The 55128-nt window shown below is 73.1% G+C and carries 56 protein-coding genes (1 of these 56 only partly in view); 16 read left to right on the top strand and 40 right to left on the bottom strand.

The window, feature by feature from the left end; genetic code table 11:
- Both AC07FY_RS04140 and AC07FY_RS04135 read left to right on the top strand, forming a co-directional pair.
- Positions 1-254: the 3' portion of an AlkA N-terminal domain-containing protein gene (locus AC07FY_RS04140; RefSeq protein WP_479000078.1), read on the top strand. 1222 nt of this gene lie to the left of the window's left edge; the window shows 254 of its 1476 coding nt (coding positions 1223-1476); its start codon lies beyond the left edge, outside the window; its stop codon occupies positions 252-254.
- A 10-nt stretch (positions 255-264) separates the two neighbouring features.
- On the top strand, positions 265-831 hold the full coding sequence (locus AC07FY_RS04135) for a methylated-DNA--[protein]-cysteine S-methyltransferase (RefSeq protein WP_479000075.1): 567 nt from the start codon (positions 265-267) through the stop codon (positions 829-831).
- Here AC07FY_RS04135 and AC07FY_RS04130 read toward each other — a convergent pair.
- The 3 genes from AC07FY_RS04130 to AC07FY_RS04120 are packed head-to-tail and all read right to left on the bottom strand — an operon-like array spanning position 774 to position 1909.
- Positions 774-1202 carry a hypothetical protein gene (locus tag AC07FY_RS04130; protein ID WP_479000072.1) on the bottom strand — a complete coding sequence of 143 codons (429 nt, stop codon included), beginning with the start codon at positions 1200-1202 and terminating at the stop codon, positions 774-776. The genes AC07FY_RS04135 and AC07FY_RS04130 overlap by 58 nt on opposite strands.
- A 41-nt stretch (positions 1203-1243) precedes the next feature.
- Positions 1244-1744 carry an NUDIX domain-containing protein gene (locus tag AC07FY_RS04125; protein WP_479000070.1) on the bottom strand — a complete coding sequence of 167 codons (501 nt, stop codon included), beginning with the start codon at positions 1742-1744 and terminating at the stop codon, positions 1244-1246.
- A gap of 9 nt (positions 1745-1753) precedes the next feature.
- Positions 1754-1909, bottom strand: coding sequence for a hypothetical protein (locus AC07FY_RS04120; protein WP_479000067.1), 156 nt, complete (start codon positions 1907-1909; stop codon positions 1754-1756).
- 130 nt (positions 1910-2039) lie between these two features.
- On the opposite strand from AC07FY_RS04120, the gene AC07FY_RS04115 reads away from it, so the two are divergent.
- Both AC07FY_RS04115 and AC07FY_RS04110 read left to right on the top strand, forming a co-directional pair.
- Positions 2040-3188: a glycerate kinase gene (locus AC07FY_RS04115; protein ID WP_479000064.1), complete on the top strand. Its 1149-nt coding sequence runs from the start codon at positions 2040-2042 to the stop codon at positions 3186-3188.
- Between the two features lie 142 nt (positions 3189-3330).
- A complete protein-coding gene (locus tag AC07FY_RS04110; protein WP_479000061.1) occupies positions 3331-6138 on the top strand; it encodes a SpoIIE family protein phosphatase in 2808 nt (935 codons plus the stop codon).
- A gap of 22 nt (positions 6139-6160) precedes the next feature.
- Here the strand turns inward: AC07FY_RS04110 and AC07FY_RS04105 are convergent, their stop codons facing one another.
- The 3 genes from AC07FY_RS04105 to AC07FY_RS04095 all read right to left on the bottom strand — a co-directional run bounded on the left by AC07FY_RS04105 (position 6161) and on the right by AC07FY_RS04095 (position 10644).
- Entirely contained in the window at positions 6161-8227 is a 2067-nt protein-coding gene (locus tag AC07FY_RS04105) for a SpoIIE family protein phosphatase (protein ID WP_479000058.1), read from the bottom strand.
- 181 nt (positions 8228-8408) lie between these two features.
- Positions 8409-9674 carry an amino acid aminotransferase gene (locus AC07FY_RS04100; protein WP_479000055.1) on the bottom strand — a complete coding sequence of 422 codons (1266 nt, stop codon included), beginning with the start codon at positions 9672-9674 and terminating at the stop codon, positions 8409-8411.
- A complete protein-coding gene (locus AC07FY_RS04095) occupies positions 9667-10644 on the bottom strand; it encodes a DMT family transporter (protein ID WP_479000052.1) in 978 nt (325 codons plus the stop codon). The genes AC07FY_RS04100 and AC07FY_RS04095 overlap by 8 nt, the downstream gene beginning before the upstream one ends.
- A 158-nt stretch (positions 10645-10802) precedes the next feature.
- On the opposite strand from AC07FY_RS04095, the gene AC07FY_RS04090 reads away from it, so the two are divergent.
- Positions 10803-11294, top strand: a complete 492-nt coding sequence (locus AC07FY_RS04090; RefSeq protein WP_479000049.1) for an Lrp/AsnC family transcriptional regulator — start codon at positions 10803-10805, stop codon at positions 11292-11294.
- On the opposite strand, the gene AC07FY_RS04085 is transcribed toward AC07FY_RS04090, so the two are convergent.
- Positions 11280-11873 carry an isochorismatase family protein gene (locus AC07FY_RS04085; protein WP_479000046.1) on the bottom strand — a complete coding sequence of 198 codons (594 nt, stop codon included), beginning with the start codon at positions 11871-11873 and terminating at the stop codon, positions 11280-11282. The genes AC07FY_RS04090 and AC07FY_RS04085 overlap by 15 nt on opposite strands.
- 147 nt (positions 11874-12020) lie before the next feature.
- Between AC07FY_RS04085 and AC07FY_RS04080 the strand changes: the two genes are divergently transcribed.
- Positions 12021-13010 carry a GlxA family transcriptional regulator gene (locus AC07FY_RS04080; protein ID WP_479000043.1) on the top strand — a complete coding sequence of 330 codons (990 nt, stop codon included), beginning with the start codon at positions 12021-12023 and terminating at the stop codon, positions 13008-13010.
- A gap of 15 nt (positions 13011-13025) precedes the next feature.
- Here the strand turns inward: AC07FY_RS04080 and AC07FY_RS04075 are convergent, their stop codons facing one another.
- Genes AC07FY_RS04075 through AC07FY_RS04065 form a run of 3 tightly spaced genes read right to left on the bottom strand, consistent with a single transcriptional unit; the run spans position 13026 to position 15832 of the window.
- The gene (locus tag AC07FY_RS04075) at positions 13026-13535 is read right to left on the bottom strand and encodes an O-acetyl-ADP-ribose deacetylase (protein ID WP_479000040.1); all 510 of its coding nucleotides are present in this window, start codon (positions 13533-13535) and stop codon (positions 13026-13028) included.
- Positions 13535-14953, bottom strand: coding sequence for a phytoene desaturase family protein (locus tag AC07FY_RS04070; protein WP_479000037.1), 1419 nt, complete (start codon positions 14951-14953; stop codon positions 13535-13537). The genes AC07FY_RS04075 and AC07FY_RS04070 overlap by 1 nt, the downstream gene beginning before the upstream one ends.
- A 57-nt stretch (positions 14954-15010) precedes the next feature.
- Entirely contained in the window at positions 15011-15832 is an 822-nt protein-coding gene (locus tag AC07FY_RS04065) for an inositol monophosphatase family protein (RefSeq protein ID WP_479000034.1), read from the bottom strand.
- A 121-nt stretch (positions 15833-15953) separates the two neighbouring features.
- On the opposite strand from AC07FY_RS04065, the gene AC07FY_RS04060 reads away from it, so the two are divergent.
- Together AC07FY_RS04060 and AC07FY_RS04055 are read left to right on the top strand one after the other, a co-directional pair.
- Complete coding sequence (locus AC07FY_RS04060; RefSeq protein WP_479000031.1) at positions 15954-16826, top strand: DUF72 domain-containing protein; 873 nt, start codon at positions 15954-15956, stop codon at positions 16824-16826.
- A 99-nt stretch (positions 16827-16925) separates the two neighbouring features.
- Entirely contained in the window at positions 16926-17336 is a 411-nt protein-coding gene (locus tag AC07FY_RS04055; protein ID WP_479000028.1) for an FKBP-type peptidyl-prolyl cis-trans isomerase, read from the top strand.
- A gap of 53 nt (positions 17337-17389) precedes the next feature.
- Here AC07FY_RS04055 and AC07FY_RS04050 read toward each other — a convergent pair whose 3' ends face one another.
- The 7 genes from AC07FY_RS04050 to AC07FY_RS04020 form a co-directional block, all read right to left on the bottom strand.
- Positions 17390-18388 (bottom strand): TIGR03842 family LLM class F420-dependent oxidoreductase, encoded by a 999-nt coding sequence (locus tag AC07FY_RS04050; protein WP_479000025.1) that lies wholly within the window; start codon positions 18386-18388, stop codon positions 17390-17392.
- Positions 18389-18408: 20 nt separating this feature from the next.
- Positions 18409-19809, bottom strand: coding sequence for a dihydropyrimidinase (gene hydA / locus AC07FY_RS04045; protein WP_479000022.1), 1401 nt, complete (start codon positions 19807-19809; stop codon positions 18409-18411).
- An 11-nt stretch (positions 19810-19820) separates the two neighbouring features.
- Positions 19821-21104: an aspartate aminotransferase family protein gene (locus AC07FY_RS04040; RefSeq protein ID WP_479001526.1), complete on the bottom strand. Its 1284-nt coding sequence runs from the start codon at positions 21102-21104 to the stop codon at positions 19821-19823.
- Between the two features lie 8 nt (positions 21105-21112).
- Positions 21113-21955 carry a nitrilase-related carbon-nitrogen hydrolase gene (locus tag AC07FY_RS04035; RefSeq protein ID WP_479000019.1) on the bottom strand — a complete coding sequence of 281 codons (843 nt, stop codon included), beginning with the start codon at positions 21953-21955 and terminating at the stop codon, positions 21113-21115.
- Positions 21956-22299: 344 nt separating this feature from the next.
- Positions 22300-22680 carry a PPOX class F420-dependent oxidoreductase gene (locus AC07FY_RS04030; protein WP_479000016.1) on the bottom strand — a complete coding sequence of 127 codons (381 nt, stop codon included), beginning with the start codon at positions 22678-22680 and terminating at the stop codon, positions 22300-22302.
- Between the two features lie 49 nt (positions 22681-22729).
- Positions 22730-22879, bottom strand: a complete 150-nt coding sequence (locus tag AC07FY_RS04025) for a hypothetical protein (protein ID WP_479000013.1) — start codon at positions 22877-22879, stop codon at positions 22730-22732.
- An 84-nt stretch (positions 22880-22963) separates the two neighbouring features.
- Entirely contained in the window at positions 22964-23221 is a 258-nt protein-coding gene (locus AC07FY_RS04020; RefSeq protein WP_479000010.1) for a helix-turn-helix domain-containing protein, read from the bottom strand.
- Between the two features lie 64 nt (positions 23222-23285).
- Here AC07FY_RS04020 and map point away from each other — a divergent pair, with 64 nt between their 5' ends.
- Positions 23286-24053 (top strand): type I methionyl aminopeptidase, encoded by a 768-nt coding sequence (gene map / locus AC07FY_RS04015; protein ID WP_479000007.1) that lies wholly within the window; start codon positions 23286-23288, stop codon positions 24051-24053.
- A gap of 36 nt (positions 24054-24089) precedes the next feature.
- Here the strand turns inward: map and ggt are convergent, their stop codons facing one another.
- Entirely contained in the window at positions 24090-25886 is a 1797-nt protein-coding gene (gene ggt, locus AC07FY_RS04010; protein ID WP_479000004.1) for a gamma-glutamyltransferase, read from the bottom strand.
- 141 nt (positions 25887-26027) lie between these two features.
- Here ggt and AC07FY_RS04005 point away from each other — a divergent pair, with 141 nt between their 5' ends.
- Positions 26028-26753: a hypothetical protein gene (locus AC07FY_RS04005; protein WP_479000002.1), complete on the top strand. Its 726-nt coding sequence runs from the start codon at positions 26028-26030 to the stop codon at positions 26751-26753.
- On the opposite strand, the gene AC07FY_RS04000 is transcribed toward AC07FY_RS04005, so the two are convergent.
- From AC07FY_RS04000 to AC07FY_RS03975, 6 genes are read right to left on the bottom strand one after another with little or no spacing between them, the layout of a single operon-like run.
- The gene (locus tag AC07FY_RS04000) at positions 26713-27984 is read right to left on the bottom strand and encodes a cytochrome P450 (RefSeq protein ID WP_478999999.1); all 1272 of its coding nucleotides are present in this window, start codon (positions 27982-27984) and stop codon (positions 26713-26715) included. The two genes, AC07FY_RS04005 and AC07FY_RS04000, sit on opposite strands and share 41 nt — an antisense overlap.
- Positions 27985-28022: 38 nt before the next feature.
- Entirely contained in the window at positions 28023-28553 is a 531-nt protein-coding gene (locus AC07FY_RS03995) for a hypothetical protein (RefSeq protein WP_478999996.1), read from the bottom strand.
- Entirely contained in the window at positions 28550-30007 is a 1458-nt protein-coding gene (locus tag AC07FY_RS03990; protein WP_478999993.1) for an ATP-binding protein, read from the bottom strand. Before AC07FY_RS03990 ends, AC07FY_RS03995 begins: the two co-directional genes overlap by 4 nt.
- Before the next feature lie 6 nt (positions 30008-30013).
- Positions 30014-30697, bottom strand: coding sequence for a response regulator (locus AC07FY_RS03985; RefSeq protein ID WP_478999990.1), 684 nt, complete (start codon positions 30695-30697; stop codon positions 30014-30016).
- A gap of 40 nt (positions 30698-30737) precedes the next feature.
- Positions 30738-32396: a murein biosynthesis integral membrane protein MurJ gene (gene murJ / locus AC07FY_RS03980; protein ID WP_478999987.1), complete on the bottom strand. Its 1659-nt coding sequence runs from the start codon at positions 32394-32396 to the stop codon at positions 30738-30740.
- Positions 32393-33556, bottom strand: a complete 1164-nt coding sequence (locus AC07FY_RS03975; protein ID WP_478999984.1) for a lipid II:glycine glycyltransferase FemX — start codon at positions 33554-33556, stop codon at positions 32393-32395. Before AC07FY_RS03975 ends, murJ begins: the two co-directional genes overlap by 4 nt.
- A 226-nt stretch (positions 33557-33782) precedes the next feature.
- On the opposite strand from AC07FY_RS03975, the gene AC07FY_RS03970 reads away from it, so the two are divergent.
- Positions 33783-34970 carry a L,D-transpeptidase gene (locus tag AC07FY_RS03970; RefSeq protein WP_478999981.1) on the top strand — a complete coding sequence of 396 codons (1188 nt, stop codon included), beginning with the start codon at positions 33783-33785 and terminating at the stop codon, positions 34968-34970.
- Positions 34971-35103: 133 nt separating this feature from the next.
- Positions 35104-36690: a CocE/NonD family hydrolase gene (locus tag AC07FY_RS03965; RefSeq protein ID WP_478999978.1), complete on the top strand. Its 1587-nt coding sequence runs from the start codon at positions 35104-35106 to the stop codon at positions 36688-36690.
- A 57-nt stretch (positions 36691-36747) separates the two neighbouring features.
- On the opposite strand, the gene AC07FY_RS03960 is transcribed toward AC07FY_RS03965, so the two are convergent.
- The 12 genes from AC07FY_RS03960 to AC07FY_RS03905 form a co-directional block, all read right to left on the bottom strand.
- Positions 36748-37629: an amino acid ABC transporter permease gene (locus tag AC07FY_RS03960; RefSeq protein ID WP_478999975.1), complete on the bottom strand. Its 882-nt coding sequence runs from the start codon at positions 37627-37629 to the stop codon at positions 36748-36750.
- A complete protein-coding gene (locus AC07FY_RS03955) occupies positions 37626-38270 on the bottom strand; it encodes an amino acid ABC transporter permease (protein ID WP_478999972.1) in 645 nt (214 codons plus the stop codon). The genes AC07FY_RS03960 and AC07FY_RS03955 overlap by 4 nt, the downstream gene beginning before the upstream one ends.
- A gap of 16 nt (positions 38271-38286) precedes the next feature.
- The gene (locus AC07FY_RS03950; protein WP_478999969.1) at positions 38287-39189 is read right to left on the bottom strand and encodes a glutamate ABC transporter substrate-binding protein; all 903 of its coding nucleotides are present in this window, start codon (positions 39187-39189) and stop codon (positions 38287-38289) included.
- Between the two features lie 12 nt (positions 39190-39201).
- Positions 39202-39945, bottom strand: a complete 744-nt coding sequence (locus AC07FY_RS03945) for an amino acid ABC transporter ATP-binding protein (RefSeq protein ID WP_478999966.1) — start codon at positions 39943-39945, stop codon at positions 39202-39204.
- Between the two features lie 117 nt (positions 39946-40062).
- Entirely contained in the window at positions 40063-40503 is a 441-nt protein-coding gene (locus AC07FY_RS03940; protein ID WP_478999963.1) for a DUF6278 family protein, read from the bottom strand.
- 46 nt (positions 40504-40549) lie between these two features.
- The gene (locus tag AC07FY_RS03935; RefSeq protein WP_478999960.1) at positions 40550-41347 is read right to left on the bottom strand and encodes an exodeoxyribonuclease III; all 798 of its coding nucleotides are present in this window, start codon (positions 41345-41347) and stop codon (positions 40550-40552) included.
- A 30-nt stretch (positions 41348-41377) separates the two neighbouring features.
- Positions 41378-42010, bottom strand: coding sequence for an MBL fold metallo-hydrolase (locus AC07FY_RS03930; RefSeq protein WP_478999957.1), 633 nt, complete (start codon positions 42008-42010; stop codon positions 41378-41380).
- 28 nt (positions 42011-42038) lie between these two features.
- On the bottom strand, positions 42039-42623 hold the full coding sequence (locus tag AC07FY_RS03925) for a hypothetical protein (protein ID WP_478999954.1): 585 nt from the start codon (positions 42621-42623) through the stop codon (positions 42039-42041).
- On the bottom strand, positions 42620-43864 hold the full coding sequence (locus tag AC07FY_RS03920) for an ROK family glucokinase (RefSeq protein ID WP_478999951.1): 1245 nt from the start codon (positions 43862-43864) through the stop codon (positions 42620-42622). Before AC07FY_RS03920 ends, AC07FY_RS03925 begins: the two co-directional genes overlap by 4 nt.
- Positions 43861-44826 (bottom strand): ATP-binding cassette domain-containing protein, encoded by a 966-nt coding sequence (locus tag AC07FY_RS03915; protein ID WP_478999948.1) that lies wholly within the window; start codon positions 44824-44826, stop codon positions 43861-43863. Before AC07FY_RS03915 ends, AC07FY_RS03920 begins: the two co-directional genes overlap by 4 nt.
- Positions 44796-45827, bottom strand: coding sequence for an ABC transporter permease (locus tag AC07FY_RS03910; protein WP_478999945.1), 1032 nt, complete (start codon positions 45825-45827; stop codon positions 44796-44798). The genes AC07FY_RS03915 and AC07FY_RS03910 overlap by 31 nt, the downstream gene beginning before the upstream one ends.
- Positions 45824-46834: a sugar ABC transporter substrate-binding protein gene (locus AC07FY_RS03905; RefSeq protein WP_478999942.1), complete on the bottom strand. Its 1011-nt coding sequence runs from the start codon at positions 46832-46834 to the stop codon at positions 45824-45826. The genes AC07FY_RS03910 and AC07FY_RS03905 overlap by 4 nt, the downstream gene beginning before the upstream one ends.
- Before the next feature lie 139 nt (positions 46835-46973).
- Between AC07FY_RS03905 and AC07FY_RS03900 the strand changes: the two genes are divergently transcribed.
- Positions 46974-47987: a Gfo/Idh/MocA family protein gene (locus AC07FY_RS03900; RefSeq protein ID WP_478999939.1), complete on the top strand. Its 1014-nt coding sequence runs from the start codon at positions 46974-46976 to the stop codon at positions 47985-47987.
- A 64-nt stretch (positions 47988-48051) separates the two neighbouring features.
- Here AC07FY_RS03900 and AC07FY_RS03895 read toward each other — a convergent pair whose 3' ends face one another.
- The gene (locus tag AC07FY_RS03895; RefSeq protein WP_479001523.1) at positions 48052-48906 is read right to left on the bottom strand and encodes a DMT family transporter; all 855 of its coding nucleotides are present in this window, start codon (positions 48904-48906) and stop codon (positions 48052-48054) included.
- 260 nt (positions 48907-49166) lie between these two features.
- Between AC07FY_RS03895 and AC07FY_RS03890 the strand changes: the two genes are divergently transcribed.
- The gene (locus AC07FY_RS03890) at positions 49167-49535 is read left to right on the top strand and encodes a hypothetical protein (RefSeq protein ID WP_478999936.1); all 369 of its coding nucleotides are present in this window, start codon (positions 49167-49169) and stop codon (positions 49533-49535) included.
- Between the two features lie 63 nt (positions 49536-49598).
- Here the strand turns inward: AC07FY_RS03890 and AC07FY_RS03885 are convergent, their stop codons facing one another.
- Positions 49599-50216: a dihydrofolate reductase family protein gene (locus AC07FY_RS03885; RefSeq protein WP_478999933.1), complete on the bottom strand. Its 618-nt coding sequence runs from the start codon at positions 50214-50216 to the stop codon at positions 49599-49601.
- A 188-nt stretch (positions 50217-50404) separates the two neighbouring features.
- Between AC07FY_RS03885 and AC07FY_RS03880 the strand changes: the two genes are divergently transcribed.
- Positions 50405-51190 carry an SDR family oxidoreductase gene (locus AC07FY_RS03880; RefSeq protein WP_479001521.1) on the top strand — a complete coding sequence of 262 codons (786 nt, stop codon included), beginning with the start codon at positions 50405-50407 and terminating at the stop codon, positions 51188-51190.
- A gap of 208 nt (positions 51191-51398) precedes the next feature.
- On the opposite strand, the gene alc is transcribed toward AC07FY_RS03880, so the two are convergent.
- Together alc and allB are read right to left on the bottom strand one after the other, a co-directional pair.
- Complete coding sequence (gene alc / locus AC07FY_RS03875) at positions 51399-52532, bottom strand: allantoicase (RefSeq protein ID WP_478999930.1); 1134 nt, start codon at positions 52530-52532, stop codon at positions 51399-51401.
- Between the two features lie 2 nt (positions 52533-52534).
- Positions 52535-53869, bottom strand: coding sequence for an allantoinase AllB (gene allB, locus AC07FY_RS03870; RefSeq protein ID WP_479001518.1), 1335 nt, complete (start codon positions 53867-53869; stop codon positions 52535-52537).
- A 335-nt stretch (positions 53870-54204) separates the two neighbouring features.
- Here allB and AC07FY_RS03865 point away from each other — a divergent pair, with 335 nt between their 5' ends.
- Positions 54205-55008, top strand: coding sequence for an IclR family transcriptional regulator (locus AC07FY_RS03865; protein ID WP_478999927.1), 804 nt, complete (start codon positions 54205-54207; stop codon positions 55006-55008).
- The last annotated feature ends 120 nt before the right edge of the window (positions 55009-55128 follow it).

Genomic DNA, 55128 nt, shown 5'->3' with positions numbered 1-55128 from the left:
CGCGCGCGCAGCTCGCCGCGCTGCCCGGGTTCGGCCCGTGGACCACCGAGATCATCGCGATGCGGGCGCTGGGCGACCCGGACGCGTTCCTGCCGTCCGACCTGGGCGTCCGGCGGGCGGCGCGGGAGCTCGGACTGCCGTCCACCCCCGCCGCGCTGACCGCCCGGGCGGCCGGCTGGCGGCCGTGGCGCGCCTACGCCGTCCAGTACCTGTGGGCCACCGACGACCACGCCATCAACCACCTGCCCGTTTGAGGAGCACACCGTGAACAGCACTACCGGCAAGCAGCACACCGTCGTCGAGAGCCCCTACGGTCCGCTCACCCTCGTCGCCACCGACGGCGTCCTCAGCGGCCTGTACATGACGGGGCAGCGCCACCGCCCGGCCGAGGAGACCTTCGGGGAACGGGTCGCCGCCGGCGAGGAGCCCTTCCCCGAAGTGGTGCGGCAGTTGGCGGCGTACTTCGCCGGGGAGCTGACCGCCTTCGACCTGCCGCTGCGGCTGGAGGGCACCGACTTCCAGCGCAGCGTGTGGGGGCAGTTGGTACGGATCCCCTACGGGGAGACCTGGTCGTACGGGCGGCTCGCGGCGGAACTGGGCAAGCCCAACGCCTCGCGCGCCGTGGGCCTGGCGAACGGGAGGAACCCGATCGGCATCATCGTGCCGTGCCACCGCGTGATCGGCGCGTCGGGCGGCATGACCGGCTACGGCGGCGGGCTCGACCGCAAGGTCCGCCTGCTCGACTTCGAGTCCGCGGCCGGGCGGCTCCCGGGTCAGACCACCAGCAGCGGCACCAGCAGGGCGAAGGCCGCGCCCGCCTCGACCGCGTAGGCGTACAGGGAGGGGTGCTGGACCGGGGCGGCGAGCAGGACCACGCTCTGCCGGGCGGCGGCCGCCGCCACCCAGTCGGCGTCGGCGCCGAGGTTGCCCTGGTACCACCCCTCGCAGGAGCCGGGGCCGCTGACGGCGAGCAGGTCGTCCTCGCGGCGGTAGAGGGCCTGCCACTGGGCGGCGGGCACGGACCAGCCGTCGAAGTCGGTGAACCGGCACCAGCCGCCGTCGCGTATCGCGGTGTCGAAGAGCCAGACCGGCATGCCCTCCGGGGTCACCTCGCCGGCGGACTGCTCGTCGGTGGTGAAGTGGACCATGGGAAGGGCGTCGGGCCCCTCGGCGGTGCTGGGCCAGGCGTACATGGTGATCATCAGCTGATTCTGTCCTGCTCGAGTCGGGTCCGGGGCGGCCGCTACGGGTCGAGGGGCCGGCGGCCGTTCTCCAGTTCCGCGGTCCCCTCGCCCGACTGCAGGACGCGGTACGCCTCCTGGGCACGCAGGCCGAGCGCTCCGGGGAGGTACGCGGTGAGTTCGGCGGGCTCGACGAGCCGCCAGGAGAGCAGTTCCTCCTCCTGGAGCCTGATCGAGGCGAGCTGCCCGGCGTCGAGCACCCCGCCGTCGTACAGGTACGCCACCAGCGGCGGCCGGTCCGGCCCCAGCGTCCAGTCCACGGCGAGCAGCCGGCCGAGCGGCAGGTCGATGCCGATCTCCTCGGCGCTCTCGCGGCGGGCGGCGGTGCGCGGCGACTCGCCCTGGTCGGACTCGATGGTGCCGCCCGGCAGGGCCCACCCCTCGCGGTAGTTGGGCTCGACGAGCAGGACCCGGCCCTGGGTGTCCCGGTAGAGGGCGGCCGCGCCGGCCAGCACCCGGGGCAGGCTCGCGATGTAGCCGGCGTAGTCATCGGTGGTGGTCACCTCGCCACCCTACCCACAGGTGCGTGACGGGGTGTCCGGCCGTGTGAAGGCGCCGGTCCGGGCGGCCGTGGGCGGCAGCTGGTGCAGGGAGCCGCCGACGCCGGAGGGGGTGGCGTCCAGCACGTGGACGGTGGGGCCGAGCAGGAGGACACGCGGCCGCACCATGCAGCGGTATCTCCCTTTTTGAGGGCATATCGCGCCGGCTGTGGCCCAGGCCACTCATGGGCATAGGAGGATCCTCCGGATAAGCTCATGGCGGCGCGACTGCACTGTTCGATAGCAAGGGAATAGCAAGGTGACGGACGGAGCAGTAACTGAGGCCGCGCGCGTGCTCATCGCCGCGGACAAATTCAAGGGCTCGCTCACGGCCGTTCAGGTCGCGGAGCGGGTGACGGCGGGCCTGCGCAAGGCCGTCCCGGACGTGGAGATCGAGACCCTCCCCGTCGCGGACGGCGGCGACGGCACGGTCGCGGCCGCGGTGGCGGCCGGTTTCGAACGCCGGGAGGTACGGGTCACCGGACCCCTCGGCGAGCAGGTCACGGCCGCCTTCGCGCTGCGCGGGGGCACCGCGGTGGTCGAGATGGCGGAGGCTTCCGGGCTGCAGCTGCTGCCGTCGGGCACCTTCGCCCCCCTGACGGCCACCACGTACGGCTCGGGCGAGCTGCTGAAGGCCGCGCTGGACGCGGGCGCGCGCTCCATCGTCTTCGGCGTGGGCGGCAGCGCAACCACCGACGGCGGCGCCGGCATGCTGGCGGCGCTGGGCGCGGTGTTCCTGGATGCGAACGGCGAACCGGTCGGTCCGGGCGGTGGCGCGCTGGCCGGCCTGGCCTCGGCCGACCTGTCGGGGATCGACCCGCGCTTCGCGGAGGTCGACTTCGTGCTGGCCAGCGACGTGGACAACCCGCTGACCGGCCCCAAGGGCTGCGCGGCGGTCTACGGCCCGCAGAAGGGCGCGTCGCCGCAGGACGTGCAGACGCTCGACGCGGCGCTGGCGCACTTCGCCCGGGTCCTCGAGAAGTCCATCGGCGCGAAGGCCGCCGAGTGCGCGGTGCTGCCGGGCGCGGGCGGCGCGGGCGGCATCGGCTACGGTGCGCTGCTGCTCGGCGCCACCTTCCGCCCGGGCATCGAGCTGATGCTGGAGGTACTGGGCTTCGCGCCGGCGCTGGAGCGGGCCACCCTGGTCATCACCGGTGAGGGGTCGCTGGACGAGCAGACCCTGCATGGAAAGGCGCCGGCGGGCGTCGCGGCGGCCGCCCGGGCCGCCGGCAAGCCGGTCGTGGCGGTGTGCGGGCGGCTGCTGCTGTCCCAGGAGGCGCTGGAGGCCGCCGGGATCCGCAAGGCGTACCCGCTGACCGACCTGGAGCCCGATCCGGCGAAGTCCATCCCGAACGCCGGTCCCCTGTTGGAGCAGGTGGCGGCCACCATCGCCGCCGACGTGCTCTGAGCCGTGACGGCCGGCGAGGCCCGGTTCCCCGAGCAGGGGGACCGGGCCTCCGCCGTTCCGCCGCACGGCCCGGCCGGTGTCGCGGCGGCGACCGCCGCCGCGCGGCCGCCCCAAACCCCCGGGTCAGTGTTAGAAAGGGCTCATGACCGGACGTTTTGGTCGCCAGCCGACCGGGTGGGGCCCGCGCCTGTGGGCGCGCCTGTCCCTGGGGGCCCGCAGCGTCGCCGGTCAGGTCTTCGCCCTCCAGGCGGTGATCGCGCTGCTGCTGATCACCGCCGCCTCGGTGGCTCTGGTGCTGCAGGCCCGCTACGCCAGCGAGCGCGACGCCCGCCACCGCTCGCTGGCCGCCGCCGAGTCCTTCGCGCACGCCCCCGGACTGCCCCAGGCGCTCGTGTCGCCCGATCCGACCGCCGTGCTCCAGCCGCTCGCCGACTCCGCCCGCGTGGCCTCCGGCGTCGACTTCATCGCCGTGATGAGCACCGACGGACTCCGGTACACCGACTCGCGGCCCGAGCTGATCGGCCGGCGTGCCACGGGCGACCTCTCGCGCGCCCGTTCCGGGGAGTCCTTCACCGAGGTGTTCACCGGGGACCCCAGCGACGCGGTCCGGGCCGTCGTACCCGTCCGGGACGCCGACGGCTCGGTGGTGGGCCTCGTCGGCAGCGGCATCGAGGTGGCGAACGTGTCGGACGTGGTCGAAAACCAGGTCCCGCTGCTCCTCGGCGCCGCGGCGGGCGCCCTGCTCCTGGCCACCGGCGGCGCGTTCCTGGTGAGCCGCCGGCTGCGGCGCCAGACGCACGGGCTGCGGGCGGACGAGATGTCCCGGATGAACGAGCACCACGAGGCCGTCCTGCACGCCGTCCGCGAGGGCGTGCTCATCATCGGGACCGATCACCGGCTGGTCCTCGCCAACGACGAGGCCCGCCGCCTGCTCGGCCTGTCGGCCGACGCCGAGGGCCGGCACGTCGCCGGGCTCGGCCTGGACGCGGGGATCGCCGAGCTGCTCCTGTCGGGCCGGATCGCGACGGACGAGGTCCACCTGGCCGGTGACCGGCTGCTGGTGGTCAACGTCCGGCCGGCGAAGCCGTACGGCGGCCAGTCCTCCGGCACCGTCATGACCCTGCGCGACTCCACCGAGCTCGCCGCGGTCTCCGGCCGGGCCGAGGTGGCCCGCGAGCGGCTCCAGCTGCTCTACGACGCCGGGGTGCGGATCGGTACCACCCTGGACGTGGTGCGGACCGCCGAGGAGCTCTCGGAGGTCGCCGTGCCCCGCTTCGCCGACTTCGTCACGGTGGAGCTGCTGGAGCCGGTGCTGCGCGGCGACGAGCCCTCGTCGGCCGCCGGCGCGTACACCGAGATGCGGCGGACGGCCATGAGCGGTGTCCGGACCGACCAGCCGCTCCAGCCGGTCGGCGACATCATTCGGTTCGTCGTCCCGACCGCTCCGATGGCCGCCGCCCTGGACGCCGGGGAAGCGGTGCTCGCGCCGGACCTGAACGCCGCCATGGGCTGGCGGGACCAGGACTCCCGGGGAACCCGGGAGGCCCTGGACTACGGGCTGCACTCGCTGATCAGCGTGCCCCTCCAGGCGCGGGGCGTGGTCCTCGGCATGGCCAACTTCTGGCGGGCGGCGGACACCCCGGAGCCCTTCGACGAGGAGGACCGCTCCTTCGCGATGGAACTCGCGGCGCGCGCCGCCGTCTCGATCGACAACGCCCGCCGCTTCACCCGCGAGCACGCCACCGCCGTGGCGCTGCAGCGAAGCCTGCTCCCCCGCGTACTGCCCGAGCTGACCGCCGTGGACGTCGCCTTCCGCTACCTGCCGGCGAAGGCGGGGGTGGGCGGGGACTGGTTCGACGTGATCCCGCTGCCCGGCGCACGGGTGGCGCTGGTCGTCGGCGACGTCGTCGGGCACGGGGTGCACGCCGCGGCCACCATGGGCCGGCTGCGCACCGCCGTGCACAACTTCTCCACCCTGGACCTGCCGCCCGACGAGCTGCTCGGGCACCTGGACGAGCTGATCAGCCGGATCGACCAGAGCGATACCGGGGCCGGGCGGGCCGACGGCTCGCACCGAAGCGGTTCGGACGGCTCGGACGGCGCGGGCGAGCCCGCCGGGATCACCGGGGCGACCTGCCTGTACGCGGTCTACGACCCGGTGTCCGGGCGGTGCGTGATGGCCAGTGCCGGGCACCCGGGGCCCGCACTGATCCCCGCCGAGGGGGACGTGCAGTTCCCCGAGCTGCCCGCCGGGCTGCCGCTCGGCGTCGGCGGCATGCCGTTCGAGGCGACCGAGTTCAGGCTGCCCGAGGGGAGCCGCCTCGTCCTGTTCACCGACGGCCTGGTGGAGGACCGCCGGCGCGACTTCGACACCGGCCTGACCGTGCTGCGGGACACCCTGTCCCGACCGGGCCGCAGCCCCGACCAGGCGTGCTCGGACGTACTGGCGGCCCTCCTGTCCCCGGTACCGGGCGACGACATCGCCCTGCTGATCGCCGACACCCGCCGACTGGACGCGGACCGCATCGCCGAGTGGGAGGTGCCCGGCGATCCGGCGGCCGTCTCCCGGGTGCGCAACGCCGGTGCGGCCCAGCTCACCGCCTGGGACCTGGAGGACGTCTCCTTCACCACCGAGCTGATCCTCAGCGAGCTGGTCACCAACGCCATCCGCTACGGGTCCGCGCCCGTCCGGGTCCGCCTGCTGTGCGACCGCGGTCTGATCTGCGAGGTCTCCGACGGCAGCAGCACCTCCCCGCACCTGCGGTACGCGGCCACCACCGACGAGGGCGGGCGCGGGCTGTTCCTCGTCGCGCAGTACTCCGACCGGTGGGGGGTCCGCTACACGGACCGGGGCAAGGTCATCTGGGCCGAACTGCCGCTGACGGCGCGCGCGGAGCCGCCGACCCCGGCTCCGCTGGACCTGGACGCGCTGGAGGACCTGGCCTGGTGAGGGCCGGGGCGCGGGCCCCGGCTCAGACCGGGCGGGTCCGGGCCAGGAGCACCGCGACGTCGTCCTGCGGTGCGCTGGGCAGCAGCCGCTCCAGGATTCGGTCGCACAGTTCGCCGAGCGGCTGCCGCGTCCCGGTGAGGGCCCGCGCCAGCTGCTCCATCCCCTCGTCGAGGTCCCGGTCGCGGGCCTCGATCAGGCCGTCGGTGTAGAGCACGAGCAGGCTCCCCGGGGGCAGGGACACCTCTTCGGTGCGGAAGTCCTGCCCGCCGGTGCCCAACGGGGTGCCGGGCAGCCCGTGCAGGAAGGAGACGGTCCCGTCGGCGGCCGCCACGGCCGGCGGCGGGTGCCCGGCGCGGGCGATGACGCAGCCGCCGGACGCCGGATCGTGGACGGCGTACACGCAGGTGGCCATCTCGTCCTCGCCGAGGTCGGCGACGACCGCGTCCAGCGAGCGGAGCATCTGCTCCGGGGGCACGTCCAGGCGCGCGAGGGTCCGTACCGCCGTGCGCAGCTGGCCCATGACGGCCGCCGCGTGGATCCCGTGGCCCATCACGTCGCCGATGACCAGTCCGGTGCGGCCGCCGGGCAGCCGGATGACGTCGAACCAGTCCCCGCCGACGTCGTGGTCGCTGGCGGGCAGGTAGCGCCCCGTCAGTTCGAGGCCGGGGGCCTCGGGGAGCTCGCTGTTGGTGAGGCTGCGCTGGAGGGTCAGGGCGGCGTGCCGCTGGCGGGTGTACATCCGGGCGTTGTCGATGTTGAGGGCGGCGCGGGCGACCAGTTCGTCGACCAGCACGCGGTCCTCGTCGTCGAAGGGGCCGCGCTCGCGCAGCCGGGTCACGACGACCGCGCCCAGCACCTGTCCGCGGGCGACCAGCGGGACCATCCGGGCGGAGCCGAGGGTGGCGAGGTAGGCGCGCAGGGCGTCGGCGCGCGGGTCGGTGATCAGGGCCGGGACGTCGGGGGCGTAGAGGTCCATCGGGCGGCCCTCGGCGATCACCCGTTCGTAGACGCTGTCCGCGGGGATCTGGAAGGTCTGGCCCGCCTGGAGCTTCGCGGTGGGCGCGTCCGGGTCGGGGAAGGCGGCCGCGAGCCGCCGCATCAGCCCCCGGGTGGAGGCCGCGGCCCCCGGGGCCTCGTCCGGGCCCAGGACCGATTCGAGCAGCTGTACGTCGGCCGAGTCCGCGAGCTGCGGTACGAGCAGGTCCACGATCTCCCGGGCGGTCTGGCCGAGGTCCAGGGTGGTGCCGATGCGGGTGCCGGCCTCGGCCAGTAGGGCGAACCGGTGCCGGGCTCGTTCGGCCTCGGCCTGGGCGCGCTGTCCTTCGGTGATGTCGATGAGGGAGGCGATCAGGCCCAGGGGCCGCCCCGAGCCGTCGAGCAGCGGGGCGTAGGAGCAGGACCAGGTGCGGTCGTGGTCGGGGTCGGAGGCCGTGCGTCCGGTGCGGCGGACGTCGACGACGGCCGTGCCCCGTTCGAGGACCTGGCGCATGGTGGCCTCGAGGGCGGCGGCGTTGACCCCCGGCACGACCTCGGTGAGGCGCCTGCCGAGGTGGGCGGCGGCGGGGACGCCGTTCATCCGGGCCAGGGCGTCGTTGACGCGCAGGAAGCGCAGGTCGGTGCCGAGCGTGGCGAGCCCGATGGGCGACTGGGTGAACAGGCTCTGGAGCGCGGCGAGCGAGTCCCGCATGTGGAGCACCTCGGAGGTCTCCACGGCGATGAGCAGGGCGCCGGTGCGCCCCTGCGGGTCGGCGGCGGGGACGATCCACATCTCCATCACGACGCGGTGGCCGTCGCGGTGGCGCACGGGCAGCGTGCCGACGACGGTCTCGCCGGCCTGGACGCGGCGGGTCAGGTCGTGGGCGAGGCCCCGGTTGGCCTCGGGGACGAGGACGGAGGTGCCGGGGCAGCCGAGGATGTCCTCGGGGCGGTGGCCGAGGAGGTCCTGGGCGGCGAGCGACCACTCCACGATGCGGCCGTCGGCGTCCTCCCGCCACAGGGCGATCGGGAGCAGCTCGCGGAGCACGCCCGCGTACCCGACGGCTGCGTCCGGCGGGTCCGGCACTTCGCTCGTCGACTGGTAAGTGTCCACCGCACCGACCTCACCCCGGGGGGTCCGATTCCCAACGACTCACCCTATCCGAGGGGCAGCCGGGCGGCTCTGTGTCGGCTCGACCCGGCTGACCGGCCGGGGGCGTGTCATGCGCGCGCGTGGGGGGCGGGTGGCGGTGGCGGGCGGGTGGCGGTGGCGGGCGGCGGGCGGCCGGTGGGGTTCAGGCGCGGGTCTTCGCCTTCGGGGCGGTCCGGGGACCGCCCGGCGTCCGGTCCGCGTGCCCGACCGCGGGGAGGGGCGCCCCCGCGTCCAGGACCGCCGCGACGGACCGGGCCAGTCCTGGGATGCGGTGGCCGGCGATCCCCGCGATGTTGATGCGGCCCGAGGTGGTGCCGTAGACGGCGTGCCGGGTGCGCAGTTCCCGCATCTGCTCGGCCGTGAGCGGCAGCATCGAGAACATGCCCTTCTGCCGGCCCAGCGCCCGGGCCCGCGCTCCGTGTCCCAGCGCGGCGAGGTGCGTGGCGAGGTCGGCCCGGTTGGCCGTGATCCTGCCGCGCATGTCCTCCAGTTCCGCCCGCCACGCCGACCGCAGGCCGTCGTCCTGGAGGATCGTCGCCACCACCGCCGCACCGTGCTCGGGCGGCATGGAGTACAGGGTCCGGGCCGCGTTCTGCAGGGCCGTCTCGGCGTGCCCGAGCGCCCGGGCGGACGTACCGAGGACGATGGCGCAGCCGGTGCGGTCGCTGTAGAGCCCGAAGTTCTTCGAGCAGCTGACGGCGATCAGCATCTCCGGCACCCGGGCGGCCAGGATGCGCGTGGGCAGCAGGTCGGCCTCCAGGCCGTCGCCGAGCCCGTGGTAGGCGAGGTCGACGAACGGTATCCAGCCGTCGCGCCCGGCGCTTTCGGCCAGTGCCTCCCAGGCGTCCAGCGTGGGGTCGGCTCCGGTCGGGTTGTGGCAGCAGCCCTGGAGCAGCACGACGTCGTCCCGCCGCGCCGCGCCCAGTTCCGCGAGGACCCCCTCCGCGTCGAAGGCGCCTTCGGTGTCGCGCCAGCGGAACGTACGCACCGTCAGCCCGGCCGCCTCCAGGATCGGCCGGTGGTTGACGTATGCCGGGTCGCTGATCCACACGGTGGTGCCCGGGCGGGTCCGGCCGACCAGGTCGGCGAGCAGCCGCAGCGCGCCGGAGCCGGCGACGGTCTGGACAGTCACGGCGCGCCCGGCCGGCGCCCCGGACCCGAGGACCATCGTCTGCATCGCCCGGTTGAAGGCGGTGTTGCCGGAGAGCCCCCGGTACTCCTTGGACTCGCCCGTCTCGGCCAGCCGGAGCTCCGCCTCGCGCACGGCCGCCATGACGGGCGTGCGGCCCGTGTGGTCGCGGTAGACACCGAGGACGAGGTTCAGGCGTCCGGCCCGCTCGTCGGCGGCGAACGCGGCCGTGAGGTCCCACAGCGGGTCGGTGGGCGGCGGCGGGAGGAGCTCAAACATGTGCGGGAACCTCGGGTCGTGGGCGGCGGTTGGCAAGGACGACGCCGGCGGTGATCAGGGGGACGCCGACGAGAACGGCGAGGCTGGGTGCCTCCCCGAGCAGGGGCACGGCCAGCAGGACCACGGCCACCGGGCTGAGGCTCCCGCCGACGGAGCTGCGCTCCGCGCCGAGCCTGCGGATGGCGACCGCGTACAGCAGGCCGGCGCAAAGGCCGACCCCGAGCCCCTGGACGACGAGGAACAGGGCGATGTCGGCGCCCGCCGCATGGGCGAGGCCGGTCGGGAGCACGCCCGTCAGGACCAGGACCCCGATGACGGCGAAGGAGGGCAGGCACAGCAGGCCGATCGACCCGACGGGGTCGAGGGACACGTCCCGCAGGCCCACGGTGTAGAGGGCCCACAGGCCGCTGGCCACCAGGAGGGTGCCGGCGCCTTCCAGGACGTCCGCGTCGACGGGGACGACGTACCGCCACACCAGGGCGGCCACGCCGACCGCGATCAGGGCGAGCCCGGCGGCCTGCGTACCGCGCGGGACGCCGTGGCCGCGGGCGGCCATCAGCGCGGAGACGAACAGCGGGACCATGCCGGGGACGATCGCGCCCACGAAGGCGGCGGAGGTCAGGGAGCCGCCGTGCATGGCCGCGAGGAAGAACGGCACGCCGGCGCCGCAGACGATCTTCAGGGCGGGACCGGGCCGGACCGCCGCGATGCTGTGGCGGCGCCGCCACAGCGCGGGCAGCAGCACGAGGAGCGGGACGCCGAAGCGCAGCAGGGCGGCGTCGGCGGGCAGCAGGGTCGAGGCGCTCAGCGCGCGGGCGCTGAGCGCGAAGGCGGCCCAGATGGAGACGGTGACCAGGAGGGCGAGGACGCCCTCGGTCTGCGGGGAGAGCCCGCGCCGGCCGGGGTGTCCGGCCGGCGGGCCCGCCGTGGGGTGGGGCGCGGTCGCGCCGGGGATGTGCGTGGCGACCACGGTCGTTGCTCCAGCCTTACCGGGAACGGACCGGTCTGGTCCGCTCCCTGGCAACGCTAGTGCGGGGGCCGGGGCAGCCGATTGCCAGTTCTGTCTCTCCGGCCTACGTTGGGGGCAGGATCTGCCAAGAACCGCCGAAGATCCGCCGAGGAGAGCCCATGGACGCAGTCGATCTGCAGATCATCCGGGAGTTGCAGGCCGACGGGCGGCTGTCCAACCAGGACCTGGCCGACCGCGTCCGGCTCTCCCCCTCGCCCTGCCTGCGCCGGGTCCGCCGGCTGGAGGAGGCGGGGCTCATCCGGGGGTACACGGCCATGGTCGACCAGGTGGCCTTCGGCCTGCCCGTCACCGTGTTCGTCCGGATCCGGCTGGAGCGCCACACCGCGGAGGCGGTCCGGCTCTTCGAGGAGCACGTCGCCGTCATCGAGCACATCCAGGACTGCTATCTGATGGCGGGCAGCAGCGACTACCTGCTCCGCGTGGTCATCGAGGACCTGGAGGCGTACGAGGCGCTGGTGCGGCACCGGATCCACGCCATCCCCGGCATCGCCTCGATCGAGTCGAGCTTCGCGTACGGCAGCGTCAAGCAGACCCTTACCTACCCCCGCCCCTCCCCCCGGTCCTTCCCCGGGGCCTCAGCCCAGCGCTGAGGCGGACGGCACGACGACCGCGTAGAGGTCGGCGAGCGACGCGAGCGCGGCCCGGTGGATCTGTTCGGCCGGCACCTCGGCGACCGCCGTGCCCAGGGGCCGGGTGGCACAGGCGTCGGCGACGACGGTGGGCCGGTAGCCGCGCAGGAACGCGCCCTCCACGGTGTAGCTCACGCACATGTGGGTCATGAACCCGGCGACGACGACGTCCTTGTGGCCGGCGGCTTCGAGGTGTCCGGCCAGGTCGGTCCCGACGAAGGAGTTGGGGGCGGCCGTCTTGACCACCACGGTCTCCGCCTCGGCGGGAGCCATCCGGGGGTGGATCCGCCCGATGTCGGTGCGGATGTCGTACGGGGATCCCGGGCCGCCGTCGTGCTGGACGTGGATGATCCGCGCGCCGGCCTCGCGGGCCGCGGCCAGCAGCGCGGCGGCGGAGTCGAGGGCGGCGCGCCAGCCCGTCAGCTCCAGTACGCCCCGGGTGTAGGTGTTCTGGTAGTCGACCAGGACCAGGGTCGCCGCGGCGAGCGGGGCCGGGGCCGGGTCGAGGCCGTTGAGCTCGCGCAGGGTGGTCGCAGACATGGAAGTACCGTCCTCGGGGAGTCGCTCGGAAGGGGCGGGCCACTGCTCGGTGGCCGCGTATGGAACGCTATGGCCCACCGCAGGTGTCGGCCATGTCGTCCGACTTGCAGATACCGACATCGCGTGAGCCCGGCCGAACGGAGACCCGTGAGCACCGTCAGACCCCTGGTCGTCATCGTCCTCTTCGACGGGGTCGACCTGCTGGACGTCACCGGGCCGCCCGAGGTGTTCGCGCTGCTGCGCCGGGAGGTGGGCGAGCGGGCCGGTTACGACGTGGTGCTGGCCGCCGAGACCATGGAGCCCGTCACGACCTTCGCCGGGGTGCGCATCCTTCCCGACACCACCTTCGGCGAGGTGTCGGGCCGGCGCATCGACACCCTGCTGGTGCCCGGGGCCGTCGAACTCGACGACCGGGGCCGGGTGTACGCCGTGACCGAACCCGCCGTGGTGGGCCGGGTGAAGGAACTCGCCGCCCGGACCCGGCGCGTCGCCTCCGTCTGCGTGGGCGCCCACGTCCTCGCCGAGGCCGGGCTGCTGGACGGCAGGCGCGCCACCACCCACTGGTCCACGGCCCGGCAGCTGGCCGCCGAGCACCCCGCGGTCGAGGTGGACGCCGACCCGATCTTCATCCGCGACCGGGACGTGTGGACCGGAGCGGGCATCAGCGCCTGCCTCGACCTCTCCCTGGCGCTGGTGGCCGACGACTTCGGGGAGAGCGTCGCCCTGCGCATCGCCCGGCAGCTGGTGATGTACCTCAAGCGGCCGGGCGGGCAGAGCCAGTTCAGCGTTCCGCTCGAACCGGTCTCGACAACGCGCCGCGTCGACGACCTACGCCACCACATCGCGCGCAACATCGCCGAGCCGCTCACCGTCCCCGACCTCGCCGCCCACGCGCACGTCGGCGAACGGCAGCTGACCCGGATCTTCAAGACGGAACTGGGCACGACCCCGGCGGCCTACGTCGAATCGGCGCGGGTCGAAGTGGCGCGCAACCAGCTGGAGTCCACCGACGCCACCCTCGACCGCATCGCCTCGGCCTGCGGCTTCCACACGACCGACACCCTCATCCGCGCGTTCCGCCGGACGCTCGACACGACACCGACGGAATACCGCAACCGCTTCCGCTCCCCCCGGTAGGCCCGGGGCCGGGACTCAGCCCGCGGCGGCTGCGAAGGCGGCGTGGGCGGTGTCGTCGAAGAGCACGAAGCGCACCTCTTCCACCTCGGTACGGGCCGCCCGCACGGTCCGCACGGCGATCCGGGCCCCGTCGTCCAGGGGCCATCCGTAGATCCCGGTGGAGATGGCCGGGAAGGCGACCGTACGGGCTCCGAGTTCGTCGGCGACCCGCAGGGACTCCCGGTAGCACGAGGCGAGCAGCTCCGAGCGGTCCTCCTCGCCGGACCAGACGGGGCCGACGGTGTGGATCACGTGCCGGGCGGGGAGCCGTCCCGCGGTGGTGGCGACGGCGCGGCCCGTCGCCAGGCCCTTGCCGTAGTGCGAGCGGCGCAGGTCCTCGCAGGCGGCGAGGATCTCCGGGCCGCCGCGCCGGTGGATGGCGCCGTCGACCCCGCCGCCCCCGAGCAGCGAGGAGTTGGCCGCGTTGACGATCGCGTCGGCACGCTCGGCGGTGATGTCGCCGCGGACCAGGGTGATGCGGACCATCAGGAGTCCTTCCTCAGGTGGCGCCAGACGGCCTTCGCCGCGTTGTGGCCCGACATCCCGTGCACGCCGGGGCCCGGCGGAGTGGCCGAGGAGCACAGGAACACCGCCGGGTTGGCGGTCGTGTACGGGGAGAGGCTGAGCTTGGGGCGCAGCAGCAGCTGGAGGCCCGAGGCCGCACCGCAGGCGATGTCGCCGCCGACGTAGTTGGGGTTGCGGGCGGCCATCTCGGGCGGGCCGGCCGTGGCGCGGGCGAGGACCAGGTCGCGGAAGCCCGGTGCGAAACGCTCCAGTTGGCGCTCGACGGCCTCGGTGAGGTCGCCCTGCCAGTTCTTGGGGACGTGGCCGTACGCCCAGAACACGTGCTTGCCCTCGGGTGCGCGGCCGGGGTCGACGAGGCTGGGCTGCGCCGTGATGAGGAAGGGCGTACGGGGGGCCCGGCCGCCCGAGGCCAGGTGCAGGGCGGCGTCGATGTCACGGGTGCGGGGGCCGATCTGGACGGTCCCGGCCCGGCGCGGCTCCTCGGCGGTCCAGGGGACCGGCCCGTCGAGCGCGTAATCGATCTTGTAGACGGCGGCGCCGTACCGGTAGCCGTCGTAGGCGCTGCCCAGCCGGGCGATGCGGGCCAGCGCGGTCGGGGAGGTGTCGAAGACGTAGGCGCGGGCGGGCGGCAGGTCGTCCAGCCGCTTCACCTCGAAACCGGTGTGGACGGCGCCGCCGAGGTCGCGCAGGTAGGCGGCGAGGGCGTCGGAGAGCGCCTGCGAGCCGCCGCGCGGCATCGGCCAGCCGTTCGCGTGCGCGGCCAGGGCGAAGACCAGGCCCACGGCGCTGGTGGCGATCCCGTCGAGCGGGGCGATGACGTGCGCCACCAGCCCGGCGAACAGGGCGCGGGCCCGCTCGTCGCGGAAGCGGCGCAGCAGCCAGGTGGCGGGCGGCAGTCCGGCGAGCCCGAACCGGGCGAGGGTGAGCGGGTCGCGGGGCAGCGCGGTGGCGGGCAGCGACATGAAGTCCCGGGCCAGGGTGGGCCACCGGCCGAGGAACGGCTCGACGAGCCGCCGGTAGGCGCCGGCGTCGCGGGGCCCGAGCGACGCGGCCGTCTCGGGGACCGAGCGGGACAGGACGGCTGCCGTGCCGTCGTCGAAGGGGTGCGCCATGGGCAGCGGGGCGTGCAGCCACTCCAGCCCGTACCGCTTCAGCGGCATCGTCGCGAAGACCGGCGAGCCCGCGCCGAGCGGGTGCACCGCCGAGCAGGGGTCGTGCCGGAAGCCGGGCAGGGTGAGCTCCTCGGTCCGCGCTCCGCCGCCGACCGTGCCGGCGGCTTCGAAGAGGGCCACCGAGAAGCCCCGCCGGGCCAGTTCGACGGCGGCCGTGAGCCCGTTGGGCCCCGCCCCCACCACGACCGCATCGAGAATCGACGGCACTTGCGACTCCTTCGTCCGGCGGCGCCACCGCGCCCAGGATATTGCGGCGTGGGCGCTTCAGCCGCGCAGCAGGTCGCGGACGCGGGCCGTGGTGGCCTCGTCGCGGCCCACGGCGAACGGCAGCGCGTTGTCCCGGTCCACCCGGAAGGGGACCCCGTCGACGGTGCTCTGCGCCCCGCCGGCCTCGGCGACCAGCAGCAGTCCCGCCGCGTGGTCCCATGCCGAGGGCCAGGTGAAGGCCAGGGCGTCGATCTCGCCGCGGGCCACCTTCAGGTACTCGAGGCCGGCCGATCCGCAGGGCCTGGCCGCCACACCGGGCACGTCCAGCCGACCGAGGGTCCGCTTGTCCTGCGCCGAGGTGTAGAGGGGGTGCGCCATGGCGACCCGCAGCTCCGCGCCCGGCTCGGGCGAGCCGGCGGCGATCCGCCGCCCGCCCACGAAGGCGCCCTGCCCGCGCACGGCGGTGGCCAGCTCCTCGAGGGCCGGGGCGAAGGTCCAGGAGGCGAGGATCTCCCCGCGGTGGGCCAGTGCCACCAGCGTGCAGAAGGCCGGGTCGCCGGAGACGAACTGCCGGGTGCCGTCGACCGGGTCCACGATCCACACCGGGGCGTCGGCGCGCAGCGCCCCGTACACGGTCGGGTCGGCGTGCACGGCCTCCTCGCCCACCACGGCCGAACCGGGCAGCAGCCGCCGCAACGAGGCCGTGAGGTGCTCCTCGGCCTTGCGGTCGGCCACCGTCACCAGGTCGTGCGGTCCGCTCTTCTCGTCGACCTCGTGCTCGGCGAGCTGCCGGAACCTCGGCATGATCTCGATCGCCGCCGCCTTGCGGACGGCCTCTTCCACATCGGACAGGCCATGGGTGAGGAACTCATCGATCATGCGCCCATCACATCACGCCGGACCGACAAAGCCCACCGGCCCCGGTGACGGCGGCGCGCACACCGGATGGCGACCCGGTGACGGCCGATAGCGCCGGGCCGGGCGGGGTATCCGCGCCGCCATGGGTGACATCTCGGTGGGCACGTGTTCGTGGACGGATCCTTCGCTGGTCGCCGGGGGGTGGTACCCGGCCGGGCAGCGTGACGCGGAGGGGCGGCTCAGGTACTACGCCACCCGCTTCCCGGTCGTCGAGGTCGACTCCACCTACTACGGCATGCCGAGCCTGCGCAACAGCGTGCTGTGGGCCGGGCGGACCCCGCCCGGCTTCCGGTTCGACGTGAAGGCCTTCTCCCTGCTGACCGGCCATCCCACCCGGACCGCAGCCCTTCCCGCCGATCTGCGGGGAGGGGACGCCGCCCCCGCTCGGGTGCGCGCCGACCCCGCGCTGCTGAAGGAGGTGTGGCAGCGGTTCAGCAGCGCCCTGGAGCCCTTGCGCGAGAGCGGGCGGCTGGGGACCCTGCTGTTCCAGTTCCCGCCCTCGCTGGCTCCCGGTGCGCGGGGTGAGCAACGGGTCGAGGAGAGCGTCGGGCGGGCCGAAGGCTGGCCGGTGGCGGTGGAGTTCCGCCACCCCGAGTGGTGGAGCGAGCGGCGGCGGGCCGCGACCGCCGCGCTCCTGACCCGGTGCGGGGCGGCGGCCGTCGCCGTCGACACCGCCCAGGGACTGCCTTCCTCCGTTCCCCCGGTCACGGCCGTCACCACACCGGAGCTGGCCGTCGTCCGTTTCCACGGGCGCAGCCCGGCCTGGGGCTCCTCCGGCCCCGGCAGCAAGGAGGCCGCGTACCGCCACACCTACACGGAGGCCGAGCTGGCTCCCTGGGCCGCCCGCCTGCGGTCCATGGCGCGTCAGGCCGACTCCGTGCACGCCCTGTTCAACAACTGCTGCGCCGACGCGGCCGTGCGGGCGGCGGAGACGATGCGGTGCCTGCTCGAATGACCTGCGCACGGTCGGTAGCGTGGCCGTCTCCCGCCCGGAGCGACCATCCGCACGGCTGGTCCGCGGAAGGGGGGTGTGGACGGACAGTGACGAGGACGCATGAGTGAACTGACGAAGCCCGAGGTCGACCTTCCGAAGGGTGCGGCTCCTGCGGAGCTGACCGTCCGGGACGTGGTCGTCGGCGACGGCGTCGAGGTCAAGGCGGGCATGGTGGTCAAGGTGCACTACGTCGGCGTGGTCTTCGAGTCCGGGAAGGAGTTCGACGCCTCCTGGGACCGGGGCCGGCCGTTCAAGTTCGCCCTGGGCAGCGGCAGGGTCATCAAGGGCTGGGACCGGGGGGTGAGCGGGATGAGGGTCGGCGGTCGGCGCGAGATCGTCGTTCCCCCGCGCCTCGGCTACGGGAAGCAGTCCCCTTCCCCCTTGATCCCGGCGGGCTCGACCCTGATCTTCGTGGTGGACCTGCTCGACGCCTACTCCGCCACAGCCGGGTGGAGCAACCCGGAAGGCTGAACCGCCGCCGGGGGCGGGACCGACCCGTCGTCGGTCCCGCGCCCGCACGGGAGTCAGCGGAGCGCCGGGATGACGTGCTCGCCGTAGGCGTCGATGGTGGCCTCCTTCGCGTCGTGCATGTCGTAGACGGCGAACTGGTCGACGCCGAGGTCGCGCAGGGCGCGGAGCCTGTCGATGTGGGCCTCCGGCGGGCCCAGCAGGCAGAAGCGGTCGACGATCTCGTCGGGGACGAAGTCCGTGGACGGGTTCCCTGCGCGGCCGTGGTGGCTGTAGTCGTAGCCCTGGCGGGCCTTGACGTACTCGGTGAGGGCGTCCGGGACCATCCCCGAGTGCTCCCCGTAGCGGGAGACGAGGTCGGCGACGTGGTTGCCGACCATGCCGCCGAACCAGCGGCACTGGTCGCGGGCGTGGGCGAGGTCCTCGCCCACGTACGCCGGGGCCGCCACGCAGATGGTGATCGCGTCCGGGTCGCGTCCCGCCCGGGACGCCGCCTCGCGGACCGCGTGGATCATCCACTCGGTGAGGTAGGGGTCGGCGAGCTGGAGGATGAACCCGTCCGCCTTCTCCCCGGCCAGGGCGAGCGCCCTGGGACCGTACGCGGCCATCCAGACGGGCAGTCTGCCGTCGCGGATCCACGGGATGCGGATCGGGTTGCCGTCGACCAGTGCCTCGCGGCCCTCCGCCAGGTCGCGGATGACGTCGATGGCCTCGCCGAGCCGGGCCAGGGTGTTGGGTGCGCGCCCCGCGACGCGCATCGCGGAGTCCCCGCGGCCGATCCCGCACACGGTGCGGTTGCCGTACATGTCGTTCAGGGTGGCGAAGGTGGAGGCGGTCACCTCCCAGGTCCGGGTGCCGGGGTTGGTGACCATGGGGCCGATGTGCAGCTTCTGCGTGTTGGCCAGGATCTGGCTGTAGATGACGAACGGTTCCTGCCAGAGGACCGCCGAGTCGAAGGTCCAGCCGTAGCGGAAGCCGTTGCGCTCGGCTCGGCGCATGAGGCTGACGACCTGCGAGGCGGGCGGGTCGGTTTGCAGGACGAGGCCGAAGTCCATACGGGCGGCTCCTTACGGGCTTACAGGAACTGGCAGGTGGAGCGGGGGATGAAGACTCCGTGGCCGGGCCGGCCGGCGTACTCGCGCCGGTCGATGACGAGTTCGCCGCGCGAGAGCACGGTGTCGACGCGTCCGGTGATCCGCCTGCCCTCGTACGCCGAGTAGTCCACGTTCATGTGGTGCGTCTCGGCGGAGATGACCTGCTCGGCGTGCGGATCGTAGAGGACGATGTCGGCGTCGGAGCCCGGCGCGATGGTGCCCTTCTGGGGGTAGAGGCCGAACATCCTGGCCGGGGTCGCGCACGCGATCTCGATCCAGCGCCGGCGGCTGATGTGCCCGTCCAGGACGGCCTGGTGGAGGAGGTCCATCCGGTTCTCCACCCCCGGCAGCCCGTTGGGGATCTTGGAGAAGTCACCGCGGCCCAGTTCCTTCTGGCCCCGGAAGCAGAAGGGGCAGTGGTCGGTGGAGACCACCTGGAGGTCGTTGGTGCGCAGCCCCCGCCACAGCGCCGCCTGGTGCTCGCGCGGCCTCAGCGGAGTGGAGCAGACGTACTTGGCGCCCTGGAAGTCGGGCTCGGCGAGGTTGTCGGTGGACAGGAAGAGGTACTGCGGGCAGGTCTCCCCGAAGACGGGCAGGCCCTTGTCCCGGGCGGTCGCCAGTTCGGCGACCGCCTCCTCGGCGGAGACGTGCACGACGTACAGCGGGGAGCCGGCGACCCGGGCGAGCTGGATGGCCCGGTGCGTGGCCTCCGCCTCGAGCAGCACCTTGCGGACCTCGCCGTGGTGGCGGGGGTCGGTCTCCCCGCGGGCCAGGGCCTGTTCGACGAGCACGTCGATGGCGATGCCGTTCTCGGCGTGCATCATGATCAGCCCGCCGTTGCCGGAGGCCCGCTGCATGGCGCGCAGGATCTGCCCGTCGTCGCTGTAGAAGACGCCCGGGTAGGCCATGAACAGCTTGAAGGAGGTGACCCCCTCCCCCACCAGCAGGTCCATCTCCTTGAGGGTGCCCTCGTTGACGTCCGAGAGGATCATGTGGAAGGCGTAGTCGATGGAGCAGTTGCCGTCGGCCTTGTCGTACCAGGTGTCGAGCCCCTCGCGCAGGGCGTGCCCCACGCTCTGCACGGCGAAGTCGACGATCGTGGTGGTACCGCCCCAGGCGGCGGCCCGGGTTCCGGTCTCGAAGGTGTCCGAGGCGGAGGTGCCGCCGAAGGGGAGTTCCATGTGGGTGTGCGCGTCGACCCCGCCCGGGATGACGTACTTCCCGCCGGCGTCGAGCGTGCGGTCGGCCGTCCAGGCCGCGGCGGCCGCCGAGCCGTGCGCCGCGAGGGCGGCCACGCGGCCGTCCTCGATCAGGACGTCCGCGTGCAGTTCGTCGGAGGCGGTGATGACCAGGCCGCCGCTGATCAGGGTGCGGGTGCTCATGTGCGTCCCCTCTACTGGATGCTGCGCAGGGCCTGTTCGAGGATCTCGGCGCCCTCTTCCGCCTCGGCGACGGTGAGGGAGAGCGGCGGCGCGATGCGCAGCACACTGGTGTTGTGGCCGCCGCCCTTGCCGATCAGCAGGCCGCCGGCGCGGGCGGCCTCCAGTACGGCGGCGGCCGCGTCCGGGTCGGCCTGGTCGGTGCCCGGCCGGGTCAGTTCCAGTCCGGCCATCAGGCCGCGTCCGCGCACTTCCCGTACGGCGGGCACGTACGCGGCGATGGCGCGCAGCCGCTCCAGGAGGAGGCCGCCGACGCGGCGGGCGTTGCCCTGGAGGTCGTGCTCCAGCAGGTAGGAGAGGTTCGCGAGGCCGGCCGCCATGGTGACGGGGGAACCGCCGAAGGTGGAGATGGAGTTGGAGTCCAGGCAGTTCATCACCTCGGCCCGGGCGACGACCCCGCCGATGGACATGCCGTTGCCGATGCCCTTGGCGAAGGTGACGATGTCCGGCGGGCCGCTCTGGGCGTGGGCCTGCCAGCCCCAGAAGTGTTCGCCGGTGCGGCCCCAGCCGGTCTGCACCTCGTCGCTGATCCACAGGATGCCGTGCCGGTCCAGGACCTCCCGGAAGGCCCCGTACAGGCCGTCGGGCGGGGACGTGAACCCGCCGACGCCCTGGATCGGCTCGGCGAGGAGCGCGGCCACTCCCCCGCGGGTCTGGCCGAGTACGTCTTCCAGGTCGGCGACGGCCGCTGCGGTGAAGGCGGTGTCGTCGAGGTGGGCGAAGGGGCCGCGGGTGCGGACGGCGCCGTGCACGTAGTACGTCTGGAGCGGCGAGAGGCTGGTCGGGGACCAGCCGCGGTTGCCCGTGACGGAGACGGTGGAGAACGACCGGCCGTGGTAGCTGTTGCGCATCGCCAGGATCTGGTTGGAGCGGCGGTACGTGGTCGCGAGGAGCAGCGCGGTGTCGTTGGCCTCGGTGCCGGAGGTGGTGAAGAAGACCCGGGCGTCGGGGATGCCGGAGAGCGCGGCGACCCGTTCGGCCAGCTCGATCATGGGGCGGTTCAGGTACAGGGTGGAGGAGTGGATGATCCGCCCGGCCTGTTCGGAGACGGCCTTGGTGACCTCGGGCAGGGCGTGGGCGGTCATCGTCGTGAGGATGCCGCCGAAGAAGTCGAGGTAGCGGTTGCCGTCGGCGTCCCAGACGTGGCGGCCCTCGCCGTGGGTGAGTTCGAGGGGGCGGTCGTAGTAGAGCGCGAGCCAGTCGGGCAGGACGGTGCGGTGGCGGCTGTGCAGGGGCATCGGGTTGGTCACGGCTGTACGAGCCCTCCGTAGGCGTCGGGGCGGCGGTCGCGGTAGAAGGCCCACTGGTCGCGGACCTGCTTGATGAGGTCGAAGTCGAGGTCGCGGACGACAAGTTCCTCCTCCTTGTCGCTGGCCACCTCACCGACGAACTGCCCGCGGGGGTCCACGAAGTAGCTGGTGCCGTAGAAGTCGTTGTCGCCGTACTCCTCCTGGCCGATGCGGTTGATCGCGGCGACGAAGTACTCGTTGGCGACGGCCGCGGCGGGCTGCTCCAGCTGCCACAGGTGGGAGGACAGGCCCCGGTGGGTGGCGGAGGGGTTGTAGACCAGCTGGGCGCCGGCGAGGCCCAGTTGGCGCCAGCCCTCCGGGAAGTGGCGGTCGTAGCAGATGTAGACCCCGACCTTGCCGACGGCGGTGTCGAAGACGGGCCAGCCGGCGTTGCCCGGGCGGAAGTAGTACTTCTCCCAGAAGCCCTTGACCTGGGGGATGTGGTGCTTGCGGTACTTGCCGAGGTAGCTGCCGTCGGCGTCGATCACGGCGGCGGTGTTGTAGTAGAAGCCGGCGCTCTCCAGCTCGAAGACCGGGACGACGATGACCATGCCGGTCTCCCGGGCCAGGTCCTGCATGCGGCGGACGGTCGGGCCGTCCGGGACGGCCTCGGCCCAGCGGTAGTGCTCGGGCTCCTGGACCTGGCAGAAGTAGGGGGCGTTGAACACCTCCTGGAAGCCGATGATCTTCGCGCCCTGGGCGGCGGCCCGCCGGGCGTGCTCCTCGTGCTTGGCGATCATCGATTCGGTGTCTCCGGTCCAGGTGGCCTGGACCAGAGCGGCGCGAACGACTTGGGCCATGAGCTGCTCCTCGCGACGGAAACGCCGGGTTCTACGCACGTAGACGGTGTCCGTAGGGAGTAGAACGTAGGCCGCGGCACAGCGTGGGGCAAGACCGCCTCGCGGGGTTGGAGCAGTCGATCACGTTAGGTCGCCCGGCGGTCGATTGCGGTCAGGCGGCGGGCGGTTTGCGCCGTGCCGCGACCGGCCCGCCGAGGGGCGGACCAGGGGGCCGCGGCCCCCGGACCGCGACTCCCGGACCGCGGCCGGACCGCGGCCGGACCGCGGCCGGACCGCGGCCGGCGCCACCGAAGGCACTCGGGCGGCCGGACCCCTCGGGTACGGCGGGCGGCGGCCCGGGCGGGTCAGAGCTTCACGGCGATCGCGGTGTGGGGGCGCCGCCCCCGGCGCGCCAGCATCGCCGGCACGTCGACCATCCAGAACTGCCAGGTGTACTTGCGCATCATGAGCCCGCGCACCCGCTTCAGGCCCGCGCCGTCGAGCAGCCTGGCCTCGCCCTCCCGTACCGGCGCGCCGTCCTCGACCCGTCCGCGCACGTCGCACGGGCTCACGGTGACGCGCCCGTCGTTGCGGATCCGTTTGACCTTCCACGAGTCGCTGCGCGTCCACACGTACAGCTCCCCGGCGTCGGCGACCGCCCACACCGGCGTCGCCACCGGTGTGCCGTCCTTGCGGAAGGTGGTGAGACTGACGTACCGCGCCTTGCCCAGCTCTTCGAGGTCCATGCCGGAACCCTAAGCGGCGGCGGGCCGTGGCCGGCGGCCGTCCGCCGGGCTACCGGCCGCGCGCGCTCGAGCCGCCGGACGCCCCCGAGGGCGACGCCCGGCCGTCGGGCGCGGCGCAGGCCGCCAGCAGCAGCCCTCCCGCGAGGAGCGCGCCGATGAGTCCGAAACCGAGTCGCTTGGATGTGTCCGTGGCTGCCACGCCCTCACGCCTGCCCCGCGGCCCCGCGGCCACACCGCCCGTTGGGCCGTTCGGCCGCCGGACACTCCCCGCCGGCGGGGCTCCTCAGACCGGTACGGCCGCGGGGGCGCAGCGGCGCAGCACCTCGTCCAGCGAGAGGCCGAGGACCTCGGCCAGGGCCGCCACCGTGAAGAAGGCGGGCGTCGGTGCCCGGCCGGTCTCGATCTTGCGGAGGGTCTCGGGCGAGAGCCCGGCTCCGGCAGCGATCTCGACCATGCTGCGCGCACCGCGCGCCTCGCGCAGCAGCGCACCCAGCCGCTCGCCGCGCTCGCGCTCTTCGGGGGTCAAAGGGGTGCGGACCATGCCGCCACCCTACCCTGCCCACCCATAAGTATCCCGTTACAGTTATACCGGTATAGTTATTGGCATGGTGGAACTGAAGACGGACAAGTCGATCGACGAGATGCGCGCCGCCGGACGCGTCGTGGCCCGCGCCCTCACGGCCGTACGGGAGGCCGCGCGGGTCGGAAGCTCCCTGCTCGAACTGGACGAGGTGGCTCGCGGCGTCCTGCGCGAGGCGGGCGCCGCCTCCCCCTTCCTCGGCTACCGGCCGCGGTTCGCGCCGGTGCCCTTCCCCGCCGTCATCTGCGCCTCGGTCAACGACGCGATCGTGCACGGCATCCCGGGCGCCTACCGGCTGCGCGACGGCGACCTGGTCAGCATCGACTGCGGGGCCCGGCTCGGCGGCTGGGTCGGTGACGCGGCGGTCACCTTCGCCGTCGGCCGGCCCCGCCCCGCCGACCTGCGGCTCATCGGGACGGCCGAGGCGGCGCTCGCCGCCGGCATCGCGGCGGCCGTCCCCGGCAACCGGATCGGCGACATCGCCCACGCGGTGGGCTCGGTCTGCCGCGCCGCGGGCTACGGCATCCCCGACGGCTTCGGGGGCCACGGGATCGGCCGCCGCATGCACGAGGACCCGGGCGTGCCCAACGAAGGCCCGCCGGGGCGCGGCATGAGGCTGCGCCCCGGCATGGTGCTCGCCATCGAGCCGATGCTGACCGCGGGCGGCACCGACGACTACCGCTGCGACGAGGACGGCTGGACCCTGCGCACCACCGACGGCAGCCGGGCCGCGCACGCGGAGCACACGGTCGCGATCACCGCCGACGGCCCGAGGATCCTCACCGCCCTCTGACCCCGCCCGTTGCCTCCCGGTCTCCGGCCCGGGTCATCAGGGCCTGCCGTGCGGATGGACCACCATCGCCGACCCGCCGCCCCGCCGGCTCGTCTCGGCCGCCGCCAGCCAGCGCCCGTCCGGCAGCCGCTGCACACCGGTCGCGGCGCCGATCTCCGGGTTCTGCCGGAAGCCGTGGCCGAGCGCTTCCAGCTCCGCCCGGAGGGGGCTGTTCCACAGTCCCGGCTCCAGCTCGGTCGTGGTCTGGTTGCGCTGGCTGGCCCGCGGCGCCGCGATCGCCTCGACCAGGGGCAGGCCCCGGTCCAGGTGGCCGGTCAGGGTCTGCAGGACGGTGGTGATGATGGTGGCGCCGCCCGGGGAGCCCAGCGCGAGCACCGGCCGCCCGTGGTCCAGCACGATGGTCGGCGCCATGGAGGAGCGCGGCCGCTTGCCCGGACCGGGCAGGTTCGGGTCCGGGACTCCGGGCGCGGCCGGGGCGAAGGAGAAGTCGGTCAGCTCGTTGTTGAGCAGGAAGCCGCGGCCCGGGACGGTGATCGCGCTGCCGCCGGTGGACTCGATGGTCAGGGTGTAGGCCACCACGTTGCCCCAGCGGTCGGCGACCGTCAGGTGGGTGGTGTTCTCCCCCTCGTACGTGGTCGGCGCCGTCTGCCCGCCGGCGGCGCAGGGCACCGGACGGCGCGGGTCGCCGGGGGCCAGCGGGCTGGTCAGCGCCCGGTCGGGGTCGATCAGGCAGCCGCGCGCGTCGGCGAACCGCTGGGAGAGCAGTTCCCTCGTCGGCACGTCCTCCTGGGCCGGGTCGCCGACCCAGCGGCCCCGGTCGGCGAAGGAGATCCGCGAGGCCTCGATGAACCGGTGCAGGTACTGGGCCTGCGACAGCCGCGCGAGATCGGCGCGTTCCAGGATGTTCAGCGCCTCGCCGACGGTCGTGCCGCCGGAGGACGAGGGGGCCATGCCGTAGACGTCCAGGCCCCGGTAGCCGATCCGGGTCGGGTCCTGCCGTTTGGTGCCGTACGCGCGCAGGTCCGCGGCGGTCAGGTCGCCGGAGCGGACGTTGCGGGTGGCCGCGGGGTCCACCGGGGGCTTGCGGACGGCCGCCACGATGTCCTCGGCGATCGGCCCCCGGTAGAGCGCACCGGTGCCCTTGCGGGCGAGTTCGGCGTAGGTGGCGGCCAGGTCCGGGTTCTTGAAGGTGGAGCCGACGACCGGCAGGGCGCCGCCGGGCAGGAACAGCTTCCGGGTGTCCGGGAAGTCCCGGAACCGGGCCTCGTTGGCCTCGGTCTGGGCCCGGAAGGTGGCGTCGACCGTGAACCCGTCGCGGGCCAGCTTCTCGGCCGGCTTCAGCAGGTGGCGCAGCGGACGGGTGCCCCACGCGTCGAGCGCGGTCGTCCAGGTGGCGGGTGTGCCGGGGACGCCGACCGCGCGGCCGCTGGTCTGGCCCTCGGCGAAGGGGATGGGGACGCCGTTCTCCTGGAACAGTTCGGCGGTGGCCGTCGCGGGGGCGGTCTCACGGCCGTCGACGGTGTGCACCCGGCGGGTCGCGGCGTCGTAGTAGACGAAGTAGCCGCCTCCGCCGATGCCCGCCGAGTACGGCTCGGTGACCCCGAGCGCGGCGGCGGTGGCCACCGCCGCGTCCACGGCGTTGCCGCCGGCGCGCAGCACGGCGATCCCGGCGGCCGAGGCGTCCGCGTCGACACTGGCGACGGCCCCGCCGTAGCCCGCGGCGACGGGCACCTTGGGCGGGCCGGCCGCGTCCGGCGGGGCGGCGGCCCCGGTGGAGACGAGTGCGGCCACCAGGGCCAGGAGCGGCAGCGGGCGGGCGACGAGACGGTGCATCCGAACCTCCATCGGCAGCGTGGGCCGAGCCTATCGGCCGCCCTGTCGCCCCGTCAGGGTCTCGTCGCGCGCCGCGTGCCGCGCGGTGACGGACGGCACCCGCCGGTGAAACTTCCCGTGCCCCGCACTAGCATCCCGCGCATGAACGACGACGTGCGCAACATCGTGCTCGGGGTGATAGCCACCGCCCTCAGCGGCGGGTTCGGCTGGTTCACCCGGACCTACCAGTGGCGCCGCGCGCTCCGCCGCAAGCAGGCGTTCTTCGGTCTGCCGTCCGGCTCCGACTGCCTGTTCGTGGTGAACCGGCAGATGGGCGGCACCGATTCGTCCCTGCACCGCAACGACGCCTTCGCCCTGCTGGAGATCTCCGCCCTGATCAAGGACTGCGGGGCGACCGTGCAGATCGTCACGCACGACGCGGCGCGGCAGGGCTTCGGGGACCGGGCCGAGTTCTGTGTGGGCGGGCCGGTGTCCAACACCCGCACGACGGCGCACCTGCACTCCATGCTCCCGGGGGTGCGCGTCGACGTCTCCACCGAGCCGGGACCGGACCGCGGTGCGATCAGCGTGGGCGGCGAGAAGTACCGCTGGGAGAAGGGGATGGCCGAGTACGTGCTGCTGGCGCGGCTGACGACGGGCCGCGGCTCCCGGCCGGTGTTCCTGCTGTCGGGGCAGACCGCCAACAGCAACCAGGCCGCGGCGCGCTACCTCGCCCGGCACCACCGGGAGCTCGCCCGCCGGTACGGCGCCGACTCCTTCTGCCTGGTGCTGAAGGTGGTCAACTCCGATGCCTACGGGCCGGACGTGACCGAGCTGGTGGCGGACGTCACGCGGGCCGCCCGGACACCCGAAGCGGCAGCCGTGTGATCCCGTTGATGAAGTTCGACACCAACCGCTTCGGCCGACCGGCCAGTTCGGGAGCGGGCATCGCCGCGCACCACTCCTCGTAGAGGACGCGCAGCTGGAGCCGGGCGAAGTGGGCGCCCAGGCAGACGTGCGGTCCGTCGCCGAAGGAGACGTGCGGGTTGGGCGCCCGGCCCAGATCCAGCCTCCGGGGGTCGGTGAAGACCCGCTCGTCGTGGTTGGCGGAGGCGTGGAAGACGACGACCTTGTCCCCGGCCGCGATCCGCTGCCCGGCCAGTTCGGTGTCGGCGGCGGCGGTCCGGCGGAAGCTGAGCACCGGCGGGTGGACGCGCAGGAGTTCCTCGACGGCGCGCTCCGGCGCGACGCGGCCCGCGGCGAGCGCGCGGTAGGCGCCCGGGTCGCGGGCCAGCGCCAGCAGCCCGCCGGGGGCGGCGCTGCGCACGGTGTCGTTGCCGGCGACGGTGAGCAGGAAGAAGAACATCTCCAGTTCGGCCGCATCCAGTCCGGCGTGGGCGAGGGCGGTCATCACGTCGTCGCCGGGACGCGCCCGTTTGCGGGCGGCCAGTTCGCGGGCGTACGCGAACATCTCGCCGAGCAGCGCCGGGGAGCGCGGGTTGAGCGGCCTGCCGTCGGGGCCGAGCCGGGGCGCGGGCACGTCCTCGGGGTCCTGGTAGCCGATGACGCGTACGGTCCACTCCAGGAGCAGGGCGCGGTCGCCGGCCGGGATGCCCAGCAGGTCGGTCAGATTGAGCAGCGCGTACTCGTCGGTGACGGTGCGCACCAGGTCGGCGGCTCCGTCCTCGGCGCCGTCCCGGGCGGCGGCGAGCAGGGTCCGGGCGCGGTCCCGTACCCGCCCGGCGAAGGCCTCGACGCGGGCGGGGGTGAAGGCGCGGGAGACGAGCCGGCGCAGCCGCCCGTGGTCGCCCGCGGCCTTGCCGGGGTCCTGGTTGAGCATCGTGCGGCGCAGGAAGGGCAGGTCGGCGGGGTCGGGGTCGCGGATCTGGGTGGCGCCGAGCCAGGAGGAGTAGGTGCGGTGGTCGCGCAGGACGGTGACGACGTCGGCGTGCCGGGTGACCGCCCAGAATCCGGGGCCCGCGGGCCAGCCCCCGATCTCGGGCTCGGCCTGCCAGGCCACCGGGTGCCGCTCGCGCAGCAGCCGGTAGCGGTCGTGGGGGACGCCCTCGGCGTAGATCCGCGGGTCGAAGACGTCGGGCACGTCGGCGGCGTGGTCCATGGGGTCACGGTGGCGGGCGGGAGCCGACCGCGCAAGGGCTAGCCGGCGGGCTGTTCGGCCAGGGCGTCGCACTCGGCCGCGTCGAGGTCGAGGGCCGCGTCGGTCCCCTTCAGCGCGACCTTGAGCCGGTCGCTCGGGCCGCCGGTGGAGGCGAGGCTGCACACCAGCTGGCGGCGGGCGGTCGGCGTCAGGTCCTCGGCCGGGAACGGCAGCCGGACCTGCATCACGTCGCGCTGCGGGAAGGAGATCACCGAGGAGTCGAGGCGTCTGCCGTGCGTGGACGGCACCTCGGTGGTGAGGCCGGCCGCCCGATCCCGGTCGCCGGGCCCGTCCAGCAGCCTCGTGAGCGCCTGGAGGGGGGCCAGTTGGCCCACGTCCCGCTGCGGGGACGGCACGAGCCGGCCGTCCGGTCCGGCGAAGTAGAGCACGGAGGCGTTCTCCGGGCCCGGCACGACCACGGTGGCGGCGGTTCCGCTGTCGACCGGCCCGGTGGGTTCGATCCCGCATCCGGCGAGCAGCAGGGCGCTCAGCAGCGCCGCGGGGGCGGCCGTCGTACGCAGGCGGGTCATCCGCGGGCCTCCAGGGGCATGTCGAGGGTGAAGACCGCTCCCCCGGCGGGCCCGTTGGCCGCGCCGAGGGTGCCGCCGTGCAGGCGCACGTTCTCCTGGGTGATGGCGAGTCCGAGACCGCTGCCCGCCGACCGGGTGCGGGCGGCGTCGGCCTTGAAGAAGCGGTCGAAGATGTGCGGGAGCACCTCGGGGGCGATGCCCGGTCCGCTGTCGGCGACCTCGATGAGCAGCCGGCCGCCGGCCTCGTCCGGCCCGGGTGCGGTCCGCACGGTGATCCGCACGGGGGCGCCGCCGTGTCGCAGGGCGTTGCCGACGAGGTTGGCGAGGACCACGTCGAACCGGCGCGGGTCGAGCCGGGCGCGCACCTCGTGCGGCAGGTCGGTGACGGTGACCACCCGGCCGTCGTCCCAGTGCCGGCGCTCCAGGGTCTTGCGGACCGCCTCGGCGAGGTCCACGTCGTCCAGGTTGAGCTCGGCGGCGCGGGCGTCGAAGCGGGAGATCTCCATGAGGTCCTCGACCAGGACGGCGAGCTTCCCCGTCTCGGCGCTGACCAGCCGCAGGGCCTTGGCGGTGTCGGCGTCGAGCTGCTCGGCGTCCTCGTCGAGGACCTCGGTCACGGCGAGCATTCCGGCGAGCGGGGTGCGCAGTTCGTGGGAGACGTCGGCCGCGAAGCGGCGGGCCCGCACCTCCGCCTCCCGCAGCTCGGCCACGGACTGCTCCAGGGCGCGGGCCGTCTCGTTGAAGGTACGGGCGAGCCCGGCGAGTTCGTCGGCGCCCCTGACCTCGATACGGGTGTCCAGGCGGCCCCGGCCCAGCCGCTGGGCGGCGCGGCGCATGTCCCGTACCGGGCGGAGCACGCTGCGCGCGGCGAGCAGGGCGGGGATCAGGGCGATGGCGAGGCCCGGGACGGCGCCCTGCTGGGCGGCCTCGACCATGGCCCGCACGGTGGCCTCTTCGGCCTCCAGCGGCATGGTGGCGAAGAAGACCGCGCCGGTGGCCGCCGTGGTCCCGTTGTGGGTGAACACGGCCGGCATCCCGACCACCAGGTAGGGGTTGCCCGAGCGGTCCTCGACCCGCTGGAAGGCGCCGTGCGGGTGGGCCGTCACCCGTCGGCGCAGGGCGTCGGTGACCACGGCGGAGGTGGCGGGGCTGACGTTGGAGGAGGCGCGCAGGCTGCCGTACTCGCCGAAGACCGTCCAGGGGTGCGGTTTGCCGCGTTTGGCGATGTCGCCGACGCGGCTCTGCAGCTCCTGCTGGTCCAGGGGCAGCGTCAGGGGCTGCTGCTCGACCTGGTCGCGCAGGGTGGAGACGGCCGTGTCCTGGGTCTGCGTCAGGATCGCGGTGCGCGCCCGCTGGTAGGTGAGGGCGGCGGTGGTGCCCGCGCAGATGGCGGCGACCAGCAGGAAGGCCGCGATCAGGCGGGTGCGCAGGCCGAGCGGGGCGATCCGTCCCACGGCCGCCTACAGGGGGCCGAAGCGGTAGCCGAAGCCGCGCACGGTCTGGATGTAGCGGGGGCTGCCGGCCGGGTCCTCGATCTTGTGGCGCAGGCGGCGTACGCAGGCGTCCACGAGTCGGGCGTCGGCGTGGTAGCTGTGGTCCCAGACGTATTCGAGGAGCTGCTGGCGGGAGAAGACCTGCTCGGGTGAGGCCGACAGGTGCAGCAGGAGCTTGAGCTCGCTGGGGGCGAGGGGCACGCGCTCGCCGTTCCTGGCGACGGTGAGTCCGCTGCGGTCGACGGTGAGCTCGCCGTGCGTCTCGACGTCGGTGCGGCTGCCCGCCGGGGTGCTGAGCCGGCGCAGTACGGCCTTCACCCGGGCCTCTATGACCTCGGTGCGGGCGGGTTTGACTATGTAGTCGTCGGCGCCGGCCTCCAGGCCGATGACGATGTCGAAGTCGTCGCCGCGCGCGGTGAGCATGATGATCGGCACCTGGCTGGTCTCGCGGATCCGGCGGCAGACCTGTACGCCGTTGATCCCGGGCAGCATCAGGTCGAGCAGGACCAGCTCCGGGCGGAAGGCCGCCATCAGCTCCAGGCCGGCCTCCCCCGTCTCGGCAGCGCTCACCTCGTGGCCGCGCCGGCGCAGGCCGAGGCCGACGCCCTCCCGGATGGACGGGTCGTCCTCGATCAGCAGTACGCGTGGCATCGGGTCAGTATCCCCAGCTGGTTCGGTGGCCCGCCTCGGGCTATCGGCCGGTCCTGCGGCGCAGGGAGGCGAGCTGGTCGGTGATCTCCGTCAGGCGCAGGGGCCCGGCGAGGAGCACGACGACGAGCAGCAGCGCCGCGGTTCCCGCCCCGGCCGCCGCGAAGTCGCCGTACGGGTCGGCGGCGCGGGCGGCCGCGTATCCGGCGGCGGCGGCCGGGGCGCAGGCGGCCAGCAGCCGCAGGTGGGTGCGCAGGGCCGTGGCACGGAGTGCGGTACGGGTGCCGGCGCGCGGGCCGAGCCGCCGGCGCAGGACGCAGGCGGTGACGGTGGCTCCGGCGGCGAAGGCGACGGAGGAGGCCCCCGCCATGCCGGTGACGGCCCAGCGCGGCGGCAGCGCGAGGTAGGCGGCGTAGGACAGCCCGGCGTTCAGCGCGACGATCACCAGGTTCAGGAAGAACGGGGTGCGGGTGTCGGAGAGGGCGTAGAAGCCGCGGGAGAGCACGTACTGCGCGGAGTAGGCGATCAGGCCGGGGGCGAAGGCGATCAGCATGCCCGCCATCGCTTCGACGTCCGCGGCGCCGGTGCGGCCGTAGCCGTAGACGGCTCCGATCACCCAGGGGGCCAGGGCGGCGAAAAGCGCGGCGGCGGGGACGACGAGGGCGGCGCTGGAGCGCAGGGCGTAGGAGACGTCCCCGCGCACGGCCGCGAGGTCGCCGTCGCCCGCGGCGGAGCTCATCCTGGGCATCAGCGCGGTGACGAGGGAGACGGTGATGATGCCCTGGGGGACGACCCACAGCTGGTAGGCGTTGCTGTAGGCGGCGTAGCCGGCGCCGCCGGCGAGGTCGCCCACGGTGGTGGAGAGCCGGGTCACCACCCAGTAGGCGATCTGGTTGCTGAGCACGAGCAGGACCAGCCAGCCGGCGTTGCGCAGCGGGCGGGTGAGGCCGCTGCCGCGCCAGTCGAAGCGGGGGCGCCAGCGGAAGCGGGCGGCGCGCAGCGAGGGGACGAGGGCGAGGGCCTGGACGACGATGCCGGCGGTGGTGCCGAGGCCCAGCAGGCGGGTGTCGGCGGCGGTGAGGCCGTCCGCGGCGTCGTGGGAGAGGGCGAGGAACAGTCCGAAGACCCCGATGACCACGACGTTGTTGAGGACCGGGGTCCACATCATCGCGCCGAACCGGCCCCGGGCGTTCAGTACCTGGCCGAGCAGGGTGAAGAGCCCGTAGAAGAGGATCTGCGGGAGGCAGAAGCGGGCCAGGGCGACGGTGGTGCTCTGCTGGGCGCCGGTGTACGAGGGGGTGTACGCGGCGACGACCAGCGGAGCGGCCAGGACGGCGGCGGCGGTGAGCACGACGAGCGCCGCGGTGCAGGCGGTCAGCAGCCGGTCGGTGTAGGCGGCGCCGCCGTCCTGGTGCTGCTTGGCGGCGCGGACCAGCTCGGGTACGAAGACGGCGTTGAGGGCGCCGCCGATGAGCAGCATGTAGAGGATGTTGGGGACGGTGTTGGCGACGGCGTAGCCGTCGCCGAGCAGTCCGACGCCCAGGGCCGCGACGACGACGGCGGAGCGGACGAAGCCGGTGGCCCGGGAGACGATCGAGCCGGCCGCCATGAGGGCACCGCTGCGCAGCACCGAGGCGGTCGCCGGCGCCGCCGCGCCGCCGGTGTCCCCGGCGGCCGGTCTGGTGTCGGTGGTGGCCGTCACCGGCGGGCCAGGTAGGCCTGGAAGGCCCTGTACAGCGCGGTGTTGGCATATCCGTCCATCGGGGTCTCCCACTCGCCCAGCGTCTCGACGACCTGTCCGCCGGTGCCGAGCTTCCAGCGCAGCAGTCCGAAAGGGCGTTCGGCGGGGTCGAGGGTGGAGGGTACCCCGCGCATGTCGTAGTCGTCCGCTCCGAGGGCGTGGGCGTCGCGCATCATCCGCCACTGCAGGGCGTTGCTGGGCCGTACGTCGCGCCGGTGGTCGGCGGAGGCGCCGGTCTGGTACCACACCCGGCCACCGGCGACGATCATCGTGTGCGCGGCGAGGACCTCGCCCTCGTGGACGGCGAGGTAGAGCCGCATGCGGCCGGGTTCCTCGGCGTTGAGGACCTGGTACTGCCGCTGGTAGTACGCGAGGGAGCGGCCGAGCCGGAAGCCGTCGCGCTCCTCGGTGACGCGCAGCAGCCGGAAGAACTCGGGCAGGTCGGCCGCGCCGCCGAGGACCGTCCGCACCCCGGCCTTGTCGGCCTTGCGCACGTTGCGGCGCCACTCCTGGTTCAGGCCGGCCCACAGGTCGTCCGGGGTGCGGCCGGCGAGGGGGACGCGGAAGACGTGGCGGGGCTGGGCGTCACCGTCGTCCTCGCCGCCGCAGCGCTTCCAGCCGCGGGTGCGCAGCCGGTCGGCGAGGGCGGCCCCGACCGGGTCGACCTCGGTGGCGAGGACGTCGGACATCTGCCGGCCCGGCCCGGTGGCGGCCTTGACGGTGGCGGCGTCCCAGCGCCGGTAGGCGGGGGTGGGGCCGATGCGGACGGCGAACGCCCCGGCCGCCCTGAGGTGGCGCATGAGGGGGTTCAGCCAGCGGTCGAGGTGCGGGTCGGACCAGTCGGCGACGGGCCCTTCCGGGAGGTAGGCGAAGTATTTGCGGGTGCCGGGCAATTGCCGGTAGAGGACGAGTCCGGCACCGGCCGTCTCACCGTCCGGGTCGTGCCATCCGACCCTTTCCGAGCGCCAGAGGTCCTTTACGCCGGCCCATGAGGGGTACTGCAGAAAACTCGCGCCGCGGCGCCCGGAAAGGAACTGCCGGTATTCCGGGACGGTCAGGGCGCGCACCCGGAGCTCTTGGTCCTGGTCCTGCTGGGCGGGGGTCACGAGCAGTGCACACACGGCTGACGGCCTTCCTGTTCGCCGGGCGATCGGGATGCACGGGACTCTCACAGCTGTCCATGACCGAAGAGCGCGGCGATTGTGACCGGACGATGACCGTTTCGCTGCGGTCCATGTCACAACCGGTAGGACGATCTTTTCCGCGGATTTCGCAACCTAGAGTCGCTCCGTTCGCGTCTGCGTTTGCGAACGATCAATTCGCCCCGCCACTCGAAGGGACCCTTCGTTGAGCCGCATACGCCGTACCGCCCTGGCGAGCACCGCACTCCTGGCCGCCGCGCTGACCGCTTGCTCGGGCGGGAGCGGCGACGCGGCGGCCGGCCGGGCCGAGCTGAAGCCGAAGGCGGAGATGGCGCTCTCGGTGAACCTCACGGGCGATCAGGTGAAGGCGGGGCAGCCCGTGGCGGTGACCCTCGCCGAGGGCAGGCTCTCGCAGGTGAAGGTGACCGACGCCAAGGGCGGCGAACTGCCGGGGAAGATATCCGACGACGGCAGGACCTGGACCTCCGAGCGCAACGCCCCGCCCGGCGCGGAGTACCGGGTCGAGGCGCAGGACACCGAGAGCCGGCGCGCCTCGACGCAGTTCAAGACCTCCGCCGCGGACAAGGTGAACAAGGTCTCGATCAACGTGTCCAAGGGCAGCACGGTGGGCGTCGCGATGCCCGTCTCGATCGTCTTCGACAACCCGGTGGCGAACAAGGCCGAGGTGGAGAAGCAGCTCAAGGTCACCACGTCGAACAACACCGAGGGTTCCTGGGGCTGGATCAAGGACTACTCGGGGAACGACCGTGTCGACTGGCGGCCCAGGGAGTACTGGAAGTCCGGTACGAACGTGAAGGTCGAGATGAACCTGAACGGCGTGGACTCCGGCAAGGGCGGCGGCCTCTTCGCCAAGGACTACAACACCGAGTTCACGATCGGCAAGGACCGCCGGATCGAGGTCAGCCTGGACACGAAGAGGATGTCGGTGACCGAGGACGGCCAGGCGCAGAAGACGATCCCGGTCTCGGCGGGCACTCCGGGCGGCAAGAAGGCCTCCTGGTCCGGGAAGATGGTCATCATGTCCAAGGAGGGCACCATCCGGATGGACTCCCAGACGGTGGGCCTGGACGACGCCTACGACAAGATGGTCGACTACTCGATGCGCCTCACCTGGTCGGGCATGTACGCGCACGCCGCCCCCTGGAACTCCGGCAACTTCGGCCGCGCCAACTCCAGTTCGGGGTGCGTGGGGATGAGTGACGCCGACGCCGCGGGCTTCTTCGCCCAGTCCCAGATCGGCGACCCCTTCGAGGTCGTCGGCAGTGGCTCGAAGGGCAACGCCGACATCGGCAACGGCTACGGCGAGTGGAACCTGCCCTGGGAGCAGTGGCAGGCCAGGAGCGCGCTGAGCGGGGCTCCGCAGAACGGCTGACCTCCAAGAGCGCCCGTTCCCGGCCACCGCACGATCGTTACCAGTGCGTAACTTACTGATGGGTTACCTCGAGTAACCCCCTCCCGTTACCGTCGGGTCACTTTGACGACCCGGCGTACGCGAGGAGCGATCGATGCACCGCACCACCACCGCCGCAGCCGTGGCGGCCCTGCTGGCGGCGGCCGCCCTGGGCCTGGCCCCCCACCAGGCCCAGGCGGCTCCCGCCACCCCCGCCGCGACCACGGCCGGTGCCCCCTCGGGACTGACCTTCCACGACATCCCCGGCTCCGGCGGCATCACCCTCAAGGGCAACGTGTTCGCCCCGTCGGCCGCCGAGGACGGCCGGAGATACCCGCTGATCGTGCTGCCCACCAGCTGGGCCATGCCGCAGATCGAATACGTCGCACAGGCCAGGAAACTCGCCGACTCCGGCTACTTCGTGGTGAGTTACACCTCCCGCGGCTTCTGGCTCTCCGGCGGGCAGATCGAGGTGGCCGGCCCCCCGGACGTCGCGGACGTCTCCGCCGTCATCGACTGGGCGCTGGCCAACACCCCCGCCGACGCGGACCGCATCGGCCTGGGCGGGGTCTCCTACGGCGCCGGCATCAGCCTGCTGGCCTCCGCGAACGACCCCCGCGTCAAGGCGGTCGTCTCGATGAGCGGCTGGGCCGACCTGATCGACTCGATCTACTCGGGGCGCACCCAGCACCTGCAGGCCGCCGTCATGCTGGGCGCCGCCGGCTCCCTCACCGGACGCCCCGGCCCCGAACTCCAGCAGGTCCTCGGCGACTTCCTCGGCTCCCGGCTGGACAAGGAGGAGCAGATGATCGAGTGGGGCAGGAAGCGCTCGGTCGCCTTCCAGGTGGACCGGCTCAACGCCAACGGCACGGCCGTCTTCCTCGGCAACGCATGGGGCGACACCCTCTTCCCGCCGAACCAGTACACGCGGTTCTTCGAGCGGCTGACCGGGCCCAAGCGCCTGGAACTGCGGCCCGGCGACCACGCCACCGCCGAGGGGACCGGACTGCTCGGCCTGCCCAACGACACCTGGACCAACGCCCGCCGCTGGTTCGACCGCTACCTCAAGGACGAGCGCAACGGGGTGGACGGTGAGGCCCCGGTCCAGCTGAAGTCCCGGAGCGACGACGGCTACGAGGGTTACCCCGACTGGAAGTCCGTGGGCTCCGGGGGCACCGAGAAGCTCGCCCTGAAGGACAGCGAGCACCTCTTCGCGAACGTCGACTCCGGCGCCAACGGCGGCATCCTGCTGCTGTCCAACGTCCTGGACCAGTTCGTCAAGGCGCCGCCGGCGGCCTCGATCCCGCTGCTCCCCCGCTCCTTCGCCGCCGTCTGGCAGTCCGACCGCTACGCGGCAGAGCGCCGCGTCCGGGGCGCCGTGAAGCTGCACACCACCGTCACCCCCACCAAGGGCGACGGCACCTTCGTCGCCTACCTGTACGACGTCGGCCCGCTCGGCATCGGCAAGCTCGTCAGCAACGCCCCGTACAGCTTCCACGGCAAGACCCCCGGGCAGCCCTTCGGGGTGGACCTGGAGCTGTTCTCCACCGCCTACGACGTGCCCGGGGGCCACCGTCTCGCCCTCGTCATCGACACCGTGGACCCGCTCTACATCGAGCACAATCCCGCCGGCGCACAGCTGACCTTCTCCTCGCCCGCCACCGATCCCAGCTACGTCTCGGTGCCGCTGCGCGAGCAGTGATCCACGGCTGCTGCCGGGCGGGCGGGGCGCCCGCGGGTCCACTCCCGCCCCGCGGGGCTACCCCGGGCCCGGCAGCACCACTCCCGGCTCGGGCGGGCCCACGTCCACCGCCCTGGTCTTGACGTTGCGCCGCTCCTTGCGCGCCACCCAGGTGGCGAACCAGGAGAGCAGCATGCACATCCCGATGTAGATCGGCGAAATGATCATCACGACGGGGATGAACGGCAGGTCGTAGTCGAGGTTCGAGGCGACCAACTTGCCGGCGTGCAGGAACTCCTCATAGGTGATCAGGTATCCGAGCGAGGTGTCCTTCAGCGCCACCACCAGCTGGCTGATGATCGTGGGCAGCATCGCCCGGACGGCCTGCGGGGCGAGGACGTAGGTCATCACCTGGGTCTTGCGCAGGCCCAGCGCGTACGCCGCTTCGCGTTGGCCCCGCTCCACCGCGTTGACGCCCGTACGGAAGACCTCGGCGAGCACCGAGCCGTTGTAGAGGGTCAGCCCCGCCACCAGCGCCGGCAGCGGCTGGACCTTGAGCGCCACGAAGATGAAGAAGATCATCACCAGCACCGGCATGGCCCGGAAGAACTCCACGCACAGCGTCGCCAGCCAGCGCACCGGCCGGTGCACCGAGAGCCGGCCGGTGGCCAGCACCGCGCCGAGCAGCAGCGAGAGCACCGCGGCGTAGAGGAACGCCTTCAGGGTGTTCCACAGGCCGGTGAGCAGCAACTCCTGGATGCCCTCGTACGTGAACGGGCTCCACTTAGCGGCGGTGAACTGGTCGGTGTCGAAGAGGAGGTAGAGGATCCAGCCGGCCAGCGCGAGGATCACCACGGTCGAGGCGATCCCGTAGAGGAGGTGGCGGCGCCGGGCGCGCGGGCCCGGGATGTCGTAGAGGGCGGTGGATTGCACGTCACCGTGGAGCGCGTGCGCGGTCATCGGGCGACTCCGAAGCGCTTCTCCAGCACGTGGAAGAGCGCGCTGATGGACAGGGTGATGATCAGGTACCCCACGGCGATCCAGACGAAGGTCCAGATGATGCTGTAGCCCAGCTCGTTGAGGTTCTTGTAGGTGCCCAGCAGCTCGGTGACGCTGAACGCGCCCGCGATCGCGGAGTTCTTGGCGAGTGCGATCAGCGTGGAGCCGATGGGCGGGATGACGGAGCGGAACGCCTGCGGCAGGACCACCGAGCCGAGGGTGTGGCCGAAGGTCATGCCGAGGCTGCGGGCCGCCTCGCCCTGCCCCTTGGGCACGGTGTTGATGCCCGAGCGCAGCACCTCGCAGATGAACGCGGAGGTGTAGCAGCCCAGCGCCAGGACGGCGAAGACCTGGAAGGGCAGCACCAGCCCGAAGCGGGGCAGGCCGAGCAGCACCGCGAAGAAGAGCAGGGTGAGCGGGGTGTTGCGCAGCACCGTGACCCAGACCGTGCCGAAGACCCGGAAGGAGCCGACGGGGGCCACCCGGAAGGAGGCCATGAGGAAGCCCAGGACCAGGGCGAGCAGGGAGGCGTAGACGGTCAGTTCGAGGGTGCCGAGGAAACCCTTGCCGTAGAGCGCGAAGTTGTCGGTGAGTACGTCCATGGCGGTGCCCTCTCCTTCAGCTCGCCGGGTAGCGGTCGATGGGGGGCGGCGTCGGGGCGGGCACGCCGGACAGGCCGAGCGTCGCCTCGTACGCCTTCTTCCAGTTGCCGTTCTCCTCCTGGGCCTCCAGGGCGTCGTCGAGGGCGAAGCGCAGGGCGTTGTCGGCGCGGGGGACGCCGATTCCGTAGGGCTCCTCGGAGAACGGCTCGCCGACCACCTTGAGCTCCTCGGGGACCTTCGCCGCGTAGCCGAGGAGGATGGAGTCGTCGGTGGAGACGGCGTCGACCTGGTAGGTGAGCAGGTTGTCCACGCAGACCGAGTAGGTGTCGTAGGCGACGAGGACCGCCTTGGGGAACTCCCTCTGCAGCCGCTGGTAGGGCGTGGAGCCGGCGGCCGAGCAGACCTTCCGGCCCGCGAGGTCCTGCGGTCCGTTGATGTCGTCGTCGTCCCGGCGGACCAGCAGCGACTGCCCGGCCATGAAGTAGGGGCCCGCGAACCCGACCTGCTTCTTGCGGTTGTCGTTGATCGTGTAGGTGCCGACGTAGTAGTCGATCTGGCCGTTCTGCAGGGCCGTCTCGCGGTTGGCGGAGGCGATGGTCCGGAACTCGATCGTCCCGGGGTCGAAGCCGAGCGAGGCCGACAGCATCTTGGCGATCTCGATGTCGAAGCCGGAGTACCGGCCGCTGGAGGGGTCCTTCTCGCCGAGGTAGGGCTGGTCCTCCTTGACGCCGACCACCAGGTGGCCGCGGCGCTCGGCCTTCTCCCAGGTGCGGGAGCCGGGCAGCCGGAATCCGGTGTCGACCTGGTAGACGGGCAGGTCCTCCGGCTGCGGCCCCTTGACCGGCGGGCTGCCGGATCTGCCGCAGCCGGCGGCGGCCAGGGCGATCAGGAGGACGGCCAGAGCGCGGGTCGCGATCATCGGGCGGCCCCCTCAGTGCTTCAGGATCTTGGAGAGGAAGTCCTGCGCCCGGGCGCTCTCGGGCGCGGTGAAGAACTCCTCCGGGGTCCGGTTCTCCACGATCCTGCCGTCGGCCATGAACACGACGCTGTGGGCGGCGGAGCGGGCGAAGCCCATCTCGTGGGTGACCACGACCATGGTCATGCCCTCCGCGGCGAGCTGCTGCATGACCTCCAGCACCTCGTTGATCATCTCCGGGTCGAGCGCCGAGGTGGGCTCGTCGAACAGCAGGGCCTTGGGGTTCATGGCGAGGGCGCGGGCGATGGCCACGCGCTGCTGCTGCCCACCGGAGAGCTGGGCGGGGAACTTGGCGGCCTGGTCGGCGAGGCCGACGCGTTCCAGCAGTTCCCGGGAGCGCTTGTCCGCCTCTTCGCGCCGCCGGCCGCGCACCTTGATCTGGGCGAGCGAGACGTTGGCGAGGACGGTCTTGTGCGCGAAGAGGTTGAAGGACTGGAAGACCATCCCGACCTCGGCGCGCAGGTGGGCCAGTTCCCTGCCCTCGGCGGGAAGGGGTTGGCCGTCGATCAGGATCGTGCCCGATTCGATGGTCTCCAGCCGGTTGATCGCCCGGCAGAGGGTCGATTTGCCGGAGCCGGAGGGGCCGATGATCACCACCACCTCCCCGCGGCCGACGGTGAGGTTGATGTCCTGCAGGACGTGGAGCGTCCCGAAGTGCTTGTTGACGTCCCGCAGCTCGATCAACGGATCGACGGCCATGCGCTGCCCTGCCCACTTGTCGGTGTCGAGGTCTGCGCAAACTATCCAGCCCGCGCGGGCGCTTTCCCTCGACACGCCTGAAGGGACATAAACCTCGCATAAACCTCTTTCCCCCGGTCAGCCTTCGGATGCTTCGGCGTACGCCTGGCTGAGCTCGGGGGACCCGGTCATCGCCCAGGACACCCCGGACTCGATCACGTTCACCTCGCGGCCGGAGGCCAGCCGGATCACCGGCTGGCCGTTGGGCCACACCTGCCAGGCGGCCCCGGGGATCGTGCGGATGATCACGGTCCCCAGGTAGAAGCCCGCGTCGTTGCCGAGCCAGGGCACGATCTCGGGGTCCCGCCGCCAGCGGGGCATCAGCTGGTCGAGCTGCTCCAAGGAGACCCGGCTCTCGTCGAGTTCGAGCCCGGCCGCCCTGGCCTGGACGCGCAGCATCTCGCACTCCGAGAACAACTCGGCGACGCCCTCGGGATCATCGGCCAGGGCGGCGCCGAGACCCGCGGGCTGCTGGGTTTCGTGCCGGTTCAGCCAGTTGTCCAGGAAAGGGATGTTCATACCGCCCAGCGTCGCACCGGGATTGCCCGTCGGCCACAGGGCGCGCCTAACGGCCGAGGTCCGGGGCGAGGTCCAGGTCGACGACGACCGGGGCGTGGTCGGACGCCCCCTTGCCCTTGCGCTCCTCGCGGTCGACATAGGCGTCGGTGACCGCCTTGCCGAACGCCCCGTTCCCGTACACCAGGTCGATCCGCATGCCCCGGTTCTTGGGGAAGGCCAGCTGGCGGTAGTCCCAGTACGTGTACGGCCGGTCGTACTTCAGGGGGCGGGGCAGCACGTCGGAGAGGCCGGCCGCCCGCAGTGCCTCCAGGGCGGCCCGCTCGGCGGGGGTGACGTGCGTGGAGCCGGCGAAGACCGCCGGGTCGTAGACGTCCTCGTCGGTCGGGGCCACGTTGAAGTCGCCGAGGACCGCGAAGGGGCGGGGACCGGCCGCGTCCTCGGCGACGGCGGCGGTGAGGGAGCGGAACCAGCTCAGCTTGTAGCCGTAGTGGTCGTGCTCCACCTCGCGGCCGTTGGGAACGTACACCGACCAGAGGCGGACCCCGCCGCAGGTGGCCGAGATCGCGCGGGGCTCCTGGACGCCCTCGTAGTCCGGTCCGCCCGGCAAGCCCGTGACGACGTCGTCCAGACCGACCCTGGAGACGATGGCGACGCCGTTCCACCGGCCGGTGGCGTTGACGGCCGACTCGTAGCCCAGTTCCCGCAGCTCGGCGTGCGGGAACTGCTCCGCCGTGCACTTGGCCTCCTGGACGCACAGGACGTCCGTGCCGGACTTCTCCAGCCAGGCGAGCAGACGCGGCAGCCGGGCGGTGATGGAGTTGACGTTGTAGGTGGCGATACGCATGCGCCCCAACCTACCGCCCGGCACCGACGGTCACAGGTCCGCGGCGTCGCCGGCGGAGAGCCGGCCGTGCTCGGTGCCGCCCAGGGCGCCCAGCACCGTGTCGTAGACGGGCCGGGCGACGTCGGAGAGGTAGGCGTCGTGGATGTCGATCGCGCGCCGCGGTTTCACCTCGCGCAGGTAGTCGATCACCTCGGCGACCTTGTTCCACGGGGCGTGCACGGGGACCATCAGCGTGTCCACCGGTCCCCCCGGGACGGTCAGCGCGTCTCCGGGGTGGAAGAGCGAACCGTCGACGAGATAGCCGACGTTGGTGATCCGCGGGATGTCCGGGTGGATCACGGCGTGCAGCTCGCCGTGCACCTGCACGTCGAACCCGGCGGCGCTGAAGGCGTCGCCGTGGCCGACGGTGTGCACGCGGCCCGGGTAGGCCGGGGCGAGCCGGTCGGCGACGCTGCGCAGCGTCCACAGCGCGGCGGCCGGATTCGCGTCGAGGGCGGCGCGCAGCCGGCCCTCGTCGAAGTGGTCGGGGTGCTCGTGGGTGACCAGCAGGGCGTCGGCCCCGAGGCCGGCGTCCGGTTCGCTGAAGGCACCCGGGTCGATGACGAGCGTGCGCCCGTCCTTCTCCAGCTGGACACAGGAGTGGAGCCGCTTGATGAGCTTCATGATCCCCAGGCTAGCTCCGGGAGCCGGCCTACGGGGTGGTGGTGGACACCACGTAGACCTTGGGGTGCTCGGGGTCCGTGAGGTCGACCGTGACGTCCCGGCTGGGGCGCGGGTCGGGTTGTTCCACCGTGGTCTCGTACCAGGAGGCGGCGGGGCTCCAGCTCCAGCCGGCGACCTCCGCGTCGTGCGGGGAGATCGCGACGCCGGGGCGCAGCGCGTCCCGGCTGGTGCCGAGGTCGGCCAGGAAGGCGTCCAGGTCCGCCGGGGTCACGGCGAACTGAGTGAACAGCCGGCTCGTGCGCCAGTTGTTGGTCTCCAGGAACCCGACCCGCCACGCCTTGGGCGGGATGGGGACGTCGTAGATGCTGCGCTGCACCCGGGAGGGCCAACCCGGACGCACGTGGGACGCGCCGACCCTGGCCGCCTTGTCGCGGCCGCTCTCGCGGCTCTGCTGGGTGGAGACGGCCAGGTAGCCCGCGGGTACGCCGATCAGCAGCAGGATGATGATGGCCGTGATCCAGCGGCGCTTGACGACGTGCCTGCGGTCCTCGGCGGTGGCCGGCGGGCCCCCGTCGGGGGGCGGGGCCTGGCGGGGCAGGGAGGGCGGGTTCACTGCTGCTCCGTGTCCTTCCGGGCCGTGGTGTCGGTGGCGTTCGCGGCGCCCGTGGCACCCGGGGTGGCGGCGGGGCCGCTGGTGTCCGCGGGGCCGCTGGGCTCGCGGCGGCCCAGCTGCTGCACATAGCGCTCGTACCGTTCGTAGCGCTCCACGCGCCGCCGGGTGGCGCGCCGGAAGCGGCGGGCGACCAGCCGGGCCAGGTCGGCGGCTCCGACCATGCCCGCCTCCGGACCGAGCTGCGCCTTGGCGATCCGCGCCTCGGGCCGGTAGCCGCGGCCGGTGAGGTGCCGGCGGAAGGCGTCGCGGGCCGGGCCGATCAGCAGGTCGTCGGCGGCGCTGACGCCGCCGCCGATGACGAAGCAGGACGGGTCGAGGGCTGCGGCCAGGTTGGCGATGCCGACGCCGAGCCACTGGCCGATGTCCTGCAGGAGCTCCACGCACATGGCGTCGCCCTCGCGGGCCAGCTCCGTGATGAGCGGCCCGGTGATCTCGGCGACGTTGCCGCCGACCCGGGCGATGATGTTGTGGGCGACCGGCGAGTCGGCGGCGGCGAGCTCGCGTGCCTCGCGGACCAGGGCGTTGCCCGAGCTGTACTGCTCCCAGCAGCCGCGGTTGCCGCACGGGCAGCGGTGGCCGCCGGGGACGACCTGCATGTGCCCGAACTCGCCGGCGACCCCGTACCGGCCCCGCTTGACCTGGCCGCCCTCGAGGATCGCCCCGCCGATGCCGGTGCCGAGGGTGATCATCACCAGGTGGTCCTCGCCGCGCCCGGCCCCGAAGCGCCATTCCGCCCAGGCGGCGGTGTTGGCATCGTTGTCGACCATGACCGGGACCACGAGCCGGGACTGCAGGGCGTCGCGCAGCGGCTCGTCGCGCCAGGCGAGGTGGGGGGCGAACAGGACGCGGGAGCGGTCGGCGTCGACCCAGCCGGCGGCGCCGATGCCCACGGCGTGCACGTCGTGCCGGTCGGAGAGGTCCAGCACCAGCTCGACGATGGTGTCCTCGACGACCTTGGGGCTCTTGGACTTGTCCGGGGTCTCGGTGCGGATCTTCTCCAGGATGACGCCGTCCGCGTCGACCACCCCGGCCATCACCTTGGTGCCGCCGATGTCGATGCCGACGGTGGGGACCCGCGGGGCGGTCAGGTGGGACCGGCGCTCACGGCTCCCGATGGTCCGCAGCACGGTGCCCCGCGCCGCCCCCCGGTGGGCGAGCGTGAAGTCCCGGTACGTGCTCATCGAGTCGTGTCGTTCCTGTCGGCGTCGGACGGATGGGATGCGGCGGGGGCAGCGGAGGGGTCGGAGGTCGCGGTGGGGTCGCAGGCGGCGGAAGCGGAACCGGACGCGGGGTCCGGAGCCGATTCTGCCACCCGCTCCAGTTCGTGGCTCAGCTCGTCCAGCTCCGAGCCGCCCGCCATCTGCCGGGTGAGCTCGTCCAGGGTGATCGAGTCGCGGGTGTGGCTGCCCGCCATGGCGCCCCGCTTGAGCAGCACGAACCGGTCGCCGACCAGGTGGGCGTGGTGCGGGTTGTGGGTGATCAGCACCACGCCGAGGCCCGCGTCGCGGGCGGCGGCGACGTACTTGAGGACCACCCCGGACTGCTTCACGCCGAGGGCGGCCGTGGGCTCGTCCAGGACGAGCACCTTGGCTCCGAAGTACACGGCCCGGGCGATGGCGACGCACTGCCGTTCACCGCCGGACAGGGTGCCGATCGGCTGGTCGACGTCGCGCAGGTCGATGCCCATGCGCAGCAGCTCGGTGCGCGTGGTCTCGCGCATGAACCGCACGTCGAGGCGGCGCAGTGGCCCGCGGCCCCGGGTCGGCTCGGAGCCGAGGAAGAAGTTGCGCCAGACGGGCATCAGCGGGACGACGGCGAGGTCCTGGTAGACGGTGGCGATCCCCCGGTCCAGGGCGGCCCGGGGATTGGCCAGTACGGTCTCCTCGCCCTCGATCTCCAAGGAGCCGGCGTCGTGCTGGTGCAGCCCCGAAATGATCTTGATGAGGGTGGACTTCCCCGCGCCGTTGTCGCCGAGGACGCAGGTGATCTCCCCGGCCGAGACCTCCAGGGAGACCCCGTGGAGGGCGCGGATGTTGCCGTAGTGCTTGCTGACGTCGGTCAGCCTCACCAGGGAGGTGGCCCCGGGCACGGTCGTTCCGGTCACGCTCACGGTCACTTCGCCTCCGCCCGCTTGCGGACCCATGCGTTGAGCAGCGTCGCGAGCAGCAGCATCGCGCCGAGGAAGAACTTGAACCAGTCCGGGTTCCACTGGGCGTAGACGATGCCGTTGCTCGCCATCCCGAAGATGAGGGCGCCGACCGCCGAGCCGATGGCGGAGCCGTAGCCGCCGGTCATCAGGCAGCCGCCGATCACGGCCGCGATGATGTAGAGGAACTCGTTACCGACGCCCTCGCCCGACTGGACCACGTCGAACGAGAACAGGATGTGCTGCCCGGAGATCCAGGCGCACAGGGCCACGCCCATGTAGAGGCCGATCCGGGTCTTGACCACGGGGACGCCGGTGGCGCGGGCCGCGTCGGCCCCGCCGCCCACCGCGAAGATCCAGTTGCCGGCGCGGGTGCGCAGCAGGATCCAGGTGGCCACGGCGACCAGGGCCAGCCACCACAGGACGGTGACCTTCAGGGTGACCGCGCCGATGGTCCACTGCGAGGCGAACAGGGCGCGCGCGGAGGAGAAGCCCTCCATGTCGGCGATCGTCTTGGTGGAGACCGAACCGCTGATGAGCTTGGTGAAACCGAGGTTCAGGCCGGTCAGCATCAGGAACGTGCCGAGCGTGATGATGAAGCTGGGCAGCCGGGTACGGGTCAGCAGGAACCCGTTGAAGAAGCCGATGGCCAGGGTGACCAGGAGCGACACCAGGACGCCGACCCAGACGTCGGCGGTCATCTGGTAGCTGAACATCGAGCTGACCAGCGCCGACGTGGTGACCATGACGCCGGCCGACAGGTCGAACTCGCCGCCGATCATCAGCAGGGCCACCGGGACGGCCATGATCCCGATGGTGGAGGCGGAGTACAGGACCGTGCTGAGGCTGGACGCCCGCAGGAAGCTGTCGGCCGCGAAGGAGAAGAAGACGAAGACGGCGGCCGCGCCGACGACGGCTCCCAGCTCCGGGCGGCCCAGCAGCCTGCGGACCAGGGAGGCGGGTGCGAGCCGCTCGTCCACGGTGGCGGACGCGCTCATCGGCTGCCCCGCTTGATGAACTCCTCCAGCGTGGCGGCCTCGGCCCCGGTGACGATCTGCGGACCGGTGAGCACCGGGCGGCCGCCGCCGAGGGTGTCGGCGTTGTAGCGGTAGAGCCAGAGCAGGTCGACGGCCTCGTATCCCTGCAGGAACGGCTGCTGGTCGACGGCGAAGCCGAGGGCCCCGGACTTCAGGTCGCGGGCGACGGACTCGTTGAGGTCGAAGGTGTCCACCTCGGCCTTGCTGCCGGCCGCCTCCTTGGCCTTGACGGCCGTGGGGGCGAAGGGGGCGCCGAGGGTGAGGACGGCGTCGACGGACGGGTCCGCCTGGAGCTTCGCCTGGATGGCGGCCTGCACGGACGGCATGTTGGTGCCCTCGACGTACAGGTTCTCCAGGGTGCCGGAGAAGGTCTTCTTCGCCCCGGCGCAGCGCTGCTCGTGGCCCACGTTGCCCTGCTCGTGCAGCACGCAGACGACCTTCTTGCGGCCGCGCCCGGACAGCTCGGTGCCGACCGCCTCGCCGGCGATCGTCTCGTCCTGGCCGATGTGGGTGAGCGCCCCGTACGCGGCGGACTGGGCGGAGCCGGAGTTCACGGTGACCACGGGGATACCGGCCTTGACCGCCTTGGCGACGACGTCCTTGAGCGCGTCCGGCTTCGCCAGGCTGACGATGATCCCGTCGACCTTCTGGTCGATGGCGTTCTGCACGAACTGCGCCTGCTGCTGCGCCTGGTCGTCGTGGGCATAGACGAAGTTGATGTTGTCCTTCGCCGCGGCCTCCTTGGCGCCCTTCTGGACGATGTCCCAGAAGGTGTCCCCGTCACCCGCGTGCGTGACCATCGCGAAGGTCCAGCGCGGGGTGGAGACGGCCGCCCGGCCCGCCTCGGCGGCCTTCGCCCGCTCTTCGGCGCGCTTGCCGCCGGTACTGCTGCAGCCCGCGAGCGAGGCTCCCAGTACCGCCGCGAGCACGGCGCCCACGACGCGTACCCCTGTCCGAACCCTAGCCACGTCGCCGTGCCCTTCCCTCGTCACCAATGCGGTCATTCCGGTTCCAGCCGCTCAGTATCCGCCACAGCGGACCATGCAGGCCCATCGGGGCAGGCCCGGGCAGATTGACAGGTCCCCCGTACGGGGTCAGGTTGAGTGCATGCGCATCGGGCTCATCGGAACGGGCCGGATCGGGTCCTTCCACGGGGCGGCGCTCGCCCGCCACCCGGACGCGGGCTCGCTCCTGCTCGCCGACGCCGATCCCGCGCGGGCGGCGCGCCTGGCCGACCGGCTCGGGGCGACCGCCGCGCCCTCGGTGGAGCAGGTCTTCACCTGGGGCGTGGACGCGGTGGTGGTGGCCTGCGCCACGGAGGGGCACGCCGAGCTCGTCGTACGGGCGGTGCGCGGCGGGCTGCCGGTGTTCTGCGAGAAGCCGCTGGCGCCGGACCTGGCCCGGACCCTGACCGTGCTGCGGGAGGTGGAGGCGGCCGGCGGCGTCCTCCAGGTGGGGTTCATGCGCCGCTTCGACGCGGGCTACCGCACGGCGCGGGAGCTGGTCCGCTCGGGCGTCCTGGGCCGGCTGCACACCGTACGGACGATGACGGCCGACCCGGCCCCGCCGCCGCCCGCCTACCTGCCGTCCTCCGGCGGGCTGTACCGGGACTGCCTGGTGCACGACTTCGACATGGTCCGCTGGGTCACCGGCCACGAGGTGCGCGAGGTGTACGCCACCGGCTCCGACGCGGGACCGGCGCTGTTCCGGGAGGCCGGTGACATCGACACCGCCGCGGCCGTGCTCACGCTGGACGACGGCACGCTGGTCACGGCGACCGGGACGCGGTGCAACGGCGCGGGGTACGACGTGCGGATGGAGCTGGCCGGGGAGCTGGACCAGGTCTCCGTGGGCCTGGACGACCGGACGCCGATCGCCTCGACCGAGCCGCAGGGCCCGCCCCCGGCGAGCAAGCCGTGGACGGGGTTCCTGGAGAGGTTCTCCCCGGCCTACGAGGCGGAGCTGGCGGCCTTCGTGCGCCTGGTCCGCGGTGAGGGCCCCAACCCGTGCGACGGCCGGGAGGCGCTCGCCGCGTTCCGGGTCGCGGAGGCGTGCGAGCTGTCGCGCCGCGAGGGGCGCCGGGTCCGGCCGGAGGAGCTCCCGGACCTCCCGGATCGGTGAGCGGGTGGCCATCGGGCCACCTTAGGGCCGCCGTTCGCCCCGGACGGGGAGCGGATCCGGACAATCAGCCGACGGCGCGGCGCCCCCATGCGGTCCCGGCGAGGACCAGGGCGGCGCCCGCGAGGCCGCCGGGCCCGAGGTGTTCGCCGCCGATGGCGATGCCGGCCGCGGCCGCCCACAGCGGCTCGGTGCCGAGCAGCAGGCTGACGCGTGAGGGCGAGGTGCGGCGGACGGCCCACATCTGCACGAAGAACGCGAAGAGCGTGCACAGCACGGAGAGGAAGACCAGCCCGGCCCACTCGGCGGGCCCGAAGCCGGCGGCGGTCTCCCAGGGGCCGGCCCCGGTGCCGGGCAGGGCGGCCAGGGCCGCGAAGACGAGGAGCGAGCTGCCGAGCTGCACGGTGGTGAGGGAGAGCGCGTCGGCGTCCTGGAGGGCCTTGGCCCGGGCCTGCATCATCACGTGCAGGGTCCGTACGACGGCGGCGCCGAGCATCAGCAGGTCGCCGGCGCCGGGGGCGGTGAAGCCGCCGCCCTGGGTGAGCAGGACGACGCCGGTGACGGAGACGGCCGCGGCCGCGAGGAAGGTGCCGGAGGGCATGCGCCGCCGCACGGCCGCCTCGGCGAGCGGTGTGAAGATCATGGTCAGGCTGATGATCAGCCCGGCGTTGGTGGCGGAGGTGTGGACGACCCCGTAGGTCTCCAGCAGGAAGATCCCGCCGAGTACCAGGCCCAGCAGCCCGGCGCCGCGCAGCTGGGCGGGGGTCAGCGCGCGCAGTCGGCGCCACCCGGCGACGACCAGCACGGGCAGCACGAGCGCGAAGCGCAGGACGAGCACGCCGATCACGGTCTGCGGGGTGGTGATGCCCTTGGCCGCGAGATAGCTGCCGCCCCATACGACGGCGACCGCCAGGACGGGCAGGTCGGCGAGCCAGACGGCGCGGCCGGGGGCGCTGCGGGCGGCGCCGGCGGGAGCGCCGCCGGGGCCGCCGCCTCCGGCGCCCGGGGCGGCGGGGCCGGCTCCGAGGGCGGGCGAGGTCGTGGTCACAGGGCGGTCTCCGACGGTCCGGAAGGAGTGGAGACGTCGGCGGCTCGCACGCGTGCGGGGCCAACGTACCGGAGCCGATCTTGCCCGTCGAGCCATTTGCCGGCTTGTCAGACCGGCCCCGTAGCATCGGGCACATGGCTGATCTCTATGCCCTGGACCTGGCCTTCAACCTGGTCGAGGCCACCCCGGACACCGTGGTCGCCGAGCTCCGGCGGCAGCTGGTGCCGGGGGGACTCCTCGGCACGCGGGGCCCGGCGTGGCGCGTCGGCGGCATGCTCGTCGGCGCCTTCGGGCCGGACGAGCGCGGCGGCTGGGCCCTGACCAGCCGCCAGGAGATCCACGCGGAGCAGTTGCCGGACCTCGAGGACCTCCTGCTGCTCCTGGCGCCCCACATCCGCCCGCCCGGCCCGGTCGGCCGCATCCGCCACTACGAGCACGAGTCCCCCGATCTGCTCGTCCTGCGCGAGGGCCGCGTGGTCCAACTGGCCCTGGACCGGCGCTGAGGTGAAGCCGGGGCCTGTCGTCGAAGTGGCCCCCGGCCCGCGACGCCACTTCGCCCGCGGGACCTATTCCCCGAACGTGCCGAAGGTGGCGCGTCCCCTCGGCCGGTAGGTGTGGACGGCGATGCCGGTGGACGTCGTGCGCGAGCCGGTCAGCTCGAAGGCCGTCGGCAGCCCGCCGGTCGGGAACAGCCGTCGGCCCGCGCCCAGATACACCGGGAAGACCAGCAGGTTCAGTTCCTCCACCAGATCCCGCGCGAGCAGCCACTGCGCGAGCCGGCCGCTGCCGTGCACCTGGAGCTCCCCCTCCAGGCGGTCCTTGACCCGGACGACCTCGCTCTGGAGGTGCTCGCCGTCGAGCACGGTGGCCGGCCCCCAGGCGGGCTGCGCGAGGGTGGTCGAGGCCACGTACTTCGGCAGCCGGTTGAGCTGCGCCGCGACCGGGTCGGCGGGGTCGTCGTGCAGCGGCCAGTACGCGGCGAAGATCTCGTACGTCCTGCGCCCGAGCAGGAACGCCCCGGCCCGGCCGAAGACCTCGGTGACGAACTCCCCCATCCCCTCGTCGGCGTGGGGCACCACCCAGCCGCCGTACTCGAACCCGCCGCTGGTGTCCTCCCCGGGTCCGCCGGGCGCCTGCATCACGCCGTCGACGGACAGGAAGGTGGTGAGGGTCAGCTTGCCCATGGATGGCACTCCCGGCTCGGTCGTTGTTAAGCGGTTCCAGACTCCCGGGCCGCCGGAAACCCGGCGCTGCGGCGCGCGCGGAACGCCACGTCCGATTCCCGCCAGCGGACGCCCGTCCGCGGCGATTTCATTGAAGGCGAAACCAATGCGACGGATGAGATGAGGACGGCATGGATGCGACGGGCGGGATGGACGCGGTGGACGTGAAGAGCGTGACGGGCGTGACAGGTGTGACGGGTGGCGCCGGAGGCCCGGTGGCGCTGGTCACCGGGGGCAGCCGCGGTATCGGGGCGGCGACCGCGCTGAGGCTCGCGCAGGACGGGTTCGACGTCGTGGTCACGTACGTCGAGGACGCGCGGGCTGCCGAGGAGGTCGTCGGCGGGGCCGAGGCGCTCGGGCGGCGCGCGATGGCCGTACGGGCCGACGCGGGCGCGGCGGACGGCGGCGCGGCGGCGGTGGAGGCGGCCGTAGACGCCTTCGGGCGGATCGACGTCCTGGTCGGCAACGCGGGGGTGGGCGTGCTCGGCCCCCTGGACGGGCTGACCCCGGCCGATGTGGACCGGGTGCTCGCGGTCAACGTCCGGGGCGTCTTCCTGACGGCGCGGGCGGCTGCCGGACGGATGGGCCCCGGTGGCCGGATCATCACCATCGGCAGCTGCATGGCCCAGCGGGTCCCCGGCCCGGGCGGCACGCTGTACGCGATGAGCAAGTCGGCGCTGATCGGGCTGACGAAGGCCCTGGCGCGGGAGCTCGGCGGACGCGGCATCACCGCGAACCTCGTGCACCCGGGGCCGGTGGACACCGACATGAACCCGGTCGACGGGCCCTACGCCGGACCGCAGGCCGCGCTGACGGCCCTCGGCCGCTTCGGCGCCCCGCACGAGGTGGCGGCCCTGGTGTCGTTCCTCGCGGGACCGGACGCGACGTACGTCACCGGCGCCGAGTTCGCCGTCGACGGCGGCCACGCCGCGTAACCCCCGCAGGCCTTCCGGTGCGGGCCGGGCCGCGCCGGAAGCCAGACCGGGCAGGCCGGCCCCGTGCCACTGCCCGGCCTCCCGGTTCCGCGGACGCCCCACGGCCGACGGGCAAACCGCGCAGGGGCGCACCGGCATGCGGTGCGCCCCTGCGGTCACGGCACCAGGTCCGGGCGCCGCGGGCCAGGCGGGACTTCGACGGCAGGGCCTAGGCGCCCAGTTCCTGGTGGCGGGCGGCGTGCGCGGCGGCGCCGGCCTCCGTGAGGGAGCCGTGCAGGCGCAGGCGGGAGAAGCCGCCGTCCGGGAAGATGTCGATCCGCACGTGGGTGCCGACCGCCGGGGTGTCCAGCACGAAGCGGTGGTTGGTGTCGGGCTGGAGGCGGGTGCGCGGCAGGAACTCCGTCCACTCGCCCTCCTCACCGGTCTTGACGGAGAGGGAGGCCCAGCCCGCGGAGTTGCCCTTCAGGTACGCCGTGTCGATCTCGACGGCGCGGATCTCGGACTCCGCGACGAGCTGGTAGCGGATCCAGTCGTTGCCGTTGTCGCGGCGGCGGGCGGTCTCCCAGCCGTCGTCCATCTTGCGGGAGCGACCCGGGTTGATGGTGTTGGTCGGCGGGGAGTAGAAGCGGTTGGACGCGTCCTGGACGGAGCCGCCGTTCTCGAGCGCGACGACGTCGAAGGTGCCGAGCGTGGCGAGCCACGCCGGGTCCGGGACGACCTCGCCGTAGACGCGCAGGCGGGCGATGCCGCCGTCCGGGTGCTGGTTGACGCGCAGGTGCGTGAAGCGCTGCTCGGCGGTCACCTCGAAGCCGTTGGCCGCGTGGCCGCCGACCGGGGTGCGCGGGACGAGCACGGTCCACTTCACGTCGTCGGCGAGGAGCTCCTCCGGGGTGGGCGCGAGGGCGCCGTCCCAGGCGGTGCCCTCGATGGAGACGGCCTGCGGCATGTTGCCGCGGAAGTGGGCGGTGTCCACGACGATCCCGCGGATGACGCCGGGAGCGCCGAGGCGTACGAGCGCCCAGTCGTGGTCCTCGGCGGTGGGCCAGGGCTGCGTCGCGGAGACACCGCGGCGGCGGCGGGTCTCCCAGCCGTCCATGATCTTGCCCTTGTGGCCGAAGTGCTCGGGGTCGAAGTGCGCGGCCTCGGCGATGAGCAGGTTCTCGCGCTGGGCGAAGAACTCGTCGTTGGCGGCGATGACACCGGCACCCAGCTCACGGGCGGCGAGGTTCGCGTACTGGGTGAACGGGAAGTCCGCGGTGCGGTAGTCCGCGTACGGGTCGCCGCCCCCGTACGGGTTCGCGTTACCGGTGAAGGAAGCCAGTCCAGCTGAACGCTGTGCCACTGTCAGTTCTGCCTTTCGAGGAGGAGGCCCGTGGGCTCGGTCGGGGTGCCGTGGTCGGCGATCTTCGTACCGCGCAGCCAGGTGGACTTCACGACGCCGTGCAGGGTCTTGCCCGCGTACGCCGTGATCCGGTTGCGGTGGTGGAGTTCGGCCGGATCCACGGTGAACGTTTCTTCCGGGGCCACGACGGCGAAGTCGGCGTCGCGCCCCACCTCGATGGCGCCCTTCCGGGACAGTCCGGCGAGGGCGGCGGGCGCGGCGGACATCCAGCGCACGACGTCCTCGAGGCTGCGGCCGCGGCGGCGCGCCTCGGTCCAGATCGCGGGCAGGCCCAGCTGGAGGGAGGAGATGCCGCCCCACGCGGTGGCGAAGTCGCCGGTCTTGAGGTCCGCCGTGGAGGGCGAGTGGTCGGAGACGATGCAGTCGATCGTGCCGTCGGCGAGCGCGTCCCACAGCAGGTCCTGGTTGGCGGCCTCGCGGATCGGCGGGCAGCACTTGAACTCGGTGGCTCCGTCGGGGACTTCCTCGGCCGTCAGGGTGAGGAAGTGCGGGCAGGACTCGACGGTGATCCGGACGCCCTCGGCCTTGGCGGCGGCGATCAGCGGCAGCGCGTCGGAGGAGGACAGGTGCAGGACGTGGACGCGGGCGTTCAGCCGCTTGGCCTGGGCGATCAGGTTCTCGATCGCGGTGTTCTCGGCGTCGCGCGGCCGCGAGGCGAGGAAGTCGGCGTACTTGGGGCCCGGGTTCTGCGGTGCGGAGTCCAGGTGGTGCGGGTCCTCGGCGTGCACGATCATCAGGCCGCCGAAGCCGGTGATCTCCGCGAGGGAGGCGGCGAGCTGCTCCTGGTCGAGCTCGGGGAACTCCTCCACGCCCGAGGGGGACAGGAAGCACTTGAAGCCGTAGACGCCGGCGTCGTGCAGCGGGCGCAGGTCCTTGACGTTGTCCGGCAGGGCGCCGCCCCAGAAACCGACGTCCACGTGCGCCTTGGCGCGGGCGACCTCCTGCTTGACGCGCAGGTTGTCGGTGGTCGTGGTGGGCGGCAGGGAGTTCAGCGGCATGTCGAGGATGGTGGTGATGCCGCCGGCCGCCGCGGCGCGGGTCGCGGTCCAGAAGCCTTCCCACTCGGTGCGGCCCGGGTCGTTGACGTGGACGTGGGTGTCGACCAGGCCGGGGAGCAGGACGTCGTCGCCGAAGTCCTCCAGCCGGGCTCCGGCCGGTACCTCGGCGTCGTGTGCCAGCACGGCCGTGATCTTCCCGCCGGCGACGGCCACCGAGGCGGCGCGCGTCCCCTCGGGGGTGATGACGCGCGTCGAGCGCAGTACCAGTTCCACAGCCACGTCGGACACCGGAACCTCCCCATCTACTTCCACAGAGCGAAATTCAACGTTCTGTTGACGGAGTCTTCACCTCGATCGAGAAGCAGTCAAGAGCGCCCGGACGGACCGCTGACCCGCTCTCACCTCGATTGGATGTTTCCACAAGATGGAATTAAGATTTCGCTATACAGAATGTAGCTACCACCACCGAGGGACGGGAAGGTAACTTCCCGGAGACGTCCGCCACCCGGACAAACCGTCTCTGACCGGCGGGGACGGCGCCGCCCTGCACTAGGGCCGATGCCGACCGACCGGTAGGCTGCTTCCTTGCCTGCCAGCACCGAAAGGACCGCGCCGTGCCGACGTCCAGCGCCAGCACCACCGACGCTTCCGCCAAGTCCACCGCCGCCAGCGGTGGCGTCCAGTCCCTTGAGCGCGCCTTCGATCTGCTCGAACGCATGGCCGACGCCGGGGGTGAGGTTGGCCTCAGCGAACTCTCCGCCGCCAGCGGGCTGCCGCTGCCGACGATCCACCGTCTCATGCGCACCCTGGTGGCGTGCGGCTATGTCCGCCAGCAGCCCAACCGACGGTACTCCCTCGGGCCGCGCCTGATCCGGCTCGGCGAGTCCGCGTCGCGGCTGCTGGGCACCTGGGCCCGGCCCTACCTGGCCCGCCTGGTCGAGGAGACCGGGGAGACGGCGAACATGGCCCTGCTCGACGGGGACGAGATCGTCTACGTCGCGCAGGTGCCGTCCAAGCACTCCATGCGCATGTTCACCGAAGTCGGCCGCCGGGTGCTCCCGCACTCCACCGGCGTGGGCAAGGCGCTGCTCGCCCACACCCCCGCCGAGGAGGTGCGGGCGCTGCTGGCCCGCACCGGGATGCCCGCGGCCACCGAGAAGACGATCACCACTCCCGAGGGCTTCCTCGACGCTCTGGAGCAGGTCCGCCGGGCGGGTTACGCGGTCGACGACAACGAGCAGGAGATAGGAGTCCGCTGCCTCGCCGTGTCGGTGCCGAACTCCCCGACCGCCGCCGCCATCTCCATCTCGGGCCCGGCCGGCCGGGTCACCGAGGCGCTGACCGACTCGATCGTCCCCATCCTCCAGGGTGTCGCGGCCGAACTGTCGGTGGCCCTGTCGAACCAGAACCCCGCCTAGTGCTGTGGCCGGAAAGGTTTGCCGTGTCGCGGTGTCCGGTGCGGTGCATCGCAAGGCGGAGGGGCGCGGCTCGTACTGGACGTACTTGCGCGGTCCGACAACGCGGCGAGGTGCCGTGCC

The organism is Streptomyces sp. NPDC045967 (assembly GCF_056430495.1).
The sequence above is the reverse complement of the archived record's forward strand: the minus strand, read 5'-3'. Positions and strand labels throughout refer to the sequence as shown.

Bases quoted from the DNA above. Each gene is read 5' to 3' on its own strand.
- AC07FY_RS04130 (WP_479000072.1), bottom strand. From the start codon at position 1,202: ATGATCACCATGTACGCCTGGCCCAGCACCGCCGAGGGGCCCGACGCC.
- AC07FY_RS04120 (WP_479000067.1), bottom strand. From the start codon at position 1,909: ATGGTGCGGCCGCGTGTCCTCCTGCTCGGCCCCACCGTCCACGTGCTG.
- AC07FY_RS04110 (WP_479000061.1), top strand. From the start codon at position 3,331: ATGACCGGACGTTTTGGTCGCCAGCCGACCGGGTGGGGCCCGCGCCTG.
- AC07FY_RS04100 (WP_479000055.1), bottom strand. From the start codon at position 9,674: ATGTTTGAGCTCCTCCCGCCGCCGCCCACCGACCCGCTGTGGGACCTC.
- AC07FY_RS04090 (WP_479000049.1), top strand. From the start codon at position 10,803: ATGGACGCAGTCGATCTGCAGATCATCCGGGAGTTGCAGGCCGACGGG.
- AC07FY_RS04085 (WP_479000046.1), bottom strand. From the start codon at position 11,873: ATGTCTGCGACCACCCTGCGCGAGCTCAACGGCCTCGACCCGGCCCCG.
- AC07FY_RS04075 (WP_479000040.1), bottom strand. From the start codon at position 13,535: ATGGTCCGCATCACCCTGGTCCGCGGCGACATCACCGCCGAGCGTGCC.
- AC07FY_RS04065 (WP_479000034.1), bottom strand. From the start codon at position 15,832: ATGATCGATGAGTTCCTCACCCATGGCCTGTCCGATGTGGAAGAGGCC.
- AC07FY_RS04060 (WP_479000031.1), top strand. From the start codon at position 15,954: ATGGGTGACATCTCGGTGGGCACGTGTTCGTGGACGGATCCTTCGCTG.
- AC07FY_RS04055 (WP_479000028.1), top strand. From the start codon at position 16,926: ATGAGTGAACTGACGAAGCCCGAGGTCGACCTTCCGAAGGGTGCGGCT.
- AC07FY_RS04050 (WP_479000025.1), bottom strand. From the start codon at position 18,388: ATGGACTTCGGCCTCGTCCTGCAAACCGACCCGCCCGCCTCGCAGGTC.
- hydA (WP_479000022.1), bottom strand. From the start codon at position 19,809: ATGAGCACCCGCACCCTGATCAGCGGCGGCCTGGTCATCACCGCCTCC.
- AC07FY_RS04040 (WP_479001526.1), bottom strand. From the start codon at position 21,104: ATGCCCCTGCACAGCCGCCACCGCACCGTCCTGCCCGACTGGCTCGCG.
- AC07FY_RS04035 (WP_479000019.1), bottom strand. From the start codon at position 21,955: ATGGCCCAAGTCGTTCGCGCCGCTCTGGTCCAGGCCACCTGGACCGGA.
- AC07FY_RS04030 (WP_479000016.1), bottom strand. From the start codon at position 22,680: ATGGACCTCGAAGAGCTGGGCAAGGCGCGGTACGTCAGTCTCACCACC.
- AC07FY_RS04020 (WP_479000010.1), bottom strand. From the start codon at position 23,221: ATGGTCCGCACCCCTTTGACCCCCGAAGAGCGCGAGCGCGGCGAGCGG.
- map (WP_479000007.1), top strand. From the start codon at position 23,286: ATGGTGGAACTGAAGACGGACAAGTCGATCGACGAGATGCGCGCCGCC.
- ggt (WP_479000004.1), bottom strand. From the start codon at position 25,886: ATGCACCGTCTCGTCGCCCGCCCGCTGCCGCTCCTGGCCCTGGTGGCC.
- AC07FY_RS04005 (WP_479000002.1), top strand. From the start codon at position 26,028: ATGAACGACGACGTGCGCAACATCGTGCTCGGGGTGATAGCCACCGCC.
- AC07FY_RS04000 (WP_478999999.1), bottom strand. From the start codon at position 27,984: ATGGACCACGCCGCCGACGTGCCCGACGTCTTCGACCCGCGGATCTAC.
- AC07FY_RS03995 (WP_478999996.1), bottom strand. From the start codon at position 28,553: ATGACCCGCCTGCGTACGACGGCCGCCCCCGCGGCGCTGCTGAGCGCC.
- AC07FY_RS03985 (WP_478999990.1), bottom strand. From the start codon at position 30,697: ATGCCACGCGTACTGCTGATCGAGGACGACCCGTCCATCCGGGAGGGC.
- AC07FY_RS03965 (WP_478999978.1), top strand. From the start codon at position 35,104: ATGCACCGCACCACCACCGCCGCAGCCGTGGCGGCCCTGCTGGCGGCG.
- AC07FY_RS03960 (WP_478999975.1), bottom strand. From the start codon at position 37,629: ATGACCGCGCACGCGCTCCACGGTGACGTGCAATCCACCGCCCTCTAC.
- AC07FY_RS03955 (WP_478999972.1), bottom strand. From the start codon at position 38,270: ATGGACGTACTCACCGACAACTTCGCGCTCTACGGCAAGGGTTTCCTC.
- AC07FY_RS03950 (WP_478999969.1), bottom strand. From the start codon at position 39,189: ATGATCGCGACCCGCGCTCTGGCCGTCCTCCTGATCGCCCTGGCCGCC.
- AC07FY_RS03945 (WP_478999966.1), bottom strand. From the start codon at position 39,945: ATGGCCGTCGATCCGTTGATCGAGCTGCGGGACGTCAACAAGCACTTC.
- AC07FY_RS03940 (WP_478999963.1), bottom strand. From the start codon at position 40,503: ATGAACATCCCTTTCCTGGACAACTGGCTGAACCGGCACGAAACCCAG.
- AC07FY_RS03935 (WP_478999960.1), bottom strand. From the start codon at position 41,347: ATGCGTATCGCCACCTACAACGTCAACTCCATCACCGCCCGGCTGCCG.
- AC07FY_RS03930 (WP_478999957.1), bottom strand. From the start codon at position 42,010: ATGAAGCTCATCAAGCGGCTCCACTCCTGTGTCCAGCTGGAGAAGGAC.
- AC07FY_RS03920 (WP_478999951.1), bottom strand. From the start codon at position 43,864: ATGAGCACGTACCGGGACTTCACGCTCGCCCACCGGGGGGCGGCGCGG.
- AC07FY_RS03915 (WP_478999948.1), bottom strand. From the start codon at position 44,826: ATGGGTCCGCAAGCGGGCGGAGGCGAAGTGACCGTGAGCGTGACCGGA.
- AC07FY_RS03910 (WP_478999945.1), bottom strand. From the start codon at position 45,827: ATGAGCGCGTCCGCCACCGTGGACGAGCGGCTCGCACCCGCCTCCCTG.
- AC07FY_RS03900 (WP_478999939.1), top strand. From the start codon at position 46,974: ATGCGCATCGGGCTCATCGGAACGGGCCGGATCGGGTCCTTCCACGGG.
- AC07FY_RS03890 (WP_478999936.1), top strand. From the start codon at position 49,167: ATGGCTGATCTCTATGCCCTGGACCTGGCCTTCAACCTGGTCGAGGCC.
- AC07FY_RS03885 (WP_478999933.1), bottom strand. From the start codon at position 50,216: ATGGGCAAGCTGACCCTCACCACCTTCCTGTCCGTCGACGGCGTGATG.
- AC07FY_RS03880 (WP_479001521.1), top strand. From the start codon at position 50,405: ATGGACGCGGTGGACGTGAAGAGCGTGACGGGCGTGACAGGTGTGACG.